Below are 55,745 nucleotides of genomic sequence, written 5' to 3'. Positions count from 1 at the left end.
GAATGACCAGTGCCAGGGCAACCAGTCCGACCAGGGTGGCGACGACCCGATGGGCGGCTTCCGGGTCACCCCGGACCATCAGCACCACAATATTGCGGGTGTAGGGCCATTTGGTCCCCAGAGACAGGCCATAGCCAAAGCCTTCAACGATGCTGCCGAGCAGGATCAGGACGATGGCAAAGCCGACTTCGCTGGCCTTGAGGCCGTTGACCAGGCCATTCAGCAGTCCGTGACTGCTGAAGCCCTGCCACAGGCCCGCCGCCACCGCCAGCAGCAGGGCTGCGGTGATCATCCGGCCAATCCAACGCACTACCGGCGTCATCTCCCCTTCTATGGCGTGGGGGAGTGTTGAATCCGACACTACTGAAGGTTTTGCTCCCAGGGACGTGGACATTCTCGTGCTCCTTAGTTACCTGAATCCGTATGGGCATTCATCCCCGGCATGGCTGCCATTCCGGGAGTGGCTGATGCATGCACGGCAGGTTGCATGGCCGATGACATCACCGACATATCCATGGTCCGCAGATACAGCTGTGAGAACATCCACCAGGTCAGCCCGATGGTAATCAGGAACAAAGGAATAAACAGCACCAGAGCCACGGTATTCCAGATGTTGTGTTCGGAAATATCGATATGCAGCAGGAAATAAATCTGGGCAATCACGGCAATTCCCGCACACACTGAAATCACCATTAACAAACCGAAAGGTGGAACCGAATGAGAGGTCACCAGAAAAGTTGCCACCAACATCAGGAAAGCCGAAATGGCAAAACCCAGAAAGTAGCCCTTGGAAGTGGACAGTTGCACTTCCGGATGCATGGTCGGATCTGCGGCACCGTGACTCATGATATGTATCCCCACAAGTAGACAAAGATATAAACAAAAACCCAGATCACCGCCTGCAAATGCCAGAACATCCGCAGGGTGAGCAGACGACCCACCGTTTCCTCGGTAAAGCCCTTGGTCATCACCTGGGCCATCATCACAAGAATCCAGATCAAGCCGAAGAAAATATGGGTCGCGTGCACCTGAGTCAGCACCATGAATGCCGACATGCCGCCGCTGCTGGCAAGGGTAATACCCATGGAATACAGATGACTCATGTCATGAATATCCAGAACCAGGAAAACCACACCCAGCACAAAAGCTGCCAGCATACCGTTGATCAAGCCGCTCTTATTTTTGTGCTTCAGGGCATTCATACCGAAACCATAAGCCAGAACACTCAAAAACAGGGCGATGGTCTGGGCAAAGGTGTACCAGGGTTTGACGAATTCAGCAGGGGTCGGCCCACCGAAATAACTATGTTGATAACTCAGCACCCCATAAGCGGCAAACAATGTCGCGAACAACATACCGTCGCTGAGCAGGTACAAAAAATATCCCAGGGTGCGGGTGGAAATCACGTCATGGGAATGATGATGGGTATCCCACAATTCCGCTTTTTTGGGATCAACCGTACTGGCATGTGAACTCATAATTAAAACTCCTCAATTCGTGAGTAGCGCAGACGTCCGTTGTGCTGGATGCCGCCTGCGCACTGAAGCCATTCTGTCGAATTTAGAACTGCCTATTTCGACGAATCGTTGCGCTGATAGGCCATGGCATTACCCACTACCCCACCGCTGACGGGATGACTGTGATGACTGTCGGCAATTTGCGCCTCACGGCGATAGGCCTCTTCTTCCATCCGCTGCAACTCGGCACCGGTGATGATATAGCCGGGATCTCCCCTGAACGAACGGACAATCATCAACACGATGATGGCCAACAATGACACAATACAAAGCCACCAGATCCGCCAGGTCAGTGCGAAACCGAGCACGAAAGTCAGGCCGCCCAGAATGATGGCCACACCCGTGTTGTTGGGCATGTGAATGTCTTCGTAATGTTCAGGACGGACGTTGTCGATACCATGCTGCCGGCGCCATGCCACTTCGTCCCGCTCATTGATATGGGGAAGCACTGCAAAGTTGTAAAACGGTACGGGAGAATGAGTCATCCATTCCAGAGAACGTGAGGTTCCCCAGGCGTCCGCGCCCACACGATTTTTTGCATGATCACGCACACTGACATAAAGCAGGATAAAAAATGCCAATACCGACAGGGTGTAAACGACGATACCAAACTCCATGACGTCCAGATAAGGCTGCCATCCGGTATTGAATACATATTCCAGACGCCGGGTCATGCCCATAAAGCCGAGCATGTACATGGGCACAAATACCAGTGCCGTGCCTGCGGAGAACAGCCAGAACATGGTTTTCGCCCAGAATTCATCCAGCTTGAAGCCGAATACTTTCGGAAACCAGTACAGGACAGAGCCAAAAATGGCATAGACAATAACCAGCAACATGGAGTGGAAGTGGGCGACCACAAACACGCTGTTATGGACCATATAATTAATGGCAGGAATGGCCAGCATCATGCCGGTCATGCCACCGATCAGCAGCAGAAACAGCGCACCAATCGCCCAGAGCATGGCGGCATTGAAGGTCAGACGACCCCGGTACATGGTAAATGCCCAGTTAAATACCTTCACCCCGGTAGGAATACCTACGAGCATGGTGGCCACGCTGAAAGCCGTATTGACATAGGGACCTGCGCCCATGGTAAAGAAGTGATGCAACCAGACCAGCCAGGACACCCCGGCAATAGCCATACTGGCCAGCACCATGGTGATATAACCAAACAGGGGTTTTTCAGAGAAAGTCGGGAAAATTTCCGACATCATGCCGAAAGCCGGCAAAATCACGAAATACACTTCCGGGTGACCCCAGATCCAGAACAGGTTGGTATAGAGCATCAAATTACCGCCCATACCGGCCGTGAAGAAATGCGCACCCAGATACCGATCTGCGGCAACCAGACCCAGCGCCACCTGCAATGCCGGGAAAGAAGTCAGGGCAATGACGTTGGCCGACAGTGAGGCCCACACAAAAATCGGCAACTTGCCCCAGCTCATGCCAGGCGCCCGCATTTTGATGATTGTGGCGAGAATGTTGATACCACCCAGGGTCGTACCCAAAGCCACCAACTGCAGGGTCCAGATCCAGTAATCCACACCCACGCCCGGGCTGTACTGCATTTCAAAAATCGGCGCGTATTCAAACCAGCCGTTGTGAGCAAAATCCCCCACAAACAGGGAAATCATGATTAAGGCCGCAGCCGCAGCCGTAATCCATAAACCCAGGGCATTCAGGTAGGGGTAGGCCATATCCCGCGCACCGATTTGAATGGGCACGATGATATTCATGAAACCTACCAGCAAGGGAGTTGCTGCCAGCAAAATCATGATCAGACCGTGGGCACTGTAAACCTGACCAAAGTGAAAGGGGGTCAGATAACCATGCAGGGATCCGAACACCCCGGAAGAATGCGGACCCACTGCCCAGACCTGCTGGGTACGAATCATCAAACCATCGATGAAGCCCCGGAACAGCATCACCAGACCGATGATGATGTACATGACACCGAGCTTCTTATGATCAACCGTAGTCAACCATTCTTTCCAGAGATAAGTCCATTTACCGTAGTAGGTAATCAGACCAAGGACGATAATGGCTCCGATGACCACCGCCACAAACAGCGGTGCCAGAATCGGATTGGCATAGGGAATCTGCGACCAGGCGAGACGCCCCAGAAGAGGGCTCCAGCCCCCAGGTAAATCTACGAGCATGTGATGATCCTCCGATTAATCGCGATGTTCAGCGGCTTGCTTTTTCATGTAGTCGACCATGTTTTCCGTCATCATCGGCGGGAGTGGCCAGGTTTTTCCGCGCATCACCTCAGTCATGACATGATCAAAAAGTCCCTGTTCGACTGAAGAGAAGTAAACCACGTGGTGATTGACATTGATGTAGGGCTGGGCAAAACGGTTAAAGCTGGCGTAGGTCATAGTGCCAGGGGCCTGCTGTACTTTTTGTACCCATTGCGAAAAGTCGGCCTTATCGACCATTTTGGTTTTAAAGGTCATCCAGGAAGTACCCGCGCCGGCAAAGTCGGAAGCAATACCCTGGTATTCACCTGCATGATTACTTAACAAAGCATTTTTGGTGCGCATACCGGGCATTACGTCAATCATGCCGACCAGCTGGGGAATGAAAAAGGTTGTGGTCACGGCACTGGAGGTCAGGCGGAAGAAAACCGGGGTGTGCACCGGCAAGACCAACTCGTTGGCTACGGCCATGTGATATTGCGGATAGACAAATAACCATTGCCAGTCAGTGGCAATGACATCCACTTCCACCGGGTCCCCATTGGGCTTCATATGGTGGGTGATTACCGTCGGGTTATAAGGATTGATTTCGAAAGTCCCTTTTACGGCGAAGTAGGACAGAAATCCGACGGCAATAATGGGAATACCCCAGACAAACACTTCAATGGTGTTGGAATGAGACCAGTGCGGATCATACTTGCCCCGGTTCTTGCCTTTCTGGTAACGCCACATGAACCAGACCACCAGCAAGGCCGTCAGTCCGACAATCGCACCCATGATCACCACATCCACGATCATGTAAAACAGGTTGGTTTTGGCCATGATACCCTTGGGATCAAATATCCAGTAAGGGTTATGTGCGCATCCACCCAGCAGCAAAATGGGAGCCAACGCCGCAGCGCGCCATCCCTTTTTCAGCCAGTTCCTCCACTTAATATCCATTATGTATTTCTCCCTGGCGGACAACAGATGATCCGCAATAAAACAAGATAGCGGTTACTATCCAATCAGCTTTTGATGAAAACAATACAAACTTATACTTTTTATGCTAATTTGAATCTCGGGTGTAAAAGTAGTGCAGAGAAGCCTGCAAATCAATAGAACATCCCCACAAATATTTTTGGGTTAATAAAAGTCTCATTAGTGCTATGAATATATTTAATTTTTTATTACGAATATAATAATACTCTTATTTTGTTATATTACAAAAAATCAATAATAATCAGTTTGTTATTGTGAAAATTAAAATTAAAAAACATTACTTCAATGTTTAATGTTGTATTTTTCCGCTTATAATTTCTTCTCTTGTATTGATATAGATTTTGAATAGATCAACAAGGAAATATTAAAAATAATATATTATTGTATTTTTATTTATATTTTAAATAACCTGATTTACGGTCGTATATTATAAAAATACAAGATTAACCTTACATATGTTTTTATTGTTTCAGCAGGCTTTTGTGTTACACTTTTCTCATGAAACAGCAGCCCTATATTCTATTTCTGCTCAGTAGCGCCCGGGTTTTGCAACTCCGGGATGGCACCGGCATACCCACTGGCTTCTGGGCTGAAGAATTGGTCGTTCCGTGGAATTTGCTGAAAAACTCTGGCTGGACTTTGTCTATTGGTACGCTAGACGGCAGTATCCCCATAGTAGATCCGGAAAGTCTGGATCCTGCCAATCTCAACCATGACTCGCAAAAAGCCAGCGAACTGGCGAAGCAGATCACCTGCATAACCGAACTGGAGCATCCTGTCTCCCTGCAAGGTCTGCAGGCCGGGCAGCTGGATCTTATGCAGGGATTATTTATTCCGGGCGGGAATGGTCCTCTAATGGATTTGGTAAAGTCTGCCGATGTTGCACGCCTTCTCCAGCATTGTCGTGATCATCACAAGGTATTGGCGACCTTATGCCACGGGAGCGCTGCCTTATTGGCGACTGCGCACGATCAAAGCGAACCGCCCTTTTCCGGAAACCGGATCACCTGTTTCAGTGCAGATGAAGAAGCCGCTACTGCACTGGCCGGCCGCTGGCCTTATACTCTGGAGGAGCACTTGAGAAATGCCGGATTCCTCGTTAGTGTCGGGGAATCCTGGCAAAGCCATGTGGTCGATGATGCGCAAATTCTGAGTGGTCAGAATCCAGCCTCGGCAGCAGCACTGACGGAAGCTTTTATACAACGATTACTTTTTCAGACCAACAAGGAAAAACAGCAATGAATGCAGATGCTCTCAAAAAAATGGCGGCCGAAGCCGCCCTCTCCTACATCCAGCCCGGGATGGTGGTCGGCGTAGGTACAGGCTCGACCACCAACTTTTTCATTGACGCTCTGGGTGCTGCAAAAATTCATGTAGATGGCTATGTCGCCTCCAGCATTGCCACCGAAAATCGCCTGAAAGCCCAGGGCTTGAATGTGCTGGACCTCAACAGCACCGGTGACATTCCCGTTTATGTAGACGGTGCCGATGAGGCTGATCCGCATTTCCGGCTGATTAAAGGCGGCGGCGCGGCACTGACCCGGGAAAAAATTGTGGCCAGCGCCGCCAGACTGTTCGTCTGCATCGCCGACGCCAGCAAAGACAAACCCATGCTCGGCAAATTTCCCCTACCCGTGGAAGTCATCCCCTTTGCCCGCAGCTTTGTCGCCCGACAACTGGTCAAGCTGGGTGGGACCCCTACCCTACGCAATGGCGTGACCACCGATAATGGCAATGTCATCATTGATGTCACCGGTCTGGATTTTTCTGATCCTGTGAAAATGGAGGCCGCCATCAATCTGATTCCGGGCGTGCTGGACAACGGCATTTTCGCCCACCGGCGCGCCGATGTGATGCTCTTCGGTAGCGAAAACGGCGTCATTGAGAAAAAGGCCTGAGCTCTGCTCAAAAGAGAAATGCATATGGAAGGTGAAATAGACCATCGCAGTACCCGGCGGGATTTTACCCACGGGGAGTTGCATCGACACGAACTGGACAGCAATCCCTTCCAGCAATTGGCAACATGGCTAGCTGCAGCAACAGAGGCGGGCAATTTTGACGCAACCGCCATGGTGCTGGCTACGGCTGATGCTGACGGGCATCCTGATGCGCGCTATGTTCTGCTCAAGCATTTTGATGAACAGGGACTCTGCTGGTATAGCGACCAGCGCAGCCAGAAGGGTCAGGAACTGGCCGCCAACCCGCATGCAGCACTGGTATTCTACTGGCCGGAAAATGATCGTCAGGTGCGCATCAACGGCCCTGTAGAACTGCTGGATGCTGCAGCGGCCGAAAGCTATTTTCAACAACGCCCGAGCCGCAGCCGTTATTCTGCTGCGGCGTCCATCCAGAGTCAGGTCATCGCCAGTCGTGCTGATCTGGAAGCGCGTGTTGCCGAATTACAGCAGCGCTATCCCGAGGACAACGTCCCACGCAACCCGGCATGGAGAGGGTACCGGCTGATTCCCGAGCGTTTTGAATTCTGGCAGGGCCGTCGTGATCGCCTGCATGACCGATTTGTCTATCGGCATCTTGATGACGCCAGTCATGCCTGGTTGATTGAACGACTCATGCCCTGAGCCGTCATGGCTCAAAACACTTCAATACGCGCCTCGTAATCCACCAGAATCATGCGATAAATATCGTTGCCAAGCTGCACATGGGCAGATTGCGGTGCCCCGATACGAATGCTGTTGCCTCCCGCCATGCTCAAACCGGAAGGGCCGAAATGTTCCTGTTCGATCAGGTCATCCAGTAGCGCCTGCAACTCCTGCCTGGGAACCTGACAGGTATTGTCAATGATCTTGCAGGGCTTGCCCCGTTTAGTTTTCCCTTCGATGATAACGGCATCGGCACGAATGGGCTGCAAGCCCTCATCTTCTATCGCTGCATCCTGAATCATATTGATCAAATCTCCTTAAATACCATCCCGAAATAACCAGGGCTCTGATTGTCGACGGGCTGCCTCATAAGCGCGAATGGCCCCTTCATGCTTCAGGGTCAATTGAATATCATCCAGACCATTCAATAACTTGTGTTTGTGTCCGGCATCCATGGGGAAACAATAGCGACTATCTCCCATGGTTTGCACTTCCTGGGCCGGCAGATCGATGCGCAAACGATAACCGGGATTGGCCGCCACTTCATGAAACAAATGATCTACTTCATCAGCCGACAGTCGAATCAATAAAATCCCGTTCTGCACACAATTATTTGCAAAGATGTCCGCAAAGCTGGGAGCAATGATGGCGCGAAAACCATAATCCGCCAGCGCCCAGGGAGCATGTTCACGACTGGAACCACAACCAAAGTTTTCCCGGGCCAGTAAAATCCGGGCATCTGCATATATCGGCTGATTGAGGATGAATTCCGGGTTATCCACCTGTTTGCCGTCTTGTTCCAGATAGCGCCAGGCATCGAAAAGATGCTTGCCCAGACCCTGTCGCTCAATGGTTTTGAGAAACTGCTTGGGGATGATAGCGTCGGTGTCCACATTGGGACGATCCAGGGGGGCGACAATCGCCTCTAATACGGTAAAAGCTTCCATTATTTCTCCAGTTGTCGCTTGACGAGATATTCCACGGCAGCCACTTCTGCCGAGCAACCCCGCAAGCTCGAAAAAATGCCAATTTCCACCATCCCCAGGCTGCATAAGCCCAGAGCGATGCGCAACACCCAGGAGCGGGCGCGCTTTTTATGGTGCGGACCAGTCACGTACATCCACAAAATGTCCGGCAATCGCGGCTGCTGCTGCCATAGCCGGGCTGACCAGATGGGTTCTGCCACCGGCTCCCTGACGCCCCTCAAAGTTCCGGTTACTGGTACTGGCGCAGCGTTCTCCAGGCTCCAGACGGTCGGCGTTCATGGCCAGGCACATGGAACAACCCGGTTCACGCCATTCAAAGCCCGCCTCCTTGAAAATCTTATCCAGCCCTTCGGCTTCGGCCTGGGCTTTCACCAGGCCCGAGCCGGGAACCACCATCGCCACTTTTACCGAAGCGGCTTTCTGATGCCCTCTGGCTACGGCAGCAGCAGCACGCAGATCTTCAATGCGCGCGTTGGTGCAGGAACCGATAAAAACCTTGTCGAGCGTTATGGCAGACAGTGGGGTATTGGCCTGTAAATCCATATAGGCCAAAGCGTCCGTCCAGCCCTTACGACGCACCATATCGGACTCCCGATCAGGATCAGGAATGGTGGCGCCAATTTCTGCGACCATCTCGGGGCTGGTTCCCCAGGTGACCTGTGGCGCGATATCCGCTGCATGGAGACGAATTTCCGCATCAAAGCTGGCATCCGCATCAGAATGCAATTCACTCCAGGCTGCCACGGCCTGATCCCAGATTCTGCCGACCGGGGCGTAGGGACGGCCCCGCAAGTAATCAATGGTAATGGCATCGACGCCAACCATGCCCGAGCGCGCACCGGCTTCAATGGCCATGTTGCACAAGGTCATGCGCCCTTCTACCGACAAAGCCTGCACGGCGGGTCCGGCAAATTCGATGGCGTAGCCGGTACCGCCCGCCGTACCCATTTTGCCGATAATGGCCAGCACCATATCCTTGGCGGTGACGCCCCGACCCAGTTCGCCATCCACCCATACCCGCATACTTTTGGATTTGCGTGCCCATAGACACTGGGTCGCCAGCACATGCTCCACTTCCGTGGTGCCAATACCAAAGGCCAGCGCACCCAGCGCACCATGAGTCGCCGTATGGGAATCGCCACACACCACGGTCATGCCCGGCAGAGTGAGTCCCTGCTCGGGGGCAATCACATGCACAATGCCCTGGCGCGGATCCAGCATGCCGAATTCTTCAATACCGAATTCCGCACAGTTCTGATCCAGGGTATCCACCTGCAAACGGGAAGTCGGATCGACAATACCCGCCGCCCGATCCGTGGTCGGAACATTGTGGTCGGCCGTGGCGATATTGGCATCAATCCGCCAGGCTTTGCGCCCCGCCGCGCGCAAACCCGAAAAGGCCTGGGGGCTGGTGACTTCATGCAGCAACTGCCGGTCAATATAAAGCAATACGGCACCATCGACTTCCGTGTGCACCACATGGCTTTCCCACAACTTGTCATAAAGCGTTTTTGCTGCCACAAGCTTCTCCTCAAACATCCCTGTCCAAAATTAACCAATGTCGTTCATAAGGGCAATGCCGTCATCCAGCACACATCCAGCGAAAAATCATGATTCGGCTGCAGCGCAAAGTGGTCACAGACCTCGGTTGGAGCCCCGGCCCATACGCTTTTGATCGCTGTTACGCGCTCTTCCGGGCTGCGCATCCGGCTTATCCAACTGGCAAAATCCAGGGGCAGCTTCCAGGTATCCTGATCAGACACCTGCCACCCGGCTGCAGCCAACATCGCCTGCCATTCTGAAACCCGGTAATCCCGCACATGGGAAGGGTCACGTAAAATTTCGACCGCCTGCAGAAAAGTATCCAGTAATGGATTTTCTGGTGCACACACGTCAATGATGACACATTTTCCCTGAGGATGGAGTACACGCCGCATTTCCCGAAGAGCCGCAGGGACATCCGCCCAATGATGGGCAGAAAAGCGCGTCACCACTCCATCAAAATAAGCATCGGCGAAGGGCAATGATTCCGCCATACTTTTTTCGGTGTGGAGATTAGACAATCCACGCTGTTGCGCCTCGTCAGCTACCACACGCAGCATTTCGCCGGAAAGATCCACCGCGAGCACTTCCCCGACGACTTCGGACAGAGTAAAGCTGGCATGCCCCGCCCCGCAGCCAAGATCCAGCACCCGCATGGCGGGCTGTTCGGCAAACTCCCTACGCAGACGCTGTAAATCTGCGCCCTGTGCATGTGCCGGGCTATGGAGATAATCCGTCGCCGCCACACCGAATTGCTTCTCTACCAGTTTTTGCTGATTACTCATGGGTTTTAGGTCTTCCAAAAAATATATACCCTTATCATACGAAGACCATCAAACTGGTACAATATGAGCATATATACTGGTATATTAACTACCATGATTGCGCTTTACATGGATCATATCGATGTCCGGAGACAACTTGGCCTTGGGGGCGTTTATTCGTCGCCACCGCGAAAAAACAACACCGCAGCAGGCTGGCCTGAATGCGCTTGGACGCCGTCGCACTACCGGGCTGCGCCGCGAAGAACTCGCCATGCTCTCGGGAGTCAGTGGCACCTGGATCACCTGGATTGAGCAGGGGCGGCCAATACAGCCTTCCGTGCCCACGCTGGATCGCCTCAGCAAGGTACTGCAACTATCCCATGCTGAACGGCAGCATTTGTTTCATCTTGCGGGCAAGGCTGATCCCCAGCTGGAATCTCCCCCTTCTGCCGTAGCGCCCACCCTGCTCCACCTTCTCAAAATCCTGCAATATCCCGCCTATATTCTGGATCGCTACTGGAATGTGCTTGCCTGGAATACGGCCGCCGCCGCACATTTTGCGGGCTGGTTACCAGCCAGCCCGGCTCCTGAGGAAAAGCCTCCCAATTTACTGAAATTTCTGTTCCTCGACCCCGGCGCCAAAAACTTTGTGGATGATTGGCAAAGCCGTTGCCGACGTCTGGTCGCCGAGTTTCGTGCCGATGTTGGCAAACACCTGGATGATCCCGAAATGGCCCGGATCATCACCCAACTGCAAAGTCAGAGCCGCACATTTGCCGGGCTCTGGCCTGCCCAGGATGTAGTGGAAAGAGAAGGCGGCCGCCGGGTATTCCAGCACCCAGTGCATGGGCGCGTGGTGTATGAACAAAGCACCTTATTACCAGCGGCACATACGGATATGAAACTGGTGATTTTATTGCCCTATCAGGAAGATGATCTTGTGTAACCATGTGTAAGGGTAATGCTCCGCTACGGTTATGCGGTAATATACCACTTCATCATCGCTCTTAGCTCGCGAGGGATACTGGAAACGACATTATCGTGGATTTATGGATTCGCTGAGTTCAGTAGATTGATTAATTTTTATATGTTTATAATTTATTTATTATTATTTGCCAGACTAAATCAATGGCAGGGTTCCCTCGTTATCATCTATCATGCCCTGCGTCGCCAGGCATGCGCATCCAGCCAAAGGAGTCCTGATGTTGAATGATGGTTTCAACGGCGTTCTACGAATGCTGAATTATACCCTTCACCTGTTTATTGCCGTCGCCTTGGCGGCTGCCAGCGTATTGATCATGATCCAATTCAGTCATGATGTGGTGGACGCCTTCCGGGAGCACATACTGGCAGCTGGCTTTCTCCACGCCTTAGGTACGCTTTTTATTGTTTGGGTCCTGTCAGCCCTGATTTCCGCCGAAATCACCTTCATGCGCAGTGGTATTTTCCATGTCGAGGTCTTTTTTGAAGTCGCCATGATTACGCTGTTAAGACAACTGATCTTGATCCCCGTGAAAGGCGGAGGGGAAACCATTCCGCAGGATGATCTCGTATTCTACGCCATGATCAGCGGCGCCCTGTTGGCTACCGGTATCGCTTACTTCCTCGTAGCCCGCAGCCGCTTGAGCACTGACCGGAAAGCGCCATGAAGCGAACAAACGATCCAAAGAGCGCTTCCAACAGACCTATGTCGACTAGCTTGATCAGTTGATAACTGCCCCAGCTTAAGTCTCTACCGTCCACAAAGTATTTCCACTAAAACCGGTCCCGCGTGGCAATTTATACCATTGCGCAGTTGTTCCAAGGCCCCAAAGGATGGATGACTTCCACCCGGTTACCTAACCATATAGTATCCCCCGGCGCTCGATCTATTGGCGCAAAAAAACCAAAAAATGGAGACCGTGCAGTTGAGTCATTTTACCACAACATTCTTCTTGAACCTGATCAACCTATTAGGGATATTCGCCTTTGCCGTCAGCGGGGCAATGCGCGGGGTGCGCAGTCAAATGGATATTTTTGGTATTGTCGTATTGGGCGTTGTTACTGCGGTTTCAGGGGGGATCTTACGGGATTTGCTGATCGGTGCCATTCCCCCGGAGGCCATCGCCAACTGGCATATCATGGCCCTAGCAGTTCTCGTGGGTGTTGGTGTATTTTTCTTTCATCACCTTTTTGATCATTTGCGCCACCCCGTACTGCTTTTTGATGCTGCCGGCCTCGGTGTTTTTGCTGCTACAGGGGCACAAAAGGCTTTGACTTTTGGCTTGTCTCCGGTCATGGCAGCAGTTTTGGGGATGATCAGCGGCATTGGCGGCGGCATGGTGCGCGACATTTTAACCGCCCAGATTCCTGTGGTGTTGCGTGCAGAAATCTATGCGTCTGCGGCCTTGTTAGGAGCAGCGGTTACTCTGGTTGGCGATTATATGCATTTACCCGCCATCGAAAGTACTATGGCTGGCGCATCACTGACTTTTGTTCTGCGGATGATGGCCCTGTACCGGCACTGGAGTTTACCCAGACCGCGCTAACAACCTGAAATGTCAACATCAGCCTTATTTCAGCCAATAGAACTTCTTACCTGTTGAATACTTCTAGTGGGATGATCCTGAAAAGTAAGGGGACCGTATCTGATCAGGATCAGGCTTCAGTTTTCTTGACAAATTCAGATTTCAGCTTCATAGGACCAAATCCGTCAATCTTGCAGTCGATATTGTGATCTTCGTCAATTAAGCGAATATTCCGTACCTTGGTGCCAATTTTAAGCGTCGAACTGCTTCCTTTCACCTTAAGATCCTTAATGATGGTAACAGAATTTCCATCCACCAATATGTTCCCAACAGCATCTTTATGAGTGACTTTATTTTCATGAGGTTCTATATCTTGGCTTGCTTTCCACTCGTGTGCACACTCAGGGCACACCAAAAGTTCGCCATCTTGATAGGTGAAAACAGAGCCACAGGCAGGGCAATTGGGGATGTCAGTCATAAAAGTCTCATTAGGCATGCGAAATTCTTTATATTCCTCAGATTATCATAAAAAACCAAATCGAACAGGTGGTTTTTGTGTAATAAGTTCGCCAGTTCAAGGATGGGCTTACCACACTACCGAGGAATCGAAAAATGAATGGCCGCTTCCAGTCTGCTGCTGACCATCAGGACTCGACGGCAGCAAGTCAGTCTTTTGAGCATGAACATTGAGAATCGCGACTGGCAGACAGGAAAGGCCAAGAGCTTGTCTTTAAAGTAGACCTTCAATCCCGCTTCTGCATAGGTTTTTCTGGACCAAGATCGTCAATGCGATAGCCATCTGGGTAGGTTGGCCGGTGCAATTGCGTACGCATCACGGGTTTGTTTCTGAGCGGTAGCGCACTGGCTATTCTTCCTCGCAAAAGTAATGCACGGGTGAGCACCCGGCTCAACCAGATTGATTGTCCAGATAAGCCCAAGGCATTGAGTAAGGGGCGATCCAGTAGCGCATAAACGGCAGGCCGTCCCAGTCGAAACAGTACGGGCGGCATATAAAAGCCCAGCAGCAAGTCTATCGTTTTGTCTGCAACATGCCGGTTTGAATTGGAATAATGAAAACGCTCTGCCTCATAGGAACGATTAAACTGCTCCAGTTGAGCATATTCATCATGAATATCCTGAATGTTCATGCGCATGCCTATGGCCCGCCAGAAGTGGAACCAGGCCAAGCGTTCTTTTTCTGACAGGGGGCGGTGCCCGAAACGCGCTATCCATCGTATCGGTTCAAAAATAAACGTAGACAATACATATAGATAGTCATCATTGCGAATCGTATATCTGGCGTGCTGGCGGTTGATGTTTTCAATGGCAGCCTGCCCTCGTGGACTATCGTAGCCGTGTTCAATCAATTCACTGAGGAGCAGGTCGGTATCATCGTAACGTTTGCGGGTGCGTTCAGTGAGTTCTCCTGTGTGGCGAAGGAGACCAGAAATGCGGGGTACCGCATACGTACGAAACAGGGCTAGTTCAAGCGCACGCGGTATATCAAAAGGATACGCACAAGTTGCCATCAGAAAGGTGATTCGGCAGTGATCCTTGACCGGATCTAACTGGAGAATTTCACGGTCATACGCGGTAGTCATAGCTGATTTACAAAAAGCTTGGAAGGCATCGGTTTCCTATGCGCGCCTTATGAGCGCTTCATGTCTTGTAGAGAAAAAAATCTGTGGAGTCACACTACTACAATGGCAGGAGACGGGTACAGCACGATGAAGAATTCACTGATCCTCGATTTCACTAAATCTTTATTTTACCCAGATCGGGGTGGAGCGCTTCAGATGACCGTAAGAGATTTACCTAAGAATGACGCGACTCCTGGTACAGCAACAGGATAAAGGTCTACCAGAGTGCTTTTAGCCTTTCTCAGCTACCAGTCAGAGATACGTTCATTTCCGAGTATCTGGATGAAAGGTGACTATGTCAGTACAGGCTTTTATGCTGATTCGGGTAATCCTCGACGTCCTGATCCAGGCGCTGACCGATGACCAGGCACTCAATCAGCGCCAGCGTGGTGGTACTCGCCACCAGAGAAAAAGCACATAAATCCATACCAGAACATAAATGGTGCTGAAAAAGAGGATCGGAAGATTCCAAAACAGCAGGTGATCTATCCAAGTCTGAATAAATGGCTGCCGGTACCCTTGTTCTCCGGCAGCCTGCTGCAATTGACTCTGCCAAATGGTCAGAAAACACGCTCGACCCAACACAGCTTGAATGGCCACAACGAAGAGTGCGCCAAGGTGTAATGCGCGCCACCAGAATATCCTGACCCAAGGCCACCCGCGCCATGCTCCGATTGGTATAACCACCAAACCAAAAATATTGAAAGTTATTACGGCCAGGTGAATGACCAGAATGGTTTGCGCAAGGAGCAGGTCAGTGGCGAGGCTCATCCAATCAATTGTCCGCTTGGTGCTTCTGACACATAGGTCAGGCTATCAAGCAGAATAGCATTCAAATACCGGCAGGATAAAGGAATGGGGAGGCGTCTTCCCCGCTGGTTATTACTCGCTGACTTGTCTCGCAGGCTGATATCGTTGATGATCCAAAGGTAATCATTGAGGAGGCACTGATCATGATCTGGCTGTTGGCGATTATTGGAATTCCCATACTGGTGGTACTCATGCTGTTTTTTTCGGCAGCGGAGGACTTCTGGTCGATTATCACCTTGCGCATAGATATTTCCCGTTTGCTGGGTGATCTGATTCATGTTTTATTTATTGTAGGTATAGGCTTGGTTGCGGAGATTTTTTCCGTATTCATGCTGATTAAAGATATCCTTTAAATATGTCAAAGAGTTTATCCGACGGCACCTTGAGAATCGGACGAACCGTGCAACATGCGTCAGCAGTGGATGACGACTGGCTCCCAGAAGGTCCCTGACTCGCTTTATTGTGAAAGCCATTGATCAGATCCGATAACGATAGCCCCCTCATTACTTCCCGATCTTTATATACCTTGTCCGTCATGATGGCTCTGGCTTATATGGCGCTCATTGCGTGGTTGGCGATTAGCGCTTGATTGCATATACTGTTGTTTCATAAGTTATTTTTTTATTTTTATCGCGCGTTGTCTCCCTTTCGGTCCGGTGGCCGTTCTGCTCAGCGTGGGCATTATTCACAAGCCAGAAACCTGCACGACCGGGCGTTCTCGCTGACTCCAGTGGCGATAACTGCGGGCCAGGGTAAAAAGTCCGGCGCCCAGCATGCCGACAAAAAAACCGATGGGCCAGTTGGTCCAATAGGACAGCGCAATGGCTGACCAGATGCTGCTCTCGGCAAAAATTACCGCCAGGAGCAGACTGCGCAGCGGGTGAATACTCAGCGACTGGGCAGCAGCAGGCGGCCCCACCAACAAGGTAAACACCAGAAAGGCACCGACGACTGGCAGGGCTGAAGCCGTCACCAGCGCCAGCAGACTTAAAAAAATCAGATCCATGCGTGCGGCAGAAATCCCCTGTAAAGCAGCCAGATCAGGGAAGCTGGAATCCAGCAGCAAGGGGCGAAAAATAGTGATCATGACCACCGAGACCAGAGCGCAAATCCCCAGTATGGGCCACAAATCCGCATCGCTGATGCCCAGCATCTCACCAAAAAGCAGAGAAAATACCTCAGGGGCGTATTCACTGGTCATGCTGAGAAAAAGCGCACCGACTCCCAGAAAAAGCACCAGTAGCAGTCCGGTTCCCACGTCACGCCGCCCTATACGGGCCAATTGACGCAAGAGCAGCACCCCCATTCCCACAAAAACCAGCAGACCAACAAAAGGATTCACTCCGAGCAGATTAGCCGCTGCCGCCCCCGGAAAGGCTCCCAACGGCAAGGCATGGGCCGCAAAGGCCGAATGGCGAATAACCACAAAATAACCGACCAGTGCGGCTACCAGGGCAATGGCGGTACCCGCAATCCAGGTGTTGATCATAAAACTGGAAAACACGGCTAAGGCTCCTGAAGACGGCGCAGGGACGTGATGCCCCGGCGCCGGTATTTGTGTTGCCACGAAGAACCGAACATAGCCAGCAGATAAAACAGAAAAATCAGGACCACCACAAAAAAACTGACGGGCCAGGCATTACCTGAAAACCAGTAATAACTTTCATAGGCCATCCAGATTCCCGACCAGACCGCCGTCAGGGCAATCATCATCGCCCAGAAAATGGCCTGGGCAGGTCGTCGACTGAGACGAATCGCTGCTCCGGCAGGGCCGATCAGGAGCGCCGTCGCCAGTACCGCGCCAATCGCCAGAGCACAAACCGCAACGGCCAGTCCCAGCACCAGAAGTTGTAGCAAACCCATCCAGCGTGGGGAAACACCCCGCAAAGTCGCCAGATCCGGGTCCACCGCTGTCAGAATCAGCGGCCGATAAAACAAGCCGACCAGCAAAAACACCGCCAGTACCGCCAGGATGGCCGGCCAGATCAAGCCTTGCGAAATGGCGAATAAAGACCCGAACATCACCGATACAGCGGCACCGGTGGTACTGGTGGTAGTGACATCCAGATATAAAAACAAAGCGGAAAGCCCCAGGCCAGCACCCAGCACAATGCCGGTCGCCAAATCTCTTTCCCGCGCCTTGCGGACCCCCAGAAATTCCATCCCGAATGCAGCAATCCAGGCCATGCCGAGAAACCCCAGCAAGGGGCTGATACCCCATAAAAACGAAGCGGCTCCTCCGGCACTGCTGACATCAGCCAGGGCATGACCGGCGAAAGCATTTCCACGCAACACAGTAAACACCCCAATCAGGGCACTGACCAACGCCGCGCAGCTGCCCACAATAAGCGCAGTCTGTACCGGCTGACTGCTTAAAAAAGCAAACATCCGCTCACACTCCGTGACCTGCACAACGATTCATATTGGCCACATCGGCATTTTCGGGGGCATCGGGCAGCACCAGAATCCGCCCGCCATGGTGCAGAACCGAAACGGGATAACCGTAAAGCTTGCTGAGTACCTCCGCCTGCACGACCTCGGCAACCGTACCGGTGGCAGCGCGCCCGTCTACCAGATACACCAGACGGTCCATCACCGGAATCAGCGGATTCATGTCGTGGGCAGTCACCAGCACCGTCATTTGCTGCTGGACAATCAAGCGCCCCAGCAAATCCACCAGTGCATTGGCGCTACCAAAATCGAGATTTGCCAGAGGTTCATCCAGAATCAGCAGACGCGGCTTACGCACCAGAGCGTGGGCGATGACGGCACGCTGCTGCTGCCCCCCCGATAATTCCCCAACCCGCTGATCGGCAAAGTCCTCCGCGCCCACGGCTTGCAAGGCCTGATCTACTACATGGCGGGTTCGTCCATTAAAAAACGGCAGACCCAAACGCTGACCATCCAGCCCCAAACGCACCAAATCGCGGGTGCGCAAGGGCAGATCCGGATCAAAATTGATTTTCTGAGGAACATAGCCCACCAGCTCCCGATGTTCCCGAGCTGGCGCAGCACCGATCAGCACCGTGCCGGCACGCTGGGTAATCAGGCCCAGCAAGGTACGTAACAGGGTGGTTTTACCCGCCCCATTTTCACCAATCAGGGCGCAGAGCTGCCCGGGATACAGATCAAAACTGACATCCCGTAAAATACTGCGGCCGCCCAGATCCACAGAAAGATCTGCGACCGCAAGAATCGGACTCTGATTGGTCAAGATATTATTTCAACACCGTCGTAGAGGTACCATTTTCTACGGATGCGCGCAGGGCATTCACTTCTGCGAGCATCCAGGATTGATAAGTGTACCCGGTTGGCATGGTTTCATAAACGCCCACAACCGGAATATGTGCCGCCTTGGCATTATTCAGGAAAGACGCAGTCAGGGAGTCAGTGACCTGCTGGTTATACAGAAACACCTTGACCTGATGATTTTTGAAAAGCTGATTCTGGATGCTGACATCCTGGGGGGCCGGATCGGTCCCATTCATGATTGCCGCCTGGAGATTCCAGGGGGTTTTCAGATCACAGCCTGCCGCCTGCAACATGTAATCGGCTACGGGTTCGGTAACCGCTACCGGAGTATGGGGATATTTCGCTTTGAAACTGGCAATGGCGGCATACCAGGGTTTCAGCGAAGCATCAAACTTTTGAACATTGGCCTTGAAAAAGGCGGCATGGGCAGGATCCAGCTTGCTCAGGCTCGCCGCAACCGCCTTGACCACCGCCGGCATGGTTTCCGGTTTGTACCAAAGATGCGGGTTTTTGGTGCTGTCGGGTAAATGCAAAAGATCCTGAACCACAATCACCTCCCGCTTGGAATTAGGATCAGCCGCCAGAATTTTTTTGGCCCAACTGTCATAACCCACGCCGTTACGGACCACCAGCTGGGCCGCCGCAATTTCTCTGGCCACAGCAGGGCTCGCCTCAAACGTATGGGGATCGGTATTGGGATTGCTCTCAATGGCACTCACCTCAACATATTTTCCACCAATCTGGCTGATGACGTTGGCATATTCATTTTCCACGCCTACGGCATGAATGGTGTCTGCTGCGGCCATTTGTGCAGCGCCCAGACCCAGCAACAAGGGCAGCATGGGCAGAAAACGACGTCCGGCGCCAGTATGCCGCCTGAACAGTTTAGATGGCGATAACTCATTGGATTCAGCGCGATACATAGTAATTCTCCTAACGTGGTGTTGATAACGAGATGTTTGTGCGTCATACTTATATGCAACTTTGTTGCACATTAAGGAACGATGCCGGGTCTGTCAAGTGGCCTTTCACCACGATAAAAACACTTTTATTGCAGTTGATAGTGATAATAGTTACCGTCAATATCGATTAAACAAGGGAGAATTCATGCTTCGCCAGCAAAGCCGGTACCGCAACATCCTCTTGAGTAGCATTTTTTTCTGCGCATCTACTGCCCCCGCCTGGGGTGCCAGTACGGGTCAGTCCATCCCCGAAGCAGCGCACCAAAACTGGTGGCGAGGAATTTCCCTGGTCTTGCATGGCCAGATAGAAGGCGTTTCCAATCTGAGTGGTGGCATCAGTACCGGCAGCACCGCAACCGGGCTCTGGAAAGGCGGACTAGCCCTGCATACCGGTAAGGCCGGTTGGTGGCAGGGAGGTCTTTTTGTAGTCGAAGGCCTTGCTGCGGACAGCAGCAACCCCGACAGTTTGTACATTGGTGATCTACAGAGCGTCTCCAATCTCACTACGCCCTATCAACACATGGCCCATCTTTATAAGGCTTATTATCGACAAAAATTCGGCGACTATACCTTGCGCCTCGGCTTGCTCAATCCTAACGACTATTTCGATGATACCGGAGTAGCAGGCGAACTGTTCAATGCCTCTTATGGTATTTATCCCATCATTTCGGCCAACATTCCCTTCACGCCCACTTATCCTTACTCCAGTCTCGGAGCCATGGCTGCAGCGAGCTGGGGCAATACCACGCTAATGGCAGGCGCATTTAGTGCGGATGGCGTCCATCCCTTCCTTGCGCCCTGGGGCAGTGACGGAATGATTTATTATGGTGAAGTCGACCAAAGTATTCCCATCGGCCCCGGCACAGCGATGCTCAAGGCCGGAGGCTATTACAATCACGTTTATGGGCCTTATCTCACGCAGAATATCGGCATCGGTCCGGCCCTTAGTCAGGGTGGATTTTACGGTACCGCCGAGTATCGTTGGAAAGCCGATCAGATGAACTGGGGGGTCTTCCTGCAAGGTGGTGGAGCCCCCAATGCCGCAGCCGTTTCGCCGGTGAATGCCTATATGGGCGCAGGATTGCGGCTGCGCCATTTTATTCCGGATTCACCCGGCTCTACCCTGAGCCTGGGCATGGACCGAGCCTGGCAACGCCAATCCGGTTCGAATACGGGGGCTGCGGAAACCAGTCTGGAAGTGAACTTCAAGCAGCCCTTTTTCAAGGATTTTTATATCCAACCCGACCTGCAATATATCGTCAACCCCGGTGCCAATGGGCCTGGGTACACCATCCCTAATGCCTTCGTCGCCATTATCCGACTGGGTTGGCACTATCATTTGCACGCTTGAAAACTAGACGGGGGGCAGCGCCTGACAGCCAACTGCCCTGCACTGCTTGATAAAGCAACTAAATAACAGGTTTCTAAATACCATCATCGCTTTTAGTGCTTGCTTGCCTCTTGTGCTTCTTTTTTTGCCTCTGCGCGCGCAGCGCGCATGAACAGAGCCGCAGCCAACCCAAAAAAGGCAAAGGCAATCAACCCTGTCACTATGATCCCAGCAGCAGTTTGCCCATCAGAAATATAATGCATGCTGTTGGTCATCGCCTGCATACTCATTGAATGCATATCCATTATCGATCTCCTGTGTCAATCAACGCGTCATTAATCTTATTCTCTGCTAGACCAAGAACAAAATAGAAATTCAGTCAGCTCGCTACAACTTTAATTATACCCTATCCTTACTATTGGCTTTGAGGCTACACGAAGCAGCGCACCCGTGCCTCATTGTTGTAAATGATTCTCGTTTTCACATATAATATACTCAGTTCATCAATCAATTGAATCATACTGAGGGCCTGAATATGTATATTGATGCGCGACTGGAACAAACACCCCCTAGCTTATGGCTACGCAATCAAACCGGTGAGGCAAGAATAGTTTTCAATGAAGAACAAATTGCTCAACTCATGGAATCTGGCTATATCTCGCCCTGCGATTTATGCTGCAGAAAACTGGAGTTGGAAAATCAGCAGATCAATGAATTACTGATAGGTGCGGTCACCCTTTTTCCGGAACAGTTTTCAGTATGCATGCATGTGAGGAATTGTCCATTTATGGGACCATCCTGTTACGACAAGGAAAACCCACGATAAAACCCGATATACGCATACCATAAAAAAGGTAGCCTCATGGAGGCTACCAATCGCCATAATCTGGCGCGTCGTGAAGAAGAAGTCGTTTTCCTGGGTCAGGATTCCAGTAATTTCTGATCAATATATTGACCTTTGGCTATGCCTCCGGTGTGCCTTCAAATCATAGCCATAAAGCGCCATATTCTTTGAATATCTCCGTAAAAATTCATCCTTTGCGGGCGGATTTACCGTTATTATCTGGATACTAAACTAATCTTATTTCAGCAAAAATAACTGTCAAATTTATGATTATCAAAGAACAAAACCGATTTCAGCTATCGCAGAAAACTGATTGTTTTTCATTCCAGTAACTCCGAATCCATCCCCCAAAGAAATATTTGAGACATTCATGTAGGCGAGGTTTAGACGCGCAAATAATCCATAATTGCTGTAGGTCGGCGTGACAGATAGGCCGTAAAGACTCGAGTCAAGCCCGTACCCAAGATAATTGGCATTAGCAATCATGTCTGGATTGTTTTTAAAGCTATTATTTCCGATAAAACCTTTTGCATATTCTACAAATGAACCAACAGTGTAGTGCTTGGAAAGTTCATAATCGGCAAATAAAGCAGCGGTAATATTACTTGATGAGGTCGGCAATCCTAATTTAGTAATCTTTGGCGCATATTGATATTGTACCTCTGGGGTAATTGTAAGGTTGTGTAAATTGTATGTCAGCCAACCACCAAACATTGTAGAGTTGTTTTCGGCAATGTCACCTTCTGTTTGATTGGTTAAATAACCGGTATGACCAAGATTTGCTCCTCCATAGAAATTAATAATGTCTTTTTTGTTGAAGCTATATGAAAACAGCCATGAAAGAAAATTATACCGATTCGTATAATACCCATCTGACCAAGACATATAGGCATAATATGGCCCAGAACTATATTGCAGCTGCACACCCCTTTGGGGGCCCGTTTGAACATTCGACAAAGTGGTGCTAACAATATTTGAGTTTTTGTAGTCAAAGCCGCACTCGAGACCTTCTGGAGACGCAATTTGCCCGATACCAATCTGAAAATGTTTGTTAGGGTTTATGGTTAAGTAACCGAACTTCATTGTCCCATGGGGAGTAAAATTTGGTTTATCGTTAAACGCGCCCAATACGTTGGAAGTGTTGGCCCCCGCCCATATGCTGAATCCAATAAACTTATCATTGGAATAAATATGTAACATTCCATTTGCCATATTAGCCGAATAAGTTTTTTGATTGAACGGGGCATTGGTTTGTGCATAAGCGTAGCCGTCTAGTACCCCCGCAACTTTTACTTTACCAATAGTCCCAGCATCTATGGTGTATGCTGGCGGCATTGCGATATCACTAACAGCTGCGAAAGCTATAGACGGTGAAAGCGAAGACATCATTATAGAAAAAACAAAAAATCGGCGCGGCCTTTTTGACGACATTAAGTCTCTCTTTAAACATAAAATTTATACATGATGTGCAATTAATCTCAGTCTGATTCCCATTTCAGTTAATCGATAAAAACTCCTTCACGTCCCTCCCGCATTGCACTAATGGGGTATTCCAGACAGGGGGCTTACATAAACTCGATGTGCCTGACGAAGGCTGATAACACCCTGACTTCCATAATAGGTTTCGAAATGCACACCCCGATAATCGGCAACACTCAGCTTTTGCGGTGCCTCCCGAAAATCAAGCAAAGCCGCGCGCCGGGTATTCATTACCATCAATGTCATCATGCCCATAAAAAACAGGCCCTGTTCAGGAATGCAATATCACGGACTGGCTGTATTCCACGCTGGCCTTATCCACAGCCGAACAAAAAAAGCAGATGCGAGATGGTTTATTGCCGCCTTCCCGACAACGGCCACTTTCTGCACAGCCGGTTTCCATCGCCATCAACTGCCCATTTTTGGTGAGTTTAGCCAGCAATGCGGACATGTACTCCGCATCGGCAGCATGTAAATCCATCAACGATTCCAGAGTGATGCCCGGATATTGGCGCACATGGGCGAGTACTTCTTTCAGCATATTCGTCTCCTTGAAAGTCTTATAGACAAGACGGCACAACCACTGGTTGGTGATGTAAACGATTATCGTTCGTGAAGTCAACACCAGTAATATCCATACCCTCTGCGAATGGAACCCAGCCGGCTATTAGCCCGGAGGCTTGCCGCGACTTTGGCAACAAAAGAGGGCGCGTTGCGTTCTCCTCACTTGACCTGCACAGGATTCCCATGTTGTTATGTGCAACTTAGTTGCATATTACAGCATGCCATTTCAGTGATCTTGTGAGGATTTATCATGTCTCAACTCTCCACCACTCCCCTTCCCGTCACCGTGTTGTCGGGTTTTCTCGGCGCCGGCAAAACCACGCTCCTCAACCATATCCTGCACAACCGGGAAGGCCGGCGTGTCGCAGTGATTGTCAATGACATGAGTGAAATCAATACTGAAGTTTCACCGTTTTCCCGCGAGGAAAATCGGCATGGTTAACAAAAATGTCGGTCATTAAATATTATGAATTATCTATGAATTATACTTATTAACGCGCTATTTGGTTACCCTGTTTTTTTGTTTTATTTCTTGTGAATCAGTTAGATAAAGGTGAACAGAACCGCCTTCCGTGATATAATGAATGTTCATTAACGCACTGATTATAAAACGCAAGAGGCCCTGTTCGATGTCCATGCTACGCGATTTACTCCTCCCTTTCCAATCGGCATTTTCTGATTCGCGACTAGGGCGCGAACGGGCTCAATGGTTCCCCTTCATCCTGTTGGCTATCATGGTCCCCTTCACCTCCTCCATGAGCAGCAATCTGCTGCGCTCCCTGCAGACCCTCTTTGGCCTGGATGTGAACGCCCGCCGTTTCTACCTCTTCATGGCCTCCACCCAACTGGCCTGGGATCGCCTCTGGCCGATTGCCTGGAATCTGATTCCGTCCCCGCTGGTCGATGGGCGACTGATCCTGGCCCTCGATGACACCCTCAACGACAAAACCGGCAAGCGGATCTTCGGCTGCGGCTTTTTCTTCGATCATACCGCCAAGGTGAATCATCCCACTTATCCCTGGGCACAGAATATCGTCATGCTCGGCCTGCTCAAGCCCATCAAAGGCCGCTGGGCCTGTCTGCCGCTGGGCTGTCGCTTCTACCATCGGCAGAAGGACATTGCGGCGGGCAAAATCAACGTCCGCCGTCATGGACAGGTGCCGGTCTTTCAGTCAAAAATGGCCCAGGCTGCGGCCATGATCCTGCCGGTGGCTACCCATTTCAGCGGCCACTCTCCTCTGATCGTCTGCGACAGCTGGTTCGGGAACAATGGCCTGTGGAAACCCCTGAATGCAGCGGAGCCATCCATCCACCTGTTGTCCCGCTTGCGCAGTAGTACGGTCCTATATGCAGAGCCAGCGGATGCGGCCCGGACCGCCAAGGGTCGGCCCCGCAAATATGGGGATCGTTGCGGTTCAGTGACTGAGCTGGCGACGTCTTTGCGGGCGCAGGCGCAAAAGTACACGGCCCAGCTTTATGGCAAAGCGCGGGAGATACGCGCCTATGATCAGATCTTCCTGCTCAAAACCCTGCGCTGCCCGGTACGGGTGGCCTGGGTCTTTCGCAAAACCCAGTGGGTAGCTTTCTTCACGACAGATCTGACTCTTTCCGTTACCCAGATCATCGAATACTATGGGGCCCGCTGGAAAATCGAGGCCGGCTTCAAAGAAATCAAACAGGAAATCGGGAGCGCCCGCAGCCAGAACCGGACCGCTGATGCCGTCACCAACCACCTCCATTTCTGTCTGCTCGCCACGACCCTGACCTGGATTTACGCCGACCGGATCAAGGCCGACCCCAAGCGCCGCCATATCGTCAAGGGACGGACCAGTTTTGCCTTCTCCGATGTCCGCAAACTGATTGCAGATGAAGCACTCTCCGAACATTTTCTGGGACTTTGGCCCCATCTCTGCCAACCCCCTCATAAATCATTCACGCAGATGCTCATGCGTATGGTGGCGTAACATGCGGCGAGCTGTATCTCATGAAAATCGGTGAAACTTCAGATCAATATTGATGCCACCCTGGTCCGTGAAGGGGGTGCGCAACTATCACGCACCGAAGAAAAAGTCGTTGAAATGTCCAATGGCTGCATCTGCTGCACGCTCCGGGAAGATTTGCTTGAGGAGGTGGCCTTATTGGCAAAAGAAGGGCGTTTTGACCAATTGGTGATTGAATCCACGGGGATTTCTGAGCCTTTGCCCGTCGCCGAAACCTTCACATTTGAGGATGAACAAGGCAGCTCACTGTCACAGCTGGCGCGCCTGGATACCATGGTGACGGTCGTGGATGCCTATAACTTTCTCCGGGAATACGCCGACGCCCAATTATTACGCGATCGTGGAGAGTCACTGGGCGCAGAAGATGAACGCACCATTACCGACCTCCTGATTGAGCAGATTGAATTCTGCAATGTGCTGGTGCTGAACAAGGTGGACCTCATCAGCCCGGAAGAACAGCAAAGCTTGATGGCTATTTTGAAGGCGCTCAATCCTCGGGCGCGCATTGAAATTTCCGAGTTTGGTCGGGTTCCTGTCAGTCGCGTACTGCAAACCGGTCTTTTTGACTTTGAAGAAGCCAGCCAGGCCCCCGGATGGTTGATGGAAATGCGCGGGGAACATATTCCAGAAAGTACGGAATATGGGATTGGCAGTTTTCATTTTGCCGCTCACCGCCCCTTTCATCCGCAGCGGTTCTGGGACTTGATGCATCAGAATTGGGACAGCGTATTACGCAGCAAGGGATTTTTCTGGTTAGCGACCCGGCCGGATGTCGCCGGGCTCTGGTCTCAGGCCGGGGGGATTTTCCGGCATCAGGCGACCGGACAATGGTGGGCCGCCACCCCCAAAAAATACTGGCCTAAAGATCCTGAAGAACGCCAGACTATCGAGAAACATTTTCAGGGAGAATGGGGCGACCGCCGCCAGGAGCTGGTTTTTATCGGACAAAACATGGATGAAAACATTATCCGTCAATCTCTGAGCGATTGCTTGCTTACCGATGCAGAGTGGCAGCAGGGTCCGTCAGCATGGAATGGTTTTGTTGACCCATTTCCGGAATGGTGAGGAGCTTCTATGTCGCAAGCCATATTAAAACAGGGTGCAGGAGCCGATGAAATACTGTTCGTAGATCAACTTGCCGATCTTGTCAGCATTTTCGATACGGACGTTCAGCTGTGCATAATGCAAAGATCCCAACAACTGGAAATACTGGATTATCTGGATGCCGCCGAAAATGATCTGGGCAGCGGAATTCGCCAATCCTTCAATCGTGGAACGCTGTTCCCTGCAGAGCTGTTGCCCGACTTATCCGGCCGGGAGTTCTTACTGAAAGACATACGCTTCCTGATGGAGCTTTACTTCGATTTAACCGGTTGCGACGCTATCGCGCTTCGCCTGATGGTTCTCGATCGGGCTATGTGCCCAAGATTCCATACAGATTTTACGGGAATCCGTTTGTTGTGCACCTGGAAAGGGCCGGGCACGCAATGGCTAAGCAGTGATTATGCGGATCGCAGTAAACTGGGAGAGGGATCCCGAGGACTGGCGGACCTGAAATCCGGGCTAATTCGCGATCCTCGCGGCATCGGGGAGGTCCCCGCATTTGCCATTGCCCTGCTCAAAGGAGAGGCTTGGGAAAACAATGCCGGAAAGGGGATCATACATCGTTCCCCGGCCCTGGGCAGCACAGGGAAAATGCGCATTGCGCTTTCCCTGGATGCGCTTTGGAATGATTAATCGGCCCCAGCACCCAAAGGACCCGAGGCCATTTGCATAAAGTTGGGTAAACCCATTTTGTCGATCAGATCAATGTGGGTTTCCAGCCAGTCAATATGCTCTTCGGTCTGCTCCTGAATTTCGACGAGAATCTCTCGCGAGACGTAGTCCTTGACCGATTCGCAATAATGGATGGCCTCGTTGTAATGAACGCGGCCAGCTTCTTCCAGTTTCAGGTCACAAGCCAGACATTCAGCCGCATTTTCACCGATGAGTAATTTATTCAGGTCCTGCAGATTGGGTAGGCCTTCCAGAAACAAAATACGTTCGATCAGTTTGTCGGCATGCTGCATTTCTTCAATGGATTCCGCATATTCATGCTTACCCAGAGCAAAAAGTCCCCAGTTTTTGTACATGCGGGCATGCAGAAAGTATTGATTGATGGCTGTCAGCTCAATGGCCAGCGCCTTGTTCAACAACTGGATAACTTTTTTATCCCCTTTCATGACGCGCTCCTGTTTGAATGGTTAATTTAGTAGATTGGAAAGTGATTAGACGGCCTGCTTGAGTATAGACCGGGAATGTTGATGCATGGGATATTGCATGGCTTTGGCATGCTGCATTTCCTGATCCAGAACCGCTTTGGCACAAGTCGCACAACGCCCGCACTGGGAGGCCACACCTAACTGTCGGCGTAGATCCCGCATGGAACAGGCACCTTCATATACTGCCTGATGAATGTCTTTTTCGGTGACAGCGTTACATAGGCATATATACATAGCTATTCTCATCAAAAGCTCTTACACAGCATTCAAACGCAAATGATAATGCATGTCAATAACATTACCCATAAAAATTGGCCGTTGGGTCTGCAGGCTTTTTGCTCCATTGTTCCTTGCCTGTTGTTCTGCGGCTCATCCTGCTGTCAGGAGAGAACTCGCCCTGCGGGCTCAGACAGCTCTCCTGACGGGCGCAGGATTTCGCCAAGAACAACAACGGCTCGAAACAAAAGTCGCTGCAAAGCCTGCAGACCCAACGGCCATTTTTTAGGTTCAACAGTCATTCATCAGTCATTTTCTTTCTACATCGGATGCCTTGGGAGTAAGATGTCGGGATTCTTTCATTCACAGCGAGACCCAAGCCCATGAGCCAAGCCCCCCATTCCACCCTGAATGCCGAAACCCTGTGCCAGATCAGCGAGGATATTCTGGTTCTCGCCCGCAAACAGGGGGCAACTGCAGCTGAAGCGGCAGCAAGTACGGGCAAGGGGCTTTCTGTGTCCGTCCGCCTCGGCGAAGTGGAATCCATTGAGTACAATCAGGATAAAGGAATGGGCGTGACGGTCTACCTGGGGCAGTCCAAAGGTAGCGCCTCCACCTCGGATTTTTCACGCAAGGCCATTGCCGAAACCGTGGAAGCCGCGCTCACCATTGCCCGTCACACCTCCGCAGATCCCTTTTCGGGCCTGGCTGATCCGGCGCTTTTCGCCCGCGAGTTCCCCGATCTGGATCTTTATCATCCCTGGTCAATAGACGCCGATACGGCGGCAGAGTTGGCACGCCGTTGTGAGGCGGCTGCCCGGGATAGCGATCCACGTATTCACAATTCTGAAGGCGGAAGCCTGGGCACCAGCGAAGCTCTTTCCGTTTACGCCAACAGTCTGGGTTTTGTGGGAAAAAGGCAATCGTCCCAGCATAGCCTGTCCTGCTCAGTCATTGCCGAAGACCTGAAAGGCGGCATGCAAAGGGACTACTGGTATGATGTAGCCCGCAATGCCAGCGCATTGGCCAGCCCGGAAAGTATCGGCAAAATAGCTGCGGAACGGGCGGTGCGGCGTCTGGATGCGCGCAAGCTGCCCACCACCAGGGTGCCGGTGATTTTTGAAAATCAGGTGGCTTCCAGCATTCTTGGACACCTGGCCAGTGCCATCAGTGGCGGCAGTCTGTATCGGAAAAGTTCCTTTCTGGTAGACAGCCTGGGCAAGACCCTGTTTCCGGAACATATTCGCATTTATGAAGAACCCTTGCGCCCCAGGGGATTGGGCAGTGCCAGCTTTGACTCGGAAGGCGTAGCCACCCGCAACCGCGACATCATTTCCGAAGGTATTCTGCAGGGATACATCCTCGACAGTTACAGTGGCCGCAAGTTGCAGATGCCGACCACCGGAAATGCCGGAGGTGTCCACAATCTGACCCTGGAGCCCGGCAGCCGATCGCTGCAGGAAATGATCCGGGAAATGGGACGGGGTTTACTGGTCACCGAACTGATCGGTTTTGGGATCAATATGGTCACCGGCGACTATTCACGCGGCGCCGCCGGCTTCTGGATAGAAAATGGCGAGATTCAATATCCGGTTGAGGAGATCACCATTGCGGGGAGCCTGCAGGCCATGTTCAAGGGTATGCAGATGGTCGGCAACGACCTGCTTATCCATGGCAACACCGGCTGTTCTTCCATTCTCATTGACGAGATGATGATTGCCGGCGAGTAACCCCTATGGCCAAAAGCATGAGCAAAGCACTCAGTAGCAGGTAGGGCAGACTCCCCCAGCGACCATAGGGAGTCTCTCCGGCCATGGGCTGCACCGAGCCATTCAGGGTGCCCACCACAAATTGCGGAAGCTGGGTGCGGATTTCGCCCTGGGGAGAAATCAGCGTGGTGATACCGGTATTGGTATCGCGCACATCCGGTTTCTGCTCCTGACGGGACTGCATGGCGGCCATCTGCATACTCTGGGCGGCAGCAATACTGTGCCCATACCAGGCATAATCACTGATATTGAGTAAAAAGGTCGCCCCTTCTCTGACCCCCTTACGGACATCACGGGAAAAAGATTCTTCATAACAAATGGTCATGCCAGCCTTTTGTCCGTCTACAGGCAGGACATAAGGACCATGCCCAAAGGAAAAACTCCCCAGACCCGGTAAAAAGTGGTGGACCAGAGGACCCAGCAGGTGCGGCAAGGGAATATATTCACCAAAAGGCACCAGATGTTCTTTCTGGTACCAGCGCAGGGGGGCGTTCCCGTCAATTTCCATGGCGGCGTTGTAGTATTTGCCATCTGCCGCTTCGGGAATGCCGATAATCAGAATCTTGTGATTCCGCGCCGACCATTCCTGTAACTGACTAATCAGTTCAGGAATTTCTGTCTGAAAAATGGGAAAGGCGGTTTCCGGCAAAACCACCAGCTGGCTATTTTTGGGCGTCTGCAAAATCAGTTGTACGTAATGGTGCAGTATCTGGCTGATGGCTGCAGTATTCCATTTTTCGGTGATGGGAATATTACCCTGCACCAGGCTGACCCGAAGCTTGTGCCCGACGGGATGGGTGAAGCTGACTGACCCCGCAGCCAGAGCCACCCCGGAAAGCACCAGCAAGGCGGAAACGCCGCCGAGCAGCGACCGCCTGGATTGGGATTCGCGCAACATCCATAACAGAATAGTGGCAAAACCGGCGGTGGCGAGTCCGACCCCATACTGTCCCAGCCAGGCGGAGAAACCACCCAGAAAAACGTGGGTCTGCGTATATCCTGTGGCCAGCCAGGGGAAGCCCGTGAAGAACCTGGCGCGACACCATTCCGCAAATACCCACAACACCGGTAAAGCGACAAGACGCGCATTTCCCCGAAAAAAACGGGTAGCCAGACATAGGGCCAAAGCTGGATAAATGGCACAATAAGCCGCCAGCAGCGCTACCGCCCCACCCGCAAGGAACCAGTCCATATGGGCAAAATTGTGCAGGGTGATGGATATCCAGCTGACTCCGCTACAAAATGCCCCGAAACCAAAAGCGTACCCCAAAGCGGCAGCCCGCCGGGGACGTTCAGCTGTGGTAGCCAACCAGAACAGCGCAAATAGCAGAATGATGGCGAGAAACCAGGCATTAAAAGGGGCAAAAGCCAAAGGCCAGAGCACACCCAAAATTAATGCGGCCAGAAGCCGCAAAGGAAACGCCCATGATTTGATGGAATCCTGAATCATGCACTATCCTGATCGGACAATTCGGGCAGCGCTGCACTGCGCGGAGGAGACACCCGGACAATCTGTACCCGGCGTCGATCGGCTCTTAACACTTCCAGTCGCAAATTACCCTCCTCAATCACTTCGCCCACCCTTGGCACATGCCCAAGCCGCGTAGCCACCCAGCCACCCAGGGTGTCCGCGTGTTCATCTGCCAGATGCGCCGCAAAATGTTCATTGAAATCCTCCAGGGGAATCAGCGCATTCACCAGAAAGTCACCATCTTCCCGTGAGGCTATCATGACATCTTCGTCAATGTCATATTCGTCTTCAATTTCCCCGACGATGATTTCCAGCACGTCCTCGATGGTAATGAGGCCGGCCACCCCGCCATATTCATCAACCACCACCGCCATGTGGTGACGACCGGTGCGAAACTCATAGAGCAGGTGATCCAGATGTTTGCTTTCGGGAATAAATGTCGCGGGTCGCAACAATTCTCCCAAGCGTGGCATGGACATGCCCGAACGACAGGCCTGGAGCAAATCCTTGGCCAGCAGGATGCCGCGCACGTCGTCGCGATCCTCTCCCACCACCGGAAAACGCGAGTGCCCGACTTCCGAAACCCTGGCGATGATTTCCGGCAATGGCATATCCATCTCAATCACTTCCATCTGAGCGCGGGGAATCATCACGTCACGGACGGTCAATTCGCCCATCCGGAAAATCCCATCCACCATGCGTGCCGCTTCGGCATCAATCACCTGACGCTCGCCAGCCTCCCGGACCAGATCCAGCAAACTGTCCTGATCTTCCACATTGCCGCGCAGGGACTGGGTAAAACGCGCCCACCAACTCCGTGGGCGCTCCTGGGTACTTCGATCTTCACTCATGTATTTGGTTCAGGTAAGGGTCGGCCACACCCATTTCAGCCAGCAATCGGGTTTCCAGTTGTTCCATGATCTGTGCTTCGTGGTCTTCGACATGGTCATAGCCCAACAAATGCAAGGTACTGTGAATCAGCAAGTGGCGATAGTGATTCAACAAAGTTTTCCCCTGCCCGGCAGCTTCCTGAAGCACCACGGCCGGGGCTATCACAATATCGCCCAACAGGTCGCGGCGGAACACTGGAGGCAGGGGATCCTGGGGAAAAGACAGACAATTGGTCGGTTTTTCCTGCTGCCGATAGTGAGCGTTCAATCGGGTGATTTCGGCATTACTCACAAAGGCGAGGGAGATTTCGGCCATGCGCCCTGCGTCCGGGGATCGCGGAGTCGCAACCGTCAGCGCCTGAAGAATGGCACTCCTGGCCTTGTTGCGGGAAGGGATAGCAGCCAGATCCACGGAATCATCCACAGACAGGCGCAGGTAAAGCCCGCTCAAGGTTTCTCTCCAAAGCGATCATAAGCCTGGATGATGCGGGCCACGAGCGGATGCCGGACCACATCGGCACTTTCAAAAAAGACCATTTCCACTCCCGGCATGGCGTCCAGCACATCCAGCACCTGGACCAGACCGGAAAGCTGACCGCGCGGAAGGTCAATCTGGGTGACGTCGCCAGTGACGACCACTTTTGCGCCGAAACCCATGCGGGTCAAAAACATTTTCATCTGCTCCGGGGTCGTATTCTGAGCCTCGTCGAGAATGATAAAGGCGTCGTTGAGCGTCCGGCCGCGCATGTAAGCCAGCGGTGCCACTTCAATAATTTGCCGTTCAATAAGTTTCGCCACCTTCTCGTAACCAATCATTTCATGCAGTGCGTCGTAGAGGGGGCGCAAATAGGGATCCACTTTTTCACTCAAAGACCCGGGCAGGAAACCCAGCCGTTCACCGGCTTCGACAGCGGGACGCACCAACACCAGGCGGCGCACCTGATTGCGTTCGATCTGCTCGACGGCCGCTGCGACGGCCAGATAGGTTTTTCCCGTACCGGCCGGACCGATGCCAAAAGTCAGGTCATTATGCCGGATGGAATCCAGATAGCGGCGTTGACGCAACCCTCGACCCCGAATGGTCCCTTTGAGGGTTTGCACCCCCGGGGGTTCCGACGCTTCCTGCGTTTCCGCTTCGGCTTCCACCTGAACCCGCTGAATACATTGATGCACCCAGTGACTGGAGAGCTTCCGGCCCTGAACGACCTGAGCATAGAGATCAGCCAGAACCGTTTTTGCCGCCAGCACCGCCGCTTGTGGACCGGTAATATGGAAACGTTCCCCACGCGGAAGAATGACGACACCCAGCCGGGATTCCAGTTGTCTTAGATGGTTGTCCAGTTCGCCAGCCATTTCCGACAAGTCAGCGGCGCTGGCCTGCTCAGCGATAAAATCACCATGACAGACGGCGGGATTCTTACTGGGAGGCTCCATGGGATTATACGGCAAGACGATGTGCCGCAGGATTGGACTGCGTCAGACGACCACGCAGACTATTCGGCAAAGCGGCCGTAATTTCTATATCCATCATTTGTCCTGCCCAGTCAGGGTTGCCGGGCAGATTGACCGAGCGGTTGCAGGCGGTTTTTCCGGTCACTTCACGCGGATCACGGCGCGAAGGGCCGGTAATCAATACCGCCTGACGTGTCCCCACCAGGCTCTGGGCGTAGGCTTGGGCCAGCCCGTTGATACGTCCCTGCAAAATGGCGAGACGGGCATCTTTTTCGGCTTCAGGGACACTGTCCTTGAGTTTCAGGGCGGGGGTATTGGGCCGCTGACTGTATTTGAAGGAGTAAGACTGGTCGAAACGCACGGCCTCAATCAAGTCCATGGTGGCCGCAAAATCGGCCTCGGTTTCACCCGGAAATCCGACGATGAAATCTGATGAAATTTGTATGCCTGGACGTGCAGCCCGCAGGCGAGCAATTTTTTCCAGATATTGCCCGACACTATGCTTGCGGTGCATACGCCGCAAAATCCGGTCTGAGCCGCTCTGCACCGGTAAATGTAAGTGCGGAGCCAGTTTTTCGATGGAACCGTGAGCGGCAATCAGGTCATCATCCAGATTACTGGGATGAGAAGTGGTATAACGCAGGCGCAGTAAACCCGGAATACGGGAAAGTCTTTCCAGCAATTCGGCAAGCCCGCCTTCACCAATCAGGCCCGTCGCGCCGCGATACGCGTTGACGTTCTGCCCCAACAAGGTGATTTCACGCACCCCCTGATCGACCAGACTGCGTGCCTCACGGATAATATCGGGCATGGGACGACTGTATTCACGTCCCCGGGTATGGGGCACCACACAAAAAGTACAAAACTTGTCGCAACCTTCCTGAATGGTCAGGAAAGCCGTGGCACCATCGCGACCGGGACGCTGGGGCAGGCGGTCAAATTTTTCGAGTACCGGAAAATCCACATCCACCTGAGGATGACGCTCAGCCACACAGGCATCGAGCAGATCGGGCAGACGGTGCAGGGTCTGAGGACCAAACACCAGATCCACGTAAGGGGCACGACGACGCAATTTTGCGCCCTCCTGACTGGCCACACAGCCTCCCACGCCAATAATTACTTCCGGGCGCTTTTCCTTGAACGGACGCCAGAATCCCAATTGGGTGAATACTTTGTCTTCAGCTTTTTCGCGAATGGAACAGGTGTTGAGCAAAAGCACATCAGCCTGCTGGGGATCGTCTACCAATTTCAGTCCATGACTCTGCGCCAGCAGATCCGCCATGCGCTCGGAGTCATATTCATTCATCTGACAACCGTAGGTTTTAATAAACAGATTTTGCAATGCATTTCCGGAAAAAAGCGGCCTCGTCATGATGATAGGGCCAGCAACCCGGATTGACAAGGGCCCCGTTTCGCTCAGTTTCGCTCCGCACGCTGCCCATGCTAGAGTATCGACCGTTCATATGGGTTCTGCGCAAATCCGTGCATTGCCCTTTATCCGGTGGAGAGAATCCATGTCCAGATCTTCCGGGCCGGTATCCCAGGCTTGGCACTTTACCCGCGAGTTTTTACGCGACCCCCAAGCCATTGGCGCGGTACTGCCCAGCTCTCCTTTTCTCGCCAGACGCATGGCCGCCATGGTCCCGGACGGGCCGGGACTGGTGATTGAACTCGGACCCGGCATGGGGCCGGTCACCAAGGCCCTGCTCGCCCGGGGTATAGATGCCAGTGATCTGGTGTTGGTGGAACAGGCGCCAACGATGGTCCGCCATCTGCGCCACCAGTTTCCGCAACTGGAAGTCATCGAAGGCGATGCTGCCCGACTCCAGGAAATGATTGCCCATCGTGGCAAGGTCCGGGCTATTGTTTCCAGCCTGCCGCTCCGCACCATTCCCCAGGAAATCGTCGCCCGTATTTTTCAGCAACTGCCGGCAGTCAGCCAGCAGGGCACGGTATTTATTCAGTTCACCTATCATTTCCGCAGTTCCTGCCAGGGCTTGCCCACTGAATTCCGGCGCGGACGCCCCGCCATGGTGCTGCGCAATTTACCGCCCGCCCGCATTGATCAGTTTATTTTTCACGGCAAAGGATCGGTCTGATTTGCCCCGAATCATGGCTTACAAAACCGCAGCACTGAATCATGCGCCCAGGCATTTATGGCCCTGGTTGGCGCTCCCGGCATCGCTGACTGCAGCACTGCAGCGCGCCTATGGTCATACCCATCGGGTCACGGCGCTTCTTATGGGGAGTGGACGCCGGAAACCGACTTATAGTGAACAGCGGCTCTTGCATTTAAAGCGGGGCGAGCGAATTTTCTGGCGGGAAGTCCTTCTCCACGCTGGAGATCCAGATCGGCCCGCCATATGGGCTATGACCACCATACCGCTTTGTGGACTGCGCCATGGTCTGCTGCCCCTGGCGCGCCACGGTTCCCGTCCCATCGGCAACACCCTGTTTCGGCATCGCCGCCTGCGCCGTTCCCCCATCACCATGGAGGCCTTGCCGCGCTTCGGCCAACGCGTCTGGCGGCGACGCTCCATTTTACGCCGGGGTCATACCGAAGTATTGGTTGAAGAACATTTCCTGCCGGACTTACCCCCTTGGGCGGGTCGAGGTCGACGCTGATGAATGATTTCATCCCGTTTCGTCAGCGTTTTTCCGCCTATCTGGCGTTGATGCGCATGGACCGTCCCATCGGTACGCTGTTATTGCTCTGGCCAACTTATTGGGGACTCTGGCTGGCGGCCAAAGGGACGCCTTCCCTGCGCCTGTTTGTGATTTTTACCCTGGGTACCTGGCTGATGCGCTCGGCAGGCTGTGTCATCAATGATTATTTTGATCGGGATTTTGATAAACAGGTAGCACGCACCCGGCACCGGCCACTGGCGGCGGGACTCATCAGTCCCGCCGCAGCTTTACGTCTTTTTGTATTGCTCTGCCTGTTGGCTGCTGCTTTATTGCCCTTTTTGAATCTGCTCAGTCTGGCTTTGGCCGGTGCTGCAGTATTCATTACCATTACCTACCCACTGTTCAAACGCTTCACCCATCTTCCCCAGGCTTACCTGGGCATTGCCTTTTCCTTTGGTATTCCAATGGCTTTTGCAGCAACACGAGGAACGGTTCCGGCCATGGCCTGGTGGCTGATGCTCGCCAATGCCTGCTGGGTGGTCGCCTATGATACGGCCTATGCCATGGCGGATCGTCCGGATGATCTGAAGGCCGGTATCAAATCTACGGCCATTTTGTTTGGCCGCTGGGATCGTCATATCATCGCCGGTCTGCAACTGACCATGCTATGCATATTTGTCGGCATTGGCGTCAGCACGCAAATGCACTGGCCCTTTTGGATTGCCTTGCTCCTGGTGCTGCTTCTCGGCATTTATGAACAGAGCTTGCTGGGGGGAGACAGAGATCTGGCTTTTGGTGCTTTTCTGCACAACAACTGGATTGGGCTGGTTTTGTTTTGGGGAATAGTGGCCGGTTTAGCGCCATCAAGCGGCTTGCCCATACCGGGAGCCTGGGGCTAAAACGGAGAATTCTGTGCGTTTTTGAAAAACTTATACACAGTTTACTCATAAACCGACAAAAGCCAGAGCAGCACCGTTAAGTTGTTGTTGAAAGTCATCATCTAATTGTTTTCATTTATTGTTTATCCTTGCCACTTTTTTGGGCAAGCCGGCTAAGGTCTTGAAGCACTAGGCATATGCGAGTTTTCCTGAGGTCCATGCACAGACTTATCCACAGAACTTGTGGGCAACTTTAATGCCCGCTGCGACGGTCTGCCTGCAAGTGGCTGTTTTGGGGCATCTGCCCCGGATATTTTCCTATGCCCTGCCGGAAAACCCGGAACGCCTGCCTCCCGGCGTACGCCTGCGTGTCCCTTTTGGTCAAAAAAGCCGTATTGGTATTCTGGTGGGATATGACCACTGTCCGCCGGAAATCACCTTGAAACCCATTGAGGCTGTACTCGATACGCGGCCCCTGCTTCCAGAATCCCTGCAGCAGCTTCTGAATTTTGGTGCGCATTATTACCAGCATCCTCTGGGCGATGTCTGGGCTGCCGCCCTCCCGGCGCTACTCCGTCAGGGTCGGCCTTTGCCAAGGCCCGCAGCACAGGCTTATCAACTCACCCAGCCTGAACAGATGCCTGCCCGTCCCGGCAAACTGCAGGAAGCCCTGATAACCCTGCTCAGCACCTCTAACCCTACCGTCGAAACAGAAGTACCATCACGTTTACGTCCGGTCCTTCGCCAGGCGCTTCACAACGGCTGGGTGAAAGCCCTCAACCTTCCCGCTCCCGGAGTAACTGCACAACCGGTCCCCTACCCTCTGAATGAAGAACAGCGCATTGCCATCACTCAATTACGGATTACCCAAGGCTTTACATGCTGGCTGCTGGATGGCGTTACCGGAAGCGGCAAAACCGAAGTCTACTTCGAAACAATCCGTCCCCATCTGGAAGCCGGTCGGCAGGTGCTTATTCTCGTCCCGGAAATCGGTCTTACCCCACAGCTGCTGGCACGCTGCCAGGCCCGCTTCGGCAAGGCAGCGGTCGCCGCACTGCATTCCGCCCAGACCGACACCGAACGTTTGCGCATCTGGGCATTGGCGGCCATGGGGCATATTCAACTGCTCATCGGCACCCGCTCCACTCTTTTTGTGCCCATGCCGCAGCTGGCCTGTATTGTCATTGATGAAGAACATGATCCCTCTTTCAAGCAACACCGGGGCTGGCACTATTCCGCCAGGGACATGGCCATTCAGCGGGCCAAACTGGAGAATATTCCGGTCATTCTCGGTTCGGCCACGCCCTCTCTGGAAAGTCTCTACAATGTCCAGCAGGGACGTTATCAAAGTCTGCAATTACGGCAGCGCGCTACCAACGCGCCCCTGCCGGGCATCACGATTGTTGCGCTTCGCCGCCAATATCTTCAGGGGGGGCTCTCCAGTGATCTTCTGAACGCCTGCTCAGAAACGCTCGCGGCGGGAAATCAGGTCTTGCTGTTTCTGAACCGGCGGGGTTATGCACCCGCCGTACTCTGCCATGATTGTGGCCATGTCCTGCACTGCCCACGCTGTAGTGCCGCCCTCACCTGGCACCGCCACCAGCAACGCCTGCGCTGTCATCACTGCGGATACGAGTCACGCTGGCCTGAAGACTGTCCGGAATGCCACAGTACTGCGCTGATCACTGCCGGACAGGGAACCGAGCAACTGGAAGAAGTCCTGCGCCAACGCTTTCCCGCAACGCCGGTCTGGCGGATTGATCGGGATGCATTACCAGGACGGGAGGCTTTTTCCGCCGTACTGGAGCAAATCCATCAGAATCAACCCGCTATCCTGGTTGGCACGCAAATGCTCGCCAAGGGCCATCATTTTCCAGCCGTCACCCTGGTCGGCATCGTCAACACTGATCAGGGCCTGTTCAGTGCCGATTTTCGGGCTCCCGAGCGCTTGCTGCAGATGGTTCTGCAAGTGGCGGGACGGGCAGGTCGCGAAGATCGACCCGGACGAGTCCTTCTGCAAACCCATCTGCCCCATCATCCCCTGATCCAGAAACTCAGTGAAGGAGACTATCAGCAAGCCGCCCGGTTACTTCTGGAAGAACGTCTGCAAGCAAGCCTTCCTCCCGGCACAGCCCTGACGCTTATGTGTGCTGAAGCCCATCAACGGGCAGCCATTCAGGCCTTCCTGGAAGCGGCAAAAGCCTGCGCTCCCGATTTGCTGGAAATCAGCGGACCGCAGCCTGCGCTTCTGGAAAGACGGGCCGGTTTTGAGCGTGCTGAATTATGGATAGAGGCGCCCACACGCCAGATCATGCAGAAGTCCCTTAAAATCTGGTTACCCTGCTGTCAGCAGCTGCCAGAAGCCCGTAGGGTGCGCTGGTTTGTCGATGTCGACCCGCAATTCATGCTTTGATTCCGGCGTGATTGGTAAAAACTACTATATATTGGGTATGCGTGAAATTTATGCGACACTCGTAACAAATTCGAAGGAGTACACATGCCCAAAAATGCCAAGCTCAAACTCTCCGATCCGTCAATAGAACGCAGTGTGTTGTATGTTGGTGAAAAAGACATCATTGCTGCCTCTACAGGAATCTTGAAAGAAGAAGGCTGGGATATCATTTTTGCAACCTCTTTAGCAGAGGCTCCCCAATACGCCAGCAAAAGCGGTGCGCTGGTTGGTGTAGTCGGCTTCAGCCAGAAAGAGTTCGTGGATCATGCGCATCGCGTCGAACTGATGCTAGCCCAGTCAACCCAGTTAAAATGGATTGCCCTGATCCCCCCCAACGCCGCTGACCAACCGGCTTTCCGCCAGTTGATTGGTAGCGCATTTTATGATTATCACACCTTGCCTTTAGATGCCCTGCGTCTGTCCATTACCTTGGGACACGCATTTGGCATGGCAGAAATGACTGCCGATACCTTTCAGGGCGGACAGTGGGATCTTCATCATCATCCCGAAAGCCAGATGGTTGGCGCCAGTGACCAGATGCAGAAAATCTATCAGGAAATTCGCAAAGTCGCTGGTGTAGAAGCGCCCGTTCTCATCACGGGCGAAAGCGGGACGGGCAAAGAACTGACAGCTCAAGCCATTCATGAAAGGTCCACGCGTAAAGAAGGGCCCTTTATAGCCGTCAATTGTGGCGCTCTTCCTGCCAACCTGATTCAATCAGAATTATTCGGGCATGAAAAAGGTTCTTTTACCGGTGCCCATGAACGCAAAATCGGACGCATTGAGTCTGCCACTGACGGAACCCTTTTTCTGGACGAAATTGGCGACTTGCCGATGGACCTGCAAACTAATCTGCTGCGATTTTTACAGGAAAAAACCATTCACCGAGTTGGTGGCCGTCAGGATATAGAAGTCAATGTCCGTGTGCTCGCTGCCACCCATATCAACCTGGAAGCAGCCATCAAGGAAGGTCGTTTCCGTCAGGATCTTTACTACCGCTTGAATGTTTTGCAGATAAAAATGCCACCTTTGCGTGATCGTGTGGGTGACATTCCCTTGTTGGCACAATATATATTCACGCGCTTTTCGGATGAAAAAGCGCATCGAGTCAAAGGATTCAGCGAAGAAGCACTCCATGCCATGAATCATTATGACTGGCCGGGCAATATCCGGGAACTCATCAATCGTGTCCGTCGAGCCATGGTCATGTGTGAAAAATTCCTGATTTCACCGGTTGATTTAGGTCTGGAGCGGCGCACCAATTCACGCATGCAGGTTACCCTGAATGAAGCCCGTGACGGTGCCGAAGCCAGCAGTATTCGTGGAGCACTGGCACAAAGTCGCGGCAGCGTCAGTATGGCTGCCCGCCAGCTGGGCATTTCGCGGGTGTCTTTATATCGCCTGATGGAAAAACACGGCATTTCCAAAAGCTGAATATACGCTAACAGGCTGATCAGCATAGCAACTTGCGCAGGGGCAGGTATATGCTATTCTTGAAAGTAGCCGGTTGGGCTATTTTTGATTATTTTGGGGTGTGAAATGGCGGTTGGTACAGTGAAGTGGTTCAATGACAGTAAGGGATTTGGTTTCATTACACCTGAAGATGGTAAGGAAGACGTGTTTGTGCACCATTCCGCCATTGAAGGTACGGGTTTCAAAACCCTGGCTGAAGGTGAAAGGGTCAACTTTGAAGTCACGCGTGGACCCAAAGGTCTGCAGGCCGAAAAGGTCCGCCGGGCTTAATTAGGGCTCAGCGTTAAAACCGGATGTTTCGCGCATCCGGTTTTTATGTTTTCTAACTCTCTCTCGTTGGCTTTTTGCGCTTGCCAGCCGTGCTACCACGCGGTTTACCCTCACCTTTCGATGGCCTGGTAGTTGCCGACAAAATCTTTCTGGATGGTTTCGCGTCTCCTCCGGTACGCGCACGTGGTGCTGAAGACCGACGGGGTGCTCCCGATTTTTCGCTTCCAGCTTCTTGTGGGGCAATTTGTAACGGCCGTCCCGCCACCCAGACTTTCTGCAAATGCTGCAAGGCGGCCGCAGGAAGATCCGCCGGTAACTCTACCGTACTGTACTCGCCGTGGATTTCCACCTTGCGGATATTGCGACTGGGAATCCCTGCCTCATTGGCAATAGCGCCGACAATATTTTTGATCTGGGCGCCGTGATCTTCGCCGACATCCAGACGGAAGCGCCGCATCGGCTGATCATCAGCAAGGGGTTTGCGGGGTGTGCGGTTGGCACCGCGATCACTGCGCACTGGCCTTTCGTCATCGCCGCCCCGCCGTGAAGAACCTGACCGCCCCGATCCTGAGGACTCAGTACGCATGGGCCGGGTGGGTTCTTCAACAGGCACCAGTGGCCGTTCTTTTTGCACCATGTAGGCCAGGGCTGCCGCAATTTCACTGAGGCCTACGTCATGCTCCTGCTGATAATCGGCAATGAGCGATTCAAAAACCGACAAATCCTGAGCGTTGATGACTTCCGACAATTGGTCCTTGAACTGGGTCATGCGGCGGTCGGCCACATCTTCGATGCTCGGCAGATGCATAGCCGTAATCGTCTGGCCGGTGGCCTTTTCAATGGCACGCAACAAATGCCGCTCGCGCGGAGCCACAAAGAGGATGGCATCACCGGCTCGGCCCGCCCGTCCGGTACGCCCAATCCGATGCACATAAGCCTCTGTATCATTGGGAATATCGTAATTAATGACGTGGGTGATGCGTTCCACATCCAGGCCCCGCGCCGCGACATCCGTAGCAATCACAATATCCAGAGCACCGGATTTCAAGCGTTCGATGGTTTGTTCACGCAGGGCCTGACTCAGATCACCATTCAGGGCACCGCAGGCATAACCGCGTGCTTCCAGACGCTCGGCGAGTTCTACAGTCGCCGTTTTTGTGCGCACAAATACAATCCAGGCATTGCTGTCTTCGACTTCCAGAATCCGGGTCAGCGCATCCAGCTTGTGGGTACCGCTCACTTGCCAGTAACGCTGGCGAATAGTGGCCACGGTGGTCGTCGCCGACTTGATCTTGATTTCAAGAGGGTCCTTGAGATAGGTTTTTGCAATCCGGCGAATGGCATCGGGCATGGTCGCCGAGAACAGGGCCACCTGCCGACCATCGGGCGTGTGCTGCAGGATGTCTTCCACTGCATCAATAAAGCCCATGCGCAGCATTTCGTCGGCCTCATCCAGAACTACCGCCTGCAATTGGTCAAGGCGCAGGGTTTTGCGGCGCAGATGATCCTGAATGCGCCCCGGAGTCCCTACTATCACATGCACACCCCGCTGCAGCTGCTTCAGTTGCAAGCCCATGGATTGTCCGCCGTAAATAGGCAACACATGAAAACCCGGCAGAAATTTGGCGTAGCTTTGCATGGCCTCGGCAACCTGAATGGCCAGTTCACGCGTAGGCGCCAGAACGAGTAATTGCGGAATACGCAGGCCAACATCCACGCGGCTGAGCAGTGGCAAGGCAAAAGCCGCTGTCTTACCCGTACCCGTCTGGGCGAGGCCAATGACATCACGGCCTTCCAGCAGCGGCGGAATACTTTGCTCCTGAATCGGGGAAGGCTGTTCATAGCCGATCTCCGCCACCGCCTTCTGCAAAGGTTCGGCAAGAGCAAAATCACTAAAACGGAGATCAGATTGTTGAGACATGGACACACCCGGAAGAGAATTCAGGGTCCGAACTATACGCCAATTATCGCGAACTTGCAGTGTTTTCTTGTCGATAAATGCGGTTCGGCAAAATCAGTCGGCGTCGAGTACCGCCTGCAGTTCTGTTTGAATCGCCAGATCTGCCCCGGGACCAACGGGCGTCCTGTCTGCTACAAAGGTATCTGTGAAGGCATATTCAAAATGCACATCCTGGAGGCCGAGGCTGCCGAAAATGCGGGTTTCCCAGGAATGATCATCGGCATGGGCCATCAGGGTAGGCCATTGGTCCGGACTGGCACATTCGAGGATAGGACCAAAAAAGATAGCGCCTGGCTTGTTTTTCAGGCGTAAAGCACAACTGCCGGGGGTGCGGCCAGACATTGGCAGAAAATCAATGGTGCGCGTCAGGCGCAACTTGCTATCCAGGGCAATATCAATGGGCGTGTTCAAAAATTGGGCCTCGGCGGGCTGCGCCACCAGCTTGCAACCGGCCTGCTTCCAAAGCAACACATCCTGCGCCCCAAAATGGCTGGGCAAAAACAATATCTGCAGCGGAGCCAACGCTTCCAGTTCAGCCTTCAATGCCTCGGTATATACCGGCGCGTTGACGAGAATGCCCCCGGCATCTTTATCTGCAATAAAATATACTGCTGGCTGTGCGCCCCCACCTTCTACGTGGTAAATATCCCGGTCGAAGAAACTGCACAACTTTTGCATACTCTGCTCCTGCCTCGGTCATTCCAGATGATGCTTGCAGTATAAACATAATCTTCGCTGAAACTCATCTTGCGACTGTTTTTGGTCGTTGTGGATACAGACCACTGTGGCATAATCCATCCATGAATATACTCCTGCTGGTTGCTGCCCTGATCATCATTCTCGCCGGGGCCGAGGCGTTTACCAATGCCCTGGAACATCTGGGTGACCGCCTCGGCATATCCGAAGGGGTCACCGGTTCGATATTTGCCGCTGTAGGCACGGCACTGCCGGAGGCCATGGTCCCCATCGTCGCGGTATTTGCTGCTGCATCGGGAAAACCCGCCCATCTTGGTGAAGAAGTCGGAGTCGGTGCCATTCTGGGCGCGCCCATGATGTTATCCACCCTGACCTTGTTCCTGATGGCCGTTTTTGTGTCTCCGCAACGGGGCTGGCAGGGTGCCCTGCAGCCAGAACCCAGCGGATTACGCCGTGATCTGGGATGGTTTCTGGCCGCTTTTGGCCTTTCCTGCGTCGCCTTGTTTGTCCCTCATCACATTACCCTGGTACGGGTAGGCATCGCCCTGATTCTGATCACCCTGTATTTTTTGTATGTGCTGGTCACCCTACGCGCTTCGGCAGCCCTGGTTGCCGAGGGTCATGGCACAGAAGCTGGTCATGCCTTATACCTCAGCAAAACAGGTTTACCCGTGCAAATGCCGGTGATTCTGGTGCAACTGGCGATTGGCTTGGGCATGATCGTGTTTGGTGCCAGTTTATTTGTGGATGGTATTGAAGGGTTATCCCACTGGCTGGGCATCTCGGCGCTGATCCTGTCGCTGCTGGTGGTTCCCATTGCCACTGAGCTTCCGGAAAAAATCAACAGCATCCTCTGGATTCGGCGCGGCAAAGATACCCTCGCCTTTGGCAACATCACCGGCGCGCTGGTTTTTCAGGGCAGCCTCCTGCCCGCCATTGGCGTATTACTCACCCCCTGGTCGCCCTCCTTCCCCGTACTGCTGGGGGCGGGACTCACTTTGTTGGCCGGCACTTATACCTATTTGCTGGTCATTCGTGGGGTCATCCTGCGTCCATACCACTTTGTGGTAAATGGTTTGTGCTATGCCACCTACTTTTTTGCCTTAACCTGAAGGTATCTGCTTAGCTGCTGCGAACAAACAAGGGACTCGCCGCTGGTGTCCTGCTTTTGCTAGACTATACCCATGCCCCGGTAGCTCAGTGGATAGAGCAACCGCCTCCTAAGCGGTAGGTCGCGCGTTCGATTCGCGCTCGGGGCACCACTACCCACGATACGACAACCAAGACAACCGGATCGGCTAACAGATAAAAGTTCGTCTATAAGTCTGCCCCAATTATAGTCTGTTTCTAGCACTATAAGAGATATATAAAATGGTCAAAAAACTAAAAAGAGAAGTAGGATTCTCAGGCCTTATTTTTGCCAGCCTGGGGGGCATTATCGGATCCGGCTGGTTGTTCGGCCCACTGAATGCGGCCCATATCGCGGGTCCCCTCAGCATTTTTTCATGGTTGATTGGTGCGGTGACCATCCTGTTTCTGGGACTCACCTACGCCGAAGTCGGCCCGTTATTTCCGCGTGCGGGTGCTGCTGCGCATATCGCCAATGTCGTTCATGGTAATCTGCTTGGTAAAATCTGGGCCTGGCTGCTGTTCATGTTTTATATTGCCATTGCTCCTGTGGAAGTCATTGCGGTACTCACTTATGCCAACAACTATATTCCCGGCCTTTTACTGGGTAACACGGGTCTACTCAGCGGATTTGGTCTGCTTGCCGCCGTCGTTCTGCTGGGACTGATGTTCTTGCTGAACTTCCTGGGCATCAAACGGGTCACCCAGATTTTCACCAGCCTGGGATGGTGGAAGCTGGCGGTTCCTGTCCTGACCATCATCGTACTGGTAGCATTTTCCTATCATCCGGAAAATCTTCATATCATGCATACGAAGGAAAATGTGCATGGCATGTTTGTAGCTGTGGCTTCTTCCGGCATTGTCTTCAGTTATTTAGGCTTCAGACAGGCTATTGAATTAGGTGGAGAAAGCAAAAATCCAGGCAAACACATTCCCTTGGCGGTAATAGGCTCCATCGTTATTGGTGGCTGTCTTTACGTAGCCCTGCAATGGGCTTTTCTGGTCAGCATGCCACCCGATCAACTCACCCAGGGCTGGACCAAGCTCAGCTTTACTGGAGTATTTGGTCCCTTCGCAGCAGTTGCCGGCATGCTCGGGATTACCTGGCTGGCGGTGCTGATTTATGCAGATGCGCTCATTTCTCCCGGCGGCACTGCCCTTGTGTATGCCACTTCAGCGGCGCGCGCCGTAGTCGCCAATGGCGAAGTCAAGGCAGGGCCGAGCTTCTTCACCAAAATCAGTGAAGGCGGCGTGCCCTGGGTGGGTGTCATTGTCGCTTATGTCATTGGCTGTCTGTATTTTCTGCCTTTTCCTTCCTGGCAAAAGCTGGTGGGTTTCATTACCACCATTTCAGTCATTACCTACGGCATTGGTCCCATCGTCTTGTTGCAGTTACGCCGTTCCGTACCGGACCTGAAGCGACCCTTCCGCCTTTGGGGAGCGCACATTATCGCCCCTATTGCCTTTATTCTCTCCTCACTGGTGGCGTATTGGGGTGGTTTGCAGGCACTTTCCTATATTTTTGGCGTCCTGTTTGCCATTCTCTTTATTTACTGGATTGTGCACCTGATTCAGGGTAAATCCGGTGACAAGCCCCTCGGTTTCAAACATATTACCTGGATATTTCCCTATTTTATCGGGCTCTGGGTACTTTCCTGGTTTGGACCCAAGGTGTTGGGGGGATCCGGGGATATTCCTTTCTATCTGTCCATGTTGCTGGTCGCCATTCTGGCCATTATCTGCATGATCTGGGCACTGAAAGTCACCGTTCCGGATGGTCGTGTTACCGATTATTTTGCGGCCATGGATCATGAAGGCATAGATCTGTAGTTACGGCTCACCAGTGCATATATTATCCAGCCCCCTTTTCAGGGGGCTTTTTGTTATCATATTCAGTATTCCTATAGCGGAGTGAAAATCATGGGGTATTCAAGATCCAGCGGGTCCGACAAGGCGGAGGGTGAACCGATCATTTTTTACCCGCCCAGCCAATCTGCGCCTTTAAAAAGACCGCTGTACGCATCACGCATTCCAGCCGGATTTCCTTCTCCTGCCGATGATCATGTCGAACGGTCTCTGGACTTGCACGAACACTTGCTGCCTCACCCCGATGCCAGTTTTTTTCTCAAAGTTTCCGGCGATTCCATGCTGGACTATGGCATCCACGATGGTGATCTGCTGATTGTGGATCGTGCCATTGATGCCCGGGAAGGTCATATTGTCATTGCCGCCATAGATGGAGAACTGACCGTCAAGAAGCTGGGAAAACACACCGGGAAGCCCGCTTTGCTGCCCGGCAATAGTGCGTACCCACCCATTTTGCTGGACCCCGAACAGGAACTGGTTATCTGGGGTGTGGTGCGGCACGTGATTCATAGTCTGGGACAGTGAACTTGCGCTTTGCACTGGTGGATGCCAACAATTTCTACGTATCCTGCGAACGCCTGTTTGCGCCACAGCTGGAGGGCCGCCCCGTGGTCATCCTCAGCAATAATGACGGTTGTGCCGTATCCCGGTCCGCCGAAGCCAAGGCCCTGAAAATCGGCATGGGCACCCCCTATTTTCAGTGGCAGAAGCTGGCCAAACAGCAGGGGGTAGTCGTACTGTCTTCCAACTATGCCCTTTATGGAGAATTATCGGCGCGAATGATGCGCTTACTGGACAGCCTCAGCGCTGCACAGGAAATCTACAGCATTGATGAGTCATTTCTGCATATTCCAGTCAGCGGAAAGGAAGCGCTGCGCTGGGGCAGTGCAGTCCGGCATCGCGTTCGCAAGGAATTGGGCCTGCCTGTTTGTGTCGGCATGGGTCCTTCAAAAACCCTGGCCAAACTCTGCAATCACTGGGCTAAAAAAGGGCGCGTGGCAGAAGGCGTTTGTGACTGGGACAACATTCCCGACGACCAGAAGGTCCAGTGGCTTCAGGATACCCCTATTGATGCGGTCTGGGGTATCGGCAGACAGCTCGGCGAGTCCCTGCGCCGCCAGAATATTCAGCAGATTGCGGAATTTTTACGGGCGGATCCCATCGCTATCCGTCAACGTTATGGCGTCGTGTTAGCCCGTACCCAGCAGGAGTTGCAGGGTATTTCCTGTCTGCAGCTGGAACAGATACCCCAGAAAAGGCAGCATATTCAATGCAGTCGTTCTTTTGGCCAAGCCGTAGAAAGCCTCACGGATCTGGAAGAAAGCCTGTCCGTACATACCCAGCGTTGCGCAGCCAAGTTACGTCAGAACGGTCAAAAAGCCCAAGGCGTCCAGATACAAATTCGCAGCTCGCCCCATCGGGGACGTTATTATTCGGGAGTGGCCTTTCGCCCGCTGGCGAATCCGAGCAATCATTACCAGGATCTGTGGCAGGCGGTCAAAGCCGCTCTGGCAGAAGCCTATCGACCAGGCGTGCGTTATATCAAATCCGGCATTTTGCTGAGTGCCTTGCAGGATGTGAACATGCCGGAAACCCGGAGCCTGTTTATTCCGGAAGATGATGCAATTACACCCGACGATGCACAGAAAAAAGCCTTGGCTGATGTGCTGACGCTGCTACAAAAGCGTTATGGTAAAGCGGCTCCAGGATTTGGGGTGGCCGAGCTGCGGGCCGAAAGAGCTTGGGCCATGCGTGCCGGAAACCGCTCCCCCCATTATCTGAGCACGTGGTCAGACATTCCCGTGGTACGGGCGGGTTGATTGCCCAATGAATCGGGAACCCGCCAGCCGATACCCGACTATTCGACTACCACCTCCAGCGCCCCTACATCCAGAAAAGCCGCTTCCACCATCGCCGATTCTTTCTCGTCAAAACCATAAAATTCACAGGAGATGACATCCTTCTCGGCAAAAACAGCGGGGCTGCACCGTAAAGGCTGCTGTAGCAGTTTTTGCAGCGCTGCATAGTAATCAGGATGATCCGCATGCTTTTCCATCCCGGCCTCGCGAATACTGGAAATGGCTTCCCTGGCGGCATTTTCATCGGCGAATAAAACTTTAAGGGCAAACATGAACACTCCTATTATTTAACGGGAACAGTAATAAACAAAACAACGACATCGCAACAATTAAACAGGCCGAAACGAAAATCTACTGCAAACAGTATATCACGCATTACTTTTTCTGAAATTATCTATCCTTTCCACATTGTTATCCGAACACGTTTAAACTATTATTCGAAATTATCAATAACCGCTGATTTTGTCTTTTTCTGGCAGTTAGTTACACATACCAATGATCTATCAGGCCGATTATACAGAGAAAATATATGACGCAACATAAAATCAGTTCCCGAACCCTATGGATAGTCATCACATTACTGCTGGCACTCATCGCATTTGCGGCATGGTCTTTCAGCACCAGACAAGGCACAACAGCCCATTCGGCCAAGACCAATAACAGCCACTTATCCAAATCCACAAATGACACCGGGAGATCATCCCCATCCGCAGCTCCAGATCACTCCGGGGCTTTGGGCACCTCGATTACTACTGCATCGACCAGCCCCGCACCAAGCACTACTACCGTCCCGGTCATCCATTTGTCCCATGTTCTGCCCGGTCTGGGAAATGACGCAGAAAACTATGCCAGCACACTGGAGTATTCGGCTCTGGGCCAGAGTTTTCGCAAAAATTGTCAGGATAAGGAAATAGCCATTCATAATGCCCTGCAATCCGGAAATACGGTTCAGGCTGCAACCCTGCAGAAGCAATATGAAAGCTGGAAACAAAAACAGCGCGGCGACGCGCTCAGCAGGGCCAATCAGGCCTATTCGGCAGAAGACTGGTCTGCAGCCGTCACCGACTACCAAAAACGTATTGCCCTCGGAGACAGTTCCGACCCGCGAATCTGGTGGCATCTGGCCAATGCCCTGCAAAAGCGGGATCGGAGCTCTGCAAAAGAGACTAAATATGCTGCCTATCTGGCTTATGATCGTAATATCTACAGCCAGAAACCGCATGTCACTCTCCTGCTTCCGACTTTGCAGCTTCTGCAGAAAGCACTGGCTGCAGAGGACGATCATCTCGGTGAAATCCATCTGCTCGAGGCCATGTATCGCGCTTATCCCGGCAATGCGCAAGTGGCTGTCGATCTGAAAAAAACCGTAATGCACTACGGTTTCAAGGTTCAGAAAATCACACCCGATACCAACCAGTTCCCCACCCGTACCTGCGTCCAGTTTACGGCACCACTCTCCGAGGCCCCGGATTTTCATGCCAGCAACTGGGTGACTTTTTCGCCTGCCCAGGCGCATGTCGCCGTGGTTCGCGAAAATGGCGGCATCTGCATCAGCGGCCTGCCCGCTGGCAGCAGTACCCAGATGCATATCCGTGCGGGTCTGCCCGCCATTGCCGGCGCTGTTCTGGCCAAGGCACAAACAGTCACATTGACCCTGCCCAACCGTTCTCCCAGCATCATCACCGATACCGGGCGCTTCATTATCCCGGCATCACTGTCCCCCGCCGTAGGTTTTTCCAGTATCAATATTTCCAGAGTTAAACTGAAAATCAATCGGGTACCAGAACGTGCCTTGCTGGCTTTTGTGGCCAACCACCCACTGCTGAACCAGGACGAGAGCGAATCCACCCTGAACAACCAGAACAGCCTGACGATTTGGCAAGGCAGCGCGGATATTCCGCATTTCAGCGCCAACCGTTTGATGCACAGTATATTGCCACTGCCCAAAATCCTGCAGAAACCCGGGCTCTATGCCATTGAGATCAGTCCGGGAGATGGTACGCCCAACCCTAACGGCGGCCTGAACAGCGTGCAACTGGTATTGCGCACCAATCTGGCACCTACCGTCTGGCAGGGCCGCAATGGATTATATGTGCAGATCCGCCATTATACGGATGCCAGCCCCTGGAGTGGCGTCAGTGTGAAACTCATTGCCCAGGACAATGATATCCTCCAGACCGTCCAGACCAACGCCGATGGCATTGCCTTTTTCCCCAAACCCATTCTCCAGGGCAGTGGTGGGCAAAGCCCGGCTGCCCTGCACATTTATGGGCCGGATAATGAATTTACCTTGTTCAATCTCGAAAACTCGCCGCTGAATTTGTCCGGGCGCGGCATTTCCGGACGCCCGGCACTGCAACCGGTCAGTCCATTCCTGTGGCTGGACCGGGGCATTTATCGCCCTGGCGAGACAGTCCATGTGGCGGCCATTTATCGCAGCGCCGCAGGTCAACCGCTGAATTTGCCTCTACATCTCATTGTGCGGCGGCCCGGTGGGCAGGTATTTCTGGATACGGTTCCAAAATTGTCTGACGATGATGCCATTGCCGTACCCGTCAAACTACCCCTGGCCGCTCAGGATGGCAACTGGAGTGTGAGTCTGGCGACCGGTCTCAAGGAGCCTGCCCTGGCGCAGGAAAGCTTTACCGTATCTGCCTTTGTACCGCCAACTCTGGCTGTCAAACTGGGAACAGCCAAGCCCATTCCGGCCGGACAGGCCCTGCAGTGGCCGGTAGAGGCACGTTATCTTTACGGCGCTCCGGGTGCGCATTTGTCGGGAACGGCGCGGATCAGCCTGAGCAGTGGTCCTACGCCCTATCCGCAATGGCAGAACTATCAGTTCGGACTACATGGCGAAATATTTACCGCCCCGGTCCAGGAGCCGACACTGCCGGACACCGATGCTGAAGGCCAGACACAAGTATCCATCAACTTAAAGCAACTACCTGATAGCACGCGTTTTCTGGAAGCCCATGTCGCGGTATCCATCAATGAGCCTTCTGGCCGTCCGGTAAGCGGCGAAATCGTTTTGCCGGTAACCCCAGACCATCCCCTTATTGGCATCGAAAATGCCTTTAAAAATGACACGGTAGCCGCAGGGAAAATACCGGAGTTTCATATTGTGGCTTTGGCACCAGACGGCAAGCCCAGCGCCATGCCCGTACAAATCGAAGTAGTCCGACAGTCTTCGCAATGGAACATTTTCATGCAACACGGCGTAGCCAGTTGGGGATATAGCTACGTTGACCATCCTGTACTGAAGAAAAATATCAGCTTACCCGCCGGTCATGCCTATACCCTGCAATTGCCGGTGCTGGATTATGGTCGTTACCGACTGCGGGTCATTGAGGCGCGCGGTGGGCTGGCAGCCAGTTCCGCGATTTTTTACTCCGGCTGGCAGACCAGTGCCAATCCGGGTGTACCCCAACGGGTTTCAGTACGCAGTAACACGGCAGAATATGCGGCAGGCAGCACGGCAGATATCCATATTGATGCTCCCTTTGGCGGCCCGGCCGTGCTGGTGCTCGCCAACGACAAAATCCTGTCTCTGAAAAATTTCAATTTACCCAAGGGCGGCATCACCCTGCATATTCCGGTGGAAAAAAGCTGGGGAGCGGGTGCTTATGCGCTGGTCGATGTGTTTCGGCCAGCCAGTGCCAGCGAGGCGCCAGAACGCGCCATCGGCCTGACCTGGCTGGGTCTCAAGCCTGGCGAGCGCGCCATCCCTGTTCATTTTGATGTGCAACCTGTTTATCGCCCCCGGCAAATCATCCGGATTCCTGTTAAAACCCGACCCGGTGCCTACGTGACGCTGGCGGCTGTCGATCAGGGGATTCTCAACCTTACCCAGTTTCCCAACCCGAATCCGCTGCATCATTTTTTCGGGAAACGGCGGCTGGATATCAGCGTAGCAGACAACTACGCTGCGTTACTGGCGCGACCTACCGGCTATGAGGCACTCCTGCAAAATGGGGCCGGAGCCAACTTCGGCCCGGCCGTGCGTCCCATTCCCCAGAAGGTGGTGGCACTATTTGCCGGTCCGGTGCAGGCCAACAGTGCCGGGGTTGCGGAACTTCCCATTGATGTTCCGGAGTTCAATGGCGCATTACATCTCATGGCCGTGACCTGGCAGGGAGATGCAGTGGGTGCTGGCAATGCCGACATTATCGTCCGCAACCGGCTCATCGCCAATTTGCTGCTGCCCCGCTTTTTGTCCCCCGGTGATAACGCCGAGGCCACGCTCATGCTGCAGAACCTGAAGCTGCCCGCAGGCAACTATCAAAGTGTAGTCACCGCTACCGGACCCATTCAGGTCGGGAATAATGGTCAGCACAAAACCTTTTTGAAAGTGCAGGCCATGCATCTCTTGCCGGTTACCCTGACCGGCACGGGAGAAGGGACCGCTCATCTGACCCTACGTATTACCGGACCAGGTGGATACCAACTCATCCGCCATTGGGATATGGTTGTGCATTCTACCCAGCCCCCGGTTTCCAAAAACCATAGGCTGACCCTGGCAGCCGGAAGCCAGCATCTCCTCAAGCCGGATCTGCAAGGCTTCATTCCCGGCTCCAGCACCACTGCAGTAACATTGGGCAACACCCTGCCCTTCAACCCCAAAGCCTACGTGCAGGCGCTGTATCAGGGTTGGCATTGTCACTCACTGCTCAATGCCGCCAGCCAGGGTTTACCGCTGACCATTCTGAAACCTCCGCTCATCACCCCGGAACAAGCCGCCAAGCTTCAGGATTACGTGAATCAGGTCCTCAATGATCAGCGTTATGATGGCGCTTTCGGGCTCTGGTCCAATAATGGTGACGCCCAGCCCTGGCTCACGGCTTTTGCCACAGAATTTCTCCTGCGCGCTCAAAAAGCCGGTGCAACGGTGCCGCAACCCACCATCGACCAGGCCCTGCACTGGCTGAGTAATGAGGTGGAAGAGGAAAGCCACCCGGTATTTGATCGCATTTATGCAGTCTACGACCTGAGTCTGGCTGGGAAAGCGCCAGCAGGAGCCATCCGTATGCTGGCAAGACACATGGATCAGCTCACCATGCCCTTGGCCCTGGCACAACTGGGCTCGGCATTGAACACCATTGGCGAACGCCATTTGGCCGGGCAGGCCTTGCAAAAAGCCATCAAAAGTCAGGGGCCCATTGGCGGCGACTGGTGGTGGGGACGCTCAGACTGGGATGCGGCCTTCGGTTCACCTTTACGGGATGCCTGGGCAGTACCGACAATCATTGCCCAGACCGGACTGATGCCCGATGCCCTGGTCAAATTACGGCAGAATCTGCCCGGCGCGGGACTGGAACCCGATAGTCTGACGACCCAGGAACTCGCCTGGGCGCTTTACGCCGATGGCGTACTAGGCGGCAACAATCAACCAGTGCATGTGCAATGGGGTCAGCGAACCATCCAGCAGACTGGACCCGTTGTTCTGCCTCTGAGACAGGCAATCAACATCCGTAATCTTGGCAGCAAAGCCCTGACAGTAGCCCTCAGCACGACAGGCATCACCAGCGGCCCCCCTCCGGCTGCCGACCAGGGGATGACTGTCAGCCAGGCTTTTTATTCACTCTCGGGCAAGCCCCTGCAGCCTGACTCCCTGCCGCAGAACACCGTCTTCGTCGTCGTTCTGAAAGGGAGCATCAGCGATAATTTACCCCATCGTGCACTGCTCAACATGGGTCTGCCACCGGGCTGGGAACTGGCAGGCGACCTCTCGGCGGGCAAGGTGCATGGGCTGCCCTGGCTCAAAAACCTCAGCACTCCGGAAGCCACTGCGGCTACCGATGACCGCTACGAAGCCGCCTTCAAAATGGCCCCCAAAGACAGTCAGGCTTTCGACGGCGACGGGATACCCGATTTCAAGACGGCCATTTTGTTGCGCGCCGTCACTCCGGGGCATTATCTTCTGCCCGGCGTTACGCTAAGCGACATGTTTCACCCTTCCATCTTCGCCCGCAGCGCTGGGCGCAAGGTCAGCGTGACAGCACCGCCTGCCTCATGAACACCGCATGAGTGGGCGCAAGACGGACAGAATATTTGCGAGCATTTTGCGCGGGGGCCGACGCTGCCTCTGGCCTCGGGGCCGCTACGCCTGGTGGCGTCGCTGCGGACACTGGCTGCTGCTCAGCATCATTCTGGTGGCCGTCATTGCCTGGTTCATGCCGCCCGATACCCAGACGCTGAAGCAGGAGGGGCGCATCATTTACGACCGCCACGGCCACGTGTTGAGTATGTTTCTCAATCACCAACAGCAATGGGCGTTTGCCACGCCCGCAAAGCGGGTCAGTCCAGTCCTGATCCAGATGCTGATCGCCATTGAGGACCAGAATTTCGCCTGGGATCCCGGTATTGACCCCTTCGCCATCATCCGTGCTGCCGGACAGATGATCATGGCGGGGCACGTAGTTTCCGGTGCGTCTACCCTCACCATGCAGGTCACCCGCATGCTCCATCCGGCACCACGCACCCTGCCCGTCAAAATTGTG

General features: G+C 53.1%; 56 protein-coding genes, 1 tRNA gene and 1 pseudogene (1 of these 58 cut by a window edge). 27 read left to right on the top strand and 31 right to left on the bottom strand.

The window, feature by feature from the left end:
* The 5 genes and pseudogenes from H7F11_RS07490 to H7F11_RS07470 form a co-directional block, all read right to left on the bottom strand.
* Nucleotides 1–394 (bottom strand): annotated as a pseudogene (locus H7F11_RS07490) (cytochrome C oxidase assembly protein); the annotation flags it as partial.
* 11 nt (nucleotides 395–405) lie between these two features.
* Nucleotides 406–846: a cytochrome o ubiquinol/quinol oxidase subunit IV gene (locus H7F11_RS07485; protein WP_193650984.1), complete on the bottom strand. Its 441-nt coding sequence runs from the start codon at nucleotides 844–846 to the stop codon at nucleotides 406–408.
* Nucleotides 843–1,478, bottom strand: coding sequence for a cytochrome c oxidase subunit 3 (locus H7F11_RS07480; RefSeq protein ID WP_193650983.1), 636 nt, complete (start codon nucleotides 1,476–1,478; stop codon nucleotides 843–845). Before H7F11_RS07480 ends, H7F11_RS07485 begins: the two co-directional genes overlap by 4 nt.
* Nucleotides 1,479–1,570: 92 nt before the next feature.
* Nucleotides 1,571–3,679 (bottom strand): cbb3-type cytochrome c oxidase subunit I, encoded by a 2,109-nt coding sequence (locus H7F11_RS07475; protein WP_193650982.1) that lies wholly within the window; start codon nucleotides 3,677–3,679, stop codon nucleotides 1,571–1,573.
* A 15-nt stretch (nucleotides 3,680–3,694) separates the two neighbouring features.
* Nucleotides 3,695–4,660, bottom strand: a complete 966-nt coding sequence (locus tag H7F11_RS07470; RefSeq protein ID WP_193650981.1) for a COX aromatic rich motif-containing protein — start codon at nucleotides 4,658–4,660, stop codon at nucleotides 3,695–3,697.
* Nucleotides 4,661–5,197: 537 nt separating this feature from the next.
* Between H7F11_RS07470 and H7F11_RS07465 the strand changes: the two genes are divergently transcribed.
* From H7F11_RS07465 to pdxH, 3 genes are read left to right on the top strand one after another with little or no spacing between them, the layout of a single operon-like run.
* On the top strand, nucleotides 5,198–5,941 hold the full coding sequence (locus tag H7F11_RS07465) for a type 1 glutamine amidotransferase domain-containing protein (protein WP_193650980.1): 744 nt from the start codon (nucleotides 5,198–5,200) through the stop codon (nucleotides 5,939–5,941).
* On the top strand, nucleotides 5,938–6,597 hold the full coding sequence (gene rpiA, locus H7F11_RS07460; protein WP_193650979.1) for a ribose-5-phosphate isomerase RpiA: 660 nt from the start codon (nucleotides 5,938–5,940) through the stop codon (nucleotides 6,595–6,597). Before H7F11_RS07465 ends, rpiA begins: the two co-directional genes overlap by 4 nt.
* Before the next feature lie 24 nt (nucleotides 6,598–6,621).
* Entirely contained in the window at nucleotides 6,622–7,278 is a 657-nt protein-coding gene (gene pdxH / locus H7F11_RS07455; protein WP_193650978.1) for a pyridoxamine 5'-phosphate oxidase, read from the top strand.
* A gap of 11 nt (nucleotides 7,279–7,289) precedes the next feature.
* Here the strand turns inward: pdxH and H7F11_RS07450 are convergent, their stop codons facing one another.
* From H7F11_RS07450 to H7F11_RS07430, 5 genes are read right to left on the bottom strand one after another with little or no spacing between them, the layout of a single operon-like run.
* Nucleotides 7,290–7,601 carry a hypothetical protein gene (locus H7F11_RS07450; RefSeq protein ID WP_193650977.1) on the bottom strand — a complete coding sequence of 104 codons (312 nt, stop codon included), beginning with the start codon at nucleotides 7,599–7,601 and terminating at the stop codon, nucleotides 7,290–7,292.
* Nucleotides 7,602–7,616: 15 nt separating this feature from the next.
* A complete protein-coding gene (gene leuD / locus H7F11_RS07445) occupies nucleotides 7,617–8,246 on the bottom strand; it encodes a 3-isopropylmalate dehydratase small subunit (protein WP_193650976.1) in 630 nt (209 codons plus the stop codon).
* Nucleotides 8,246–8,413, bottom strand: coding sequence for a hypothetical protein (locus H7F11_RS07440; RefSeq protein ID WP_193650975.1), 168 nt, complete (start codon nucleotides 8,411–8,413; stop codon nucleotides 8,246–8,248). The genes leuD and H7F11_RS07440 overlap by 1 nt, the downstream gene beginning before the upstream one ends.
* Nucleotides 8,394–9,806, bottom strand: coding sequence for a 3-isopropylmalate dehydratase large subunit (leuC, locus tag H7F11_RS07435; protein WP_193650974.1), 1,413 nt, complete (start codon nucleotides 9,804–9,806; stop codon nucleotides 8,394–8,396). The genes H7F11_RS07440 and leuC overlap by 20 nt, the downstream gene beginning before the upstream one ends.
* 44 nt (nucleotides 9,807–9,850) lie before the next feature.
* Nucleotides 9,851–10,612: a class I SAM-dependent methyltransferase gene (locus H7F11_RS07430; protein WP_193650973.1), complete on the bottom strand. Its 762-nt coding sequence runs from the start codon at nucleotides 10,610–10,612 to the stop codon at nucleotides 9,851–9,853.
* A 121-nt stretch (nucleotides 10,613–10,733) separates the two neighbouring features.
* Between H7F11_RS07430 and H7F11_RS07425 the strand changes: the two genes are divergently transcribed.
* The 3 genes from H7F11_RS07425 to H7F11_RS07415 all read left to right on the top strand — a co-directional run bounded on the left by H7F11_RS07425 (nucleotide 10,734) and on the right by H7F11_RS07415 (nucleotide 13,119).
* Nucleotides 10,734–11,537: a helix-turn-helix transcriptional regulator gene (locus H7F11_RS07425; RefSeq protein ID WP_193650972.1), complete on the top strand. Its 804-nt coding sequence runs from the start codon at nucleotides 10,734–10,736 to the stop codon at nucleotides 11,535–11,537.
* 256 nt (nucleotides 11,538–11,793) lie between these two features.
* Complete coding sequence (locus H7F11_RS07420) at nucleotides 11,794–12,240, top strand: phosphate-starvation-inducible PsiE family protein (RefSeq protein WP_193650971.1); 447 nt, start codon at nucleotides 11,794–11,796, stop codon at nucleotides 12,238–12,240.
* A 252-nt stretch (nucleotides 12,241–12,492) separates the two neighbouring features.
* Complete coding sequence (locus tag H7F11_RS07415) at nucleotides 12,493–13,119, top strand: trimeric intracellular cation channel family protein (RefSeq protein WP_319803362.1); 627 nt, start codon at nucleotides 12,493–12,495, stop codon at nucleotides 13,117–13,119.
* Between the two features lie 109 nt (nucleotides 13,120–13,228).
* On the opposite strand, the gene H7F11_RS07410 is transcribed toward H7F11_RS07415, so the two are convergent.
* The 3 genes from H7F11_RS07410 to H7F11_RS07400 all read right to left on the bottom strand — a co-directional run bounded on the left by H7F11_RS07410 (nucleotide 13,229) and on the right by H7F11_RS07400 (nucleotide 15,509).
* Complete coding sequence (locus H7F11_RS07410) at nucleotides 13,229–13,576, bottom strand: zinc ribbon domain-containing protein YjdM (protein ID WP_193650970.1); 348 nt, start codon at nucleotides 13,574–13,576, stop codon at nucleotides 13,229–13,231.
* 265 nt (nucleotides 13,577–13,841) lie between these two features.
* The gene (locus tag H7F11_RS07405; protein ID WP_193650969.1) at nucleotides 13,842–14,699 is read right to left on the bottom strand and encodes an oxygenase MpaB family protein; all 858 of its coding nucleotides are present in this window, start codon (nucleotides 14,697–14,699) and stop codon (nucleotides 13,842–13,844) included.
* A gap of 414 nt (nucleotides 14,700–15,113) precedes the next feature.
* The gene (locus H7F11_RS07400; protein WP_193650968.1) at nucleotides 15,114–15,509 is read right to left on the bottom strand and encodes a DUF2784 domain-containing protein; all 396 of its coding nucleotides are present in this window, start codon (nucleotides 15,507–15,509) and stop codon (nucleotides 15,114–15,116) included.
* A 182-nt stretch (nucleotides 15,510–15,691) separates the two neighbouring features.
* On the opposite strand from H7F11_RS07400, the gene H7F11_RS07395 reads away from it, so the two are divergent.
* Nucleotides 15,692–15,901 carry a hypothetical protein gene (locus H7F11_RS07395; protein WP_193650967.1) on the top strand — a complete coding sequence of 70 codons (210 nt, stop codon included), beginning with the start codon at nucleotides 15,692–15,694 and terminating at the stop codon, nucleotides 15,899–15,901.
* Nucleotides 15,902–16,233: 332 nt separating this feature from the next.
* On the opposite strand, the gene H7F11_RS07390 is transcribed toward H7F11_RS07395, so the two are convergent.
* From H7F11_RS07390 to H7F11_RS07375, 4 genes are read right to left on the bottom strand one after another with little or no spacing between them, the layout of a single operon-like run.
* Entirely contained in the window at nucleotides 16,234–17,052 is an 819-nt protein-coding gene (locus H7F11_RS07390; protein ID WP_193650966.1) for a metal ABC transporter permease, read from the bottom strand.
* A gap of 2 nt (nucleotides 17,053–17,054) precedes the next feature.
* Entirely contained in the window at nucleotides 17,055–17,936 is an 882-nt protein-coding gene (locus H7F11_RS07385) for a metal ABC transporter permease (RefSeq protein ID WP_193650965.1), read from the bottom strand.
* Nucleotides 17,937–17,940: 4 nt separating this feature from the next.
* Nucleotides 17,941–18,762 (bottom strand): metal ABC transporter ATP-binding protein, encoded by an 822-nt coding sequence (locus H7F11_RS07380; RefSeq protein ID WP_193650964.1) that lies wholly within the window; start codon nucleotides 18,760–18,762, stop codon nucleotides 17,941–17,943.
* A gap of 4 nt (nucleotides 18,763–18,766) precedes the next feature.
* Complete coding sequence (locus H7F11_RS07375; RefSeq protein WP_227485333.1) at nucleotides 18,767–19,723, bottom strand: metal ABC transporter solute-binding protein, Zn/Mn family; 957 nt, start codon at nucleotides 19,721–19,723, stop codon at nucleotides 18,767–18,769.
* Between the two features lie 184 nt (nucleotides 19,724–19,907).
* Between H7F11_RS07375 and H7F11_RS07370 the strand changes: the two genes are divergently transcribed.
* Entirely contained in the window at nucleotides 19,908–21,113 is a 1,206-nt protein-coding gene (locus H7F11_RS07370; RefSeq protein WP_193650963.1) for a carbohydrate porin, read from the top strand.
* 92 nt (nucleotides 21,114–21,205) lie between these two features.
* Here the strand turns inward: H7F11_RS07370 and H7F11_RS07365 are convergent, their stop codons facing one another.
* Nucleotides 21,206–21,382, bottom strand: coding sequence for a hypothetical protein (locus tag H7F11_RS07365; protein WP_193650962.1), 177 nt, complete (start codon nucleotides 21,380–21,382; stop codon nucleotides 21,206–21,208).
* Between the two features lie 245 nt (nucleotides 21,383–21,627).
* Between H7F11_RS07365 and H7F11_RS07360 the strand changes: the two genes are divergently transcribed.
* Entirely contained in the window at nucleotides 21,628–21,918 is a 291-nt protein-coding gene (locus tag H7F11_RS07360; RefSeq protein WP_193650961.1) for a hypothetical protein, read from the top strand.
* Nucleotides 21,919–22,209: 291 nt separating this feature from the next.
* Here the strand turns inward: H7F11_RS07360 and H7F11_RS07355 are convergent, their stop codons facing one another.
* From H7F11_RS07355 to H7F11_RS07345, 3 genes are all read right to left on the bottom strand, one after another.
* Nucleotides 22,210–23,367: an outer membrane beta-barrel protein gene (locus H7F11_RS07355; protein ID WP_193650960.1), complete on the bottom strand. Its 1,158-nt coding sequence runs from the start codon at nucleotides 23,365–23,367 to the stop codon at nucleotides 22,210–22,212.
* 108 nt (nucleotides 23,368–23,475) lie between these two features.
* Complete coding sequence (locus H7F11_RS07350; protein WP_193650959.1) at nucleotides 23,476–23,652, bottom strand: hypothetical protein; 177 nt, start codon at nucleotides 23,650–23,652, stop codon at nucleotides 23,476–23,478.
* 34 nt (nucleotides 23,653–23,686) lie between these two features.
* Entirely contained in the window at nucleotides 23,687–23,956 is a 270-nt protein-coding gene (locus tag H7F11_RS07345) for a hypothetical protein (RefSeq protein WP_193650958.1), read from the bottom strand.
* A gap of 273 nt (nucleotides 23,957–24,229) precedes the next feature.
* Between H7F11_RS07345 and H7F11_RS07340 the strand changes: the two genes are divergently transcribed.
* From H7F11_RS07340 to H7F11_RS07325, 4 genes are all read left to right on the top strand, one after another.
* Entirely contained in the window at nucleotides 24,230–24,421 is a 192-nt protein-coding gene (locus H7F11_RS07340) for a GTP-binding protein (RefSeq protein ID WP_319803394.1), read from the top strand.
* A 187-nt stretch (nucleotides 24,422–24,608) separates the two neighbouring features.
* Nucleotides 24,609–25,943 (top strand): transposase, encoded by a 1,335-nt coding sequence (locus H7F11_RS07335; RefSeq protein ID WP_193650531.1) that lies wholly within the window; start codon nucleotides 24,609–24,611, stop codon nucleotides 25,941–25,943.
* Between the two features lie 30 nt (nucleotides 25,944–25,973).
* The gene (locus tag H7F11_RS17100; RefSeq protein WP_319803393.1) at nucleotides 25,974–27,044 is read left to right on the top strand and encodes a GTP-binding protein; all 1,071 of its coding nucleotides are present in this window, start codon (nucleotides 25,974–25,976) and stop codon (nucleotides 27,042–27,044) included.
* Nucleotides 27,045–27,053: 9 nt separating this feature from the next.
* Entirely contained in the window at nucleotides 27,054–27,716 is a 663-nt protein-coding gene (locus H7F11_RS07325; RefSeq protein ID WP_193650956.1) for a DUF1826 domain-containing protein, read from the top strand.
* Here the strand turns inward: H7F11_RS07325 and bfr are convergent.
* Both bfr and H7F11_RS07315 read right to left on the bottom strand, forming a co-directional pair.
* Nucleotides 27,713–28,201: a bacterioferritin gene (bfr, locus tag H7F11_RS07320; protein WP_031570419.1), complete on the bottom strand. Its 489-nt coding sequence runs from the start codon at nucleotides 28,199–28,201 to the stop codon at nucleotides 27,713–27,715. The two genes, H7F11_RS07325 and bfr, sit on opposite strands and share 4 nt — an antisense overlap.
* A 45-nt stretch (nucleotides 28,202–28,246) precedes the next feature.
* Nucleotides 28,247–28,474, bottom strand: coding sequence for a bacterioferritin-associated ferredoxin (locus H7F11_RS07315; protein ID WP_193650955.1), 228 nt, complete (start codon nucleotides 28,472–28,474; stop codon nucleotides 28,247–28,249).
* Between the two features lie 365 nt (nucleotides 28,475–28,839).
* Between H7F11_RS07315 and pmbA the strand changes: the two genes are divergently transcribed.
* The gene (gene pmbA, locus H7F11_RS07310; protein WP_193650954.1) at nucleotides 28,840–30,186 is read left to right on the top strand and encodes a metalloprotease PmbA; all 1,347 of its coding nucleotides are present in this window, start codon (nucleotides 28,840–28,842) and stop codon (nucleotides 30,184–30,186) included.
* Here pmbA and lnt read toward each other — a convergent pair.
* The 5 genes from lnt to miaB are packed head-to-tail and all read right to left on the bottom strand — an operon-like array spanning nucleotide 30,155 to nucleotide 35,380.
* The gene (lnt, locus tag H7F11_RS07305) at nucleotides 30,155–31,675 is read right to left on the bottom strand and encodes an apolipoprotein N-acyltransferase (RefSeq protein WP_193650953.1); all 1,521 of its coding nucleotides are present in this window, start codon (nucleotides 31,673–31,675) and stop codon (nucleotides 30,155–30,157) included. The genes pmbA and lnt overlap by 32 nt on opposite strands.
* Nucleotides 31,672–32,547 carry an HlyC/CorC family transporter gene (locus H7F11_RS07300; RefSeq protein WP_193650952.1) on the bottom strand — a complete coding sequence of 292 codons (876 nt, stop codon included), beginning with the start codon at nucleotides 32,545–32,547 and terminating at the stop codon, nucleotides 31,672–31,674. Before H7F11_RS07300 ends, lnt begins: the two co-directional genes overlap by 4 nt.
* Nucleotides 32,540–33,037 carry an rRNA maturation RNase YbeY gene (ybeY, locus tag H7F11_RS07295; protein ID WP_193650951.1) on the bottom strand — a complete coding sequence of 166 codons (498 nt, stop codon included), beginning with the start codon at nucleotides 33,035–33,037 and terminating at the stop codon, nucleotides 32,540–32,542. The genes H7F11_RS07300 and ybeY overlap by 8 nt, the downstream gene beginning before the upstream one ends.
* Nucleotides 33,034–34,020: a PhoH family protein gene (locus tag H7F11_RS07290; protein WP_193650950.1), complete on the bottom strand. Its 987-nt coding sequence runs from the start codon at nucleotides 34,018–34,020 to the stop codon at nucleotides 33,034–33,036. Before H7F11_RS07290 ends, ybeY begins: the two co-directional genes overlap by 4 nt.
* A gap of 4 nt (nucleotides 34,021–34,024) precedes the next feature.
* Nucleotides 34,025–35,380, bottom strand: coding sequence for a tRNA (N6-isopentenyl adenosine(37)-C2)-methylthiotransferase MiaB (miaB, locus tag H7F11_RS07285; RefSeq protein ID WP_193650949.1), 1,356 nt, complete (start codon nucleotides 35,378–35,380; stop codon nucleotides 34,025–34,027).
* A 172-nt stretch (nucleotides 35,381–35,552) separates the two neighbouring features.
* On the opposite strand from miaB, the gene H7F11_RS07280 reads away from it, so the two are divergent.
* The 6 genes from H7F11_RS07280 to H7F11_RS07255 all read left to right on the top strand — a co-directional run bounded on the left by H7F11_RS07280 (nucleotide 35,553) and on the right by H7F11_RS07255 (nucleotide 41,739).
* Entirely contained in the window at nucleotides 35,553–36,137 is a 585-nt protein-coding gene (locus H7F11_RS07280; RefSeq protein ID WP_193650948.1) for a class I SAM-dependent methyltransferase, read from the top strand.
* A 1-nt stretch (nucleotide 36,138) separates the two neighbouring features.
* Nucleotides 36,139–36,663 carry a chorismate--pyruvate lyase family protein gene (locus tag H7F11_RS07275; protein ID WP_227485332.1) on the top strand — a complete coding sequence of 175 codons (525 nt, stop codon included), beginning with the start codon at nucleotides 36,139–36,141 and terminating at the stop codon, nucleotides 36,661–36,663.
* Nucleotides 36,663–37,565 carry a 4-hydroxybenzoate octaprenyltransferase gene (ubiA, locus tag H7F11_RS07270; RefSeq protein ID WP_193650947.1) on the top strand — a complete coding sequence of 301 codons (903 nt, stop codon included), beginning with the start codon at nucleotides 36,663–36,665 and terminating at the stop codon, nucleotides 37,563–37,565. Before H7F11_RS07275 ends, ubiA begins: the two co-directional genes overlap by 1 nt.
* A gap of 235 nt (nucleotides 37,566–37,800) precedes the next feature.
* Nucleotides 37,801–39,957, top strand: a complete 2,157-nt coding sequence (locus H7F11_RS07265) for a primosomal protein N' (protein WP_193650946.1) — start codon at nucleotides 37,801–37,803, stop codon at nucleotides 39,955–39,957.
* An 84-nt stretch (nucleotides 39,958–40,041) separates the two neighbouring features.
* A complete protein-coding gene (locus H7F11_RS07260) occupies nucleotides 40,042–41,430 on the top strand; it encodes a sigma-54 dependent transcriptional regulator (RefSeq protein ID WP_193650945.1) in 1,389 nt (462 codons plus the stop codon).
* Nucleotides 41,431–41,535: 105 nt separating this feature from the next.
* Entirely contained in the window at nucleotides 41,536–41,739 is a 204-nt protein-coding gene (locus H7F11_RS07255; protein ID WP_009564993.1) for a cold-shock protein, read from the top strand.
* A gap of 52 nt (nucleotides 41,740–41,791) precedes the next feature.
* On the opposite strand, the gene H7F11_RS07250 is transcribed toward H7F11_RS07255, so the two are convergent.
* Both H7F11_RS07250 and H7F11_RS07245 read right to left on the bottom strand, forming a co-directional pair.
* The gene (locus H7F11_RS07250; protein WP_193650944.1) at nucleotides 41,792–43,660 is read right to left on the bottom strand and encodes a DEAD/DEAH box helicase; all 1,869 of its coding nucleotides are present in this window, start codon (nucleotides 43,658–43,660) and stop codon (nucleotides 41,792–41,794) included.
* A gap of 93 nt (nucleotides 43,661–43,753) precedes the next feature.
* Nucleotides 43,754–44,377: a hypothetical protein gene (locus H7F11_RS07245; protein ID WP_193650943.1), complete on the bottom strand. Its 624-nt coding sequence runs from the start codon at nucleotides 44,375–44,377 to the stop codon at nucleotides 43,754–43,756.
* Between the two features lie 122 nt (nucleotides 44,378–44,499).
* On the opposite strand from H7F11_RS07245, the gene H7F11_RS07240 reads away from it, so the two are divergent.
* The 5 genes from H7F11_RS07240 to H7F11_RS07220 all read left to right on the top strand — a co-directional run bounded on the left by H7F11_RS07240 (nucleotide 44,500) and on the right by H7F11_RS07220 (nucleotide 49,209).
* Nucleotides 44,500–45,507 (top strand): sodium:calcium antiporter, encoded by a 1,008-nt coding sequence (locus H7F11_RS07240; protein WP_193650942.1) that lies wholly within the window; start codon nucleotides 44,500–44,502, stop codon nucleotides 45,505–45,507.
* Nucleotides 45,508–45,581: 74 nt separating this feature from the next.
* Nucleotides 45,582–45,657, top strand: a tRNA-Arg gene (locus H7F11_RS07235).
* 109 nt (nucleotides 45,658–45,766) lie between these two features.
* On the top strand, nucleotides 45,767–47,353 hold the full coding sequence (locus tag H7F11_RS07230) for an APC family permease (RefSeq protein ID WP_193650941.1): 1,587 nt from the start codon (nucleotides 45,767–45,769) through the stop codon (nucleotides 47,351–47,353).
* 90 nt (nucleotides 47,354–47,443) lie between these two features.
* Complete coding sequence (locus tag H7F11_RS07225) at nucleotides 47,444–47,914, top strand: LexA family protein (protein ID WP_193650940.1); 471 nt, start codon at nucleotides 47,444–47,446, stop codon at nucleotides 47,912–47,914.
* 2 nt (nucleotides 47,915–47,916) lie between these two features.
* On the top strand, nucleotides 47,917–49,209 hold the full coding sequence (locus tag H7F11_RS07220; RefSeq protein WP_193650939.1) for a Y-family DNA polymerase: 1,293 nt from the start codon (nucleotides 47,917–47,919) through the stop codon (nucleotides 49,207–49,209).
* Nucleotides 49,210–49,247: 38 nt separating this feature from the next.
* Here H7F11_RS07220 and H7F11_RS07215 read toward each other — a convergent pair whose 3' ends face one another.
* Nucleotides 49,248–49,520 carry a hypothetical protein gene (locus H7F11_RS07215; RefSeq protein ID WP_010641848.1) on the bottom strand — a complete coding sequence of 91 codons (273 nt, stop codon included), beginning with the start codon at nucleotides 49,518–49,520 and terminating at the stop codon, nucleotides 49,248–49,250.
* A gap of 257 nt (nucleotides 49,521–49,777) precedes the next feature.
* Between H7F11_RS07215 and H7F11_RS07210 the strand changes: the two genes are divergently transcribed.
* Together H7F11_RS07210 and H7F11_RS07205 are read left to right on the top strand one after the other, a co-directional pair.
* Complete coding sequence (locus H7F11_RS07210) at nucleotides 49,778–55,261, top strand: alpha-2-macroglobulin family protein (RefSeq protein WP_193650938.1); 5,484 nt, start codon at nucleotides 49,778–49,780, stop codon at nucleotides 55,259–55,261.
* A gap of 7 nt (nucleotides 55,262–55,268) precedes the next feature.
* A protein-coding gene (locus H7F11_RS07205; protein ID WP_193650937.1) for a transglycosylase domain-containing protein crosses the window boundary here: on the top strand, nucleotides 55,269–55,745 show its 5' end (the start). 1,584 nt of this gene lie beyond the right edge of the window; the window shows 477 of its 2,061 coding nt (coding positions 1–477); it begins with the start codon at nucleotides 55,269–55,271; the stop codon falls past the right edge of the window.

It is taken from the genome of Acidithiobacillus sp. HP-2 (assembly GCF_015100155.1).
Classification (GTDB): domain Bacteria; phylum Pseudomonadota; class Gammaproteobacteria; order Acidithiobacillales; family Acidithiobacillaceae; genus Acidithiobacillus.
This window is presented reverse-complemented; position numbering and strand designations above follow the sequence as displayed.

Excerpts from the sequence above, each read along its gene's own strand:
- H7F11_RS07485 (WP_193650984.1), bottom strand. The coding sequence starts at position 846 with ATGAGTCACGGTGCCGCAGATCCGACCATGCATCCGGAAGTGCAACTG.
- H7F11_RS07480 (WP_193650983.1), bottom strand. The coding sequence starts at position 1,478 with ATGAGTTCACATGCCAGTACGGTTGATCCCAAAAAAGCGGAATTGTGG.
- H7F11_RS07475 (WP_193650982.1), bottom strand. The coding sequence starts at position 3,679 with ATGCTCGTAGATTTACCTGGGGGCTGGAGCCCTCTTCTGGGGCGTCTC.
- H7F11_RS07470 (WP_193650981.1), bottom strand. The coding sequence starts at position 4,660 with ATGGATATTAAGTGGAGGAACTGGCTGAAAAAGGGATGGCGCGCTGCG.
- H7F11_RS07465 (WP_193650980.1), top strand. The coding sequence starts at position 5,198 with ATGAAACAGCAGCCCTATATTCTATTTCTGCTCAGTAGCGCCCGGGTT.
- rpiA (WP_193650979.1), top strand. The coding sequence starts at position 5,938 with ATGAATGCAGATGCTCTCAAAAAAATGGCGGCCGAAGCCGCCCTCTCC.
- pdxH (WP_193650978.1), top strand. The coding sequence starts at position 6,622 with ATGGAAGGTGAAATAGACCATCGCAGTACCCGGCGGGATTTTACCCAC.
- H7F11_RS07450 (WP_193650977.1), bottom strand. The coding sequence starts at position 7,601 with ATGATTCAGGATGCAGCGATAGAAGATGAGGGCTTGCAGCCCATTCGT.
- leuD (WP_193650976.1), bottom strand. The coding sequence starts at position 8,246 with ATGGAAGCTTTTACCGTATTAGAGGCGATTGTCGCCCCCCTGGATCGT.
- H7F11_RS07430 (WP_193650973.1), bottom strand. The coding sequence starts at position 10,612 with ATGAGTAATCAGCAAAAACTGGTAGAGAAGCAATTCGGTGTGGCGGCG.
- H7F11_RS07425 (WP_193650972.1), top strand. The coding sequence starts at position 10,734 with ATGTCCGGAGACAACTTGGCCTTGGGGGCGTTTATTCGTCGCCACCGC.
- H7F11_RS07420 (WP_193650971.1), top strand. The coding sequence starts at position 11,794 with ATGTTGAATGATGGTTTCAACGGCGTTCTACGAATGCTGAATTATACC.
- H7F11_RS07410 (WP_193650970.1), bottom strand. The coding sequence starts at position 13,576 with ATGACTGACATCCCCAATTGCCCTGCCTGTGGCTCTGTTTTCACCTAT.
- H7F11_RS07405 (WP_193650969.1), bottom strand. The coding sequence starts at position 14,699 with ATGACTACCGCGTATGACCGTGAAATTCTCCAGTTAGATCCGGTCAAG.
- H7F11_RS07400 (WP_193650968.1), bottom strand. The coding sequence starts at position 15,509 with ATGAGCCTCGCCACTGACCTGCTCCTTGCGCAAACCATTCTGGTCATT.
- H7F11_RS07395 (WP_193650967.1), top strand. The coding sequence starts at position 15,692 with ATGATCTGGCTGTTGGCGATTATTGGAATTCCCATACTGGTGGTACTC.
- H7F11_RS07385 (WP_193650965.1), bottom strand. The coding sequence starts at position 17,936 with ATGTTTGCTTTTTTAAGCAGTCAGCCGGTACAGACTGCGCTTATTGTG.
- H7F11_RS07375 (WP_227485333.1), bottom strand. The coding sequence starts at position 19,723 with ATGTATCGCGCTGAATCCAATGAGTTATCGCCATCTAAACTGTTCAGG.
- H7F11_RS07370 (WP_193650963.1), top strand. The coding sequence starts at position 19,908 with ATGCTTCGCCAGCAAAGCCGGTACCGCAACATCCTCTTGAGTAGCATT.
- H7F11_RS07365 (WP_193650962.1), bottom strand. The coding sequence starts at position 21,382 with ATGAGTATGCAGGCGATGACCAACAGCATGCATTATATTTCTGATGGG.
- H7F11_RS07360 (WP_193650961.1), top strand. The coding sequence starts at position 21,628 with ATGTATATTGATGCGCGACTGGAACAAACACCCCCTAGCTTATGGCTA.
- H7F11_RS07355 (WP_193650960.1), bottom strand. The coding sequence starts at position 23,367 with ATGTCGTCAAAAAGGCCGCGCCGATTTTTTGTTTTTTCTATAATGATG.
- H7F11_RS07350 (WP_193650959.1), bottom strand. The coding sequence starts at position 23,652 with ATGGTAATGAATACCCGGCGCGCGGCTTTGCTTGATTTTCGGGAGGCA.
- H7F11_RS07345 (WP_193650958.1), bottom strand. The coding sequence starts at position 23,956 with ATGCTGAAAGAAGTACTCGCCCATGTGCGCCAATATCCGGGCATCACT.
- H7F11_RS07340 (WP_319803394.1), top strand. The coding sequence starts at position 24,230 with ATGTCTCAACTCTCCACCACTCCCCTTCCCGTCACCGTGTTGTCGGGT.
- H7F11_RS07335 (WP_193650531.1), top strand. The coding sequence starts at position 24,609 with ATGTCCATGCTACGCGATTTACTCCTCCCTTTCCAATCGGCATTTTCT.
- H7F11_RS07325 (WP_193650956.1), top strand. The coding sequence starts at position 27,054 with ATGTCGCAAGCCATATTAAAACAGGGTGCAGGAGCCGATGAAATACTG.
- bfr (WP_031570419.1), bottom strand. The coding sequence starts at position 28,201 with ATGAAAGGGGATAAAAAAGTTATCCAGTTGTTGAACAAGGCGCTGGCC.
- H7F11_RS07315 (WP_193650955.1), bottom strand. The coding sequence starts at position 28,474 with ATGTATATATGCCTATGTAACGCTGTCACCGAAAAAGACATTCATCAG.
- pmbA (WP_193650954.1), top strand. The coding sequence starts at position 28,840 with ATGAGCCAAGCCCCCCATTCCACCCTGAATGCCGAAACCCTGTGCCAG.
- lnt (WP_193650953.1), bottom strand. The coding sequence starts at position 31,675 with ATGATTCAGGATTCCATCAAATCATGGGCGTTTCCTTTGCGGCTTCTG.
- H7F11_RS07300 (WP_193650952.1), bottom strand. The coding sequence starts at position 32,547 with ATGAGTGAAGATCGAAGTACCCAGGAGCGCCCACGGAGTTGGTGGGCG.
- H7F11_RS07290 (WP_193650950.1), bottom strand. The coding sequence starts at position 34,020 with ATGGAGCCTCCCAGTAAGAATCCCGCCGTCTGTCATGGTGATTTTATC.
- H7F11_RS07280 (WP_193650948.1), top strand. The coding sequence starts at position 35,553 with ATGTCCAGATCTTCCGGGCCGGTATCCCAGGCTTGGCACTTTACCCGC.
- ubiA (WP_193650947.1), top strand. The coding sequence starts at position 36,663 with ATGAATGATTTCATCCCGTTTCGTCAGCGTTTTTCCGCCTATCTGGCG.
- H7F11_RS07265 (WP_193650946.1), top strand. The coding sequence starts at position 37,801 with ATGCCCGCTGCGACGGTCTGCCTGCAAGTGGCTGTTTTGGGGCATCTG.
- H7F11_RS07260 (WP_193650945.1), top strand. The coding sequence starts at position 40,042 with ATGCCCAAAAATGCCAAGCTCAAACTCTCCGATCCGTCAATAGAACGC.
- H7F11_RS07255 (WP_009564993.1), top strand. The coding sequence starts at position 41,536 with ATGGCGGTTGGTACAGTGAAGTGGTTCAATGACAGTAAGGGATTTGGT.
- H7F11_RS07250 (WP_193650944.1), bottom strand. The coding sequence starts at position 43,660 with ATGTCTCAACAATCTGATCTCCGTTTTAGTGATTTTGCTCTTGCCGAA.
- H7F11_RS07245 (WP_193650943.1), bottom strand. The coding sequence starts at position 44,377 with ATGCAAAAGTTGTGCAGTTTCTTCGACCGGGATATTTACCACGTAGAA.
- H7F11_RS07240 (WP_193650942.1), top strand. The coding sequence starts at position 44,500 with ATGAATATACTCCTGCTGGTTGCTGCCCTGATCATCATTCTCGCCGGG.
- H7F11_RS07230 (WP_193650941.1), top strand. The coding sequence starts at position 45,767 with ATGGTCAAAAAACTAAAAAGAGAAGTAGGATTCTCAGGCCTTATTTTT.
- H7F11_RS07225 (WP_193650940.1), top strand. The coding sequence starts at position 47,444 with ATGGGGTATTCAAGATCCAGCGGGTCCGACAAGGCGGAGGGTGAACCG.
- H7F11_RS07215 (WP_010641848.1), bottom strand. The coding sequence starts at position 49,520 with ATGTTTGCCCTTAAAGTTTTATTCGCCGATGAAAATGCCGCCAGGGAA.
- H7F11_RS07210 (WP_193650938.1), top strand. The coding sequence starts at position 49,778 with ATGACGCAACATAAAATCAGTTCCCGAACCCTATGGATAGTCATCACA.